Below are 53523 nucleotides of genomic sequence, written 5' to 3' on the forward strand. Positions count from 1 at the left end.
CTGATCGTGCCGGTGGCCATGGAGGAGAAGCTGCGCTTCGCCATCCGCGAGGGCGGACGCACCGTCGGCGCCGGCGTCGTCGCCGCCATCAACGACTGAGCCACGGGTCAGTCCTTTGAGGGATCGGAGAAGGGGCGGGCCCCCGCGCCCGCCCCTCTCCACTTCCCGCTGAAGGTTTTCAGGTCATGAACGGTCAGAACATCCGTATCCGCCTCAAAGCGTTCGATCATCGCATTCTCGATGCTTCGACCCGCGAGATCGTCTCCACCGCCAAGCGCACGGGTGCTCAGATCCGTGGGCCCATCCCTCTGCCGACCCATATCGAGCGCTTCACCGTGAACCGGTCCCCGCACATCGACAAGAAGTCGCGCGAGCAGTTCGAGATGCGCACCCACAAGCGCGTCCTCGATATCGTCGATCCGACGCCCCAGACCGTGGACGCGCTGATGAAGCTCGACCTCGCCGCCGGCGTCGACGTGGAGATCAAGCTCTGAGCCCCTCGCGGGCTTAGAGCTTACCGGTTCATCGCGCGAGGGAGAAACCTATGCGCTCAGGTGTCATCGCACAGAAGGTCGGCATGACCCGCGTCTTCACGGAAGCGGGCGAGCACGTCCCCGTGACCGTGCTCAAGATCGATCAATGCCAGGTGGTCGCGCATCGCACCACCGAGAAGGACGGCTACGTCGCGCTGCAGGTCGGCGTCGGCAAGGCCAAGGTCAAGAACGTGTCCAAGGCCGAGCGCGGTCGCTTCGCGGTCGCCAAGGTCGAGCCGAAGAAGAAGCTCGCCGAGTTCCGCGTGTCCGAGGACGCGCTGATCCCGGTCGGCGCCGAGATCACGGCCGACCACTTCATCCCGGGCCAGTTCGTGGACGTCACGGGCACCACCACGGGTAAGGGCTTCGCCGGCGGCATGAAGCGCTGGAACTTCGGCGGCCTGCGCGCCTCGCACGGCGTGTCGGTCTCGCACCGCTCGATCGGTTCGACCGGTGGCCGCCAGGACCCGGGCAAGACCTTCAAGAACAAGAAGATGCCGGGTCATCTCGGCGTCGAGCGGGTCACCACCCAGAACCTGCGCGTCGTGCGCACGGACCCCGAGCGCGGCCTGATCCTGGTCGAGGGCGCGGTCCCGGGCGTCGCCGGCGGCTGGATCCAGATCCGCGATTCGGTGAAGCGCAAGGCGCCCGCCGACCTCCCGCTGCCGGGCAAGTTCCGTGAGAACGGCGCCGCTCCGGCTCCCGAAGCCGCCTCCACCGAGGAGACCGCGTGATGAAGCTCGATATCACCACGCTCGACGGTGCCGGCGCCGGCTCGATCGACCTCAACGAGGAGATCTTCGGCCTGGAGCCCCGCGCCGACCTGCTGCAGCGCATGGTCCGCTACCAGCTCGCCAAGCGCCGCGCCGGCACCCACGCCGTGCAGAACCGCTCGGACGTGAACCGGACCCGCAAGAAGGCCTACAAGCAGAAGGGCACCGGCAACGCCCGTCACGGCGCTGCCTCCGCGCCGCAGTTCCGCGGCGGCGGCCGGGCCTTCGGCCCGGTGGTGCGCGACCATGCCCACGACCTGCCCAAGAAGGTCCGGGCCCTGGCGCTGCGCCACGCCCTCTCCTCGAAGGCCAAGGCCGCGACCCTGATCGTCGTCGACGACATCAAGATCGACGACCACAAGACCAAGGGCCTCATCGAGCGCTTCGGCAAGCTCGGCCTCTCGAACGCGCTGATCATCGGCGGGTCCGAGGTGGACGTGAACTTCGGTCGCGCCGCCCGCGCGATCCCGAAGATCGACGTGCTGCCCGTGCAGGGCATCAACGTCTACGACATCCTGCGCCGCGACACCCTCGTGCTCACGAAGGCTGCGGTCGACGCGCTGGAGGAGCGCTTCAAATGAGTCTCGATCCGCGCCACTACGATGTCATCGTCTCCCCCGTGATCACGGAGAAGGCGACGAACCTCACCGAGCAGAACAAGGTCGTCTTCCGGGTCGCCCCGAAGGCCACCAAGCCGCAGATCAAGGAAGCGGTCGAGAAGCTGTTCGACGTCAAGGTCACTGCGGTGAACACGCTGGTGACCAAGGGCAAGAAGAAGATCTTCCGCGGGCTTCGCGGGCAGCGTTCGGACGTGAAGAAGGCGATCGTCACCCTCGCCGAGGGCGACACGATCGACGTCACGACCGGGCTCTGAGGACGGGTTAGGGATCCAAGCCGATGGCCTTGAAGACATTCAAACCGGTCACGCCGAGCCTGCGCCAGCTCGTGCTGGTCGACCGCCGTGAGCTCTACAAGGGCAAGCCGGTGAAGGCGCTGACCGAGGGCAAGAGCTCCACGGGCGGCCGCAACAATCTCGGCCGCGTGACCGTCCGCTTCCGCGGCGGCGGCCACAAGCGCTCCTTGCGCAACGTCGATTTCAAGCGGCGCGACCAGCTCAACGTGACGGCGACCGTCGAGCGGATCGAGTACGATCCGAACCGCACGGCCTTCATCGCGCTGATCACCTATCCGGACGGCAAGCAGAGCTACATCCTGGCTCCGCAGCGCCTCCAGGCGGGCGACAAGGTCGTGGCCGGCGAGAGCGTCGACATCAAGCCGGGCAATGCCGGCCCGATCGGCAACATGCCGGTGGGCACGATCGTGCACAACGTCGAGCTGAAGATCGGCAAGGGCGGCGCCATCGCGCGGTCGGCCGGCAACTACGCTCAGATCGTCGGGCGCGACCAGGGCTACGTGACGCTCCGCCTGAACTCGGGCGAGCAGCGCCTGGTCCACGGCCAGTGCTTCGCGAGCGTCGGCGCGGTCTCGAACCCGGACCACATGAACATCTCGCTCGGCAAGGCCGGGCGCAACCGGTGGCTCGGCAAGCGCCCGCACAACCGCGGCGTGGCGATGAACCCTGTCGACCACCCGCACGGCGGCGGCGAGGGACGTACCTCGGGCGGCCGTAACCCGGTGACGCCCTGGGGCGTGCCGACCAAGGGGAAGAAGACCCGCTCCAACAAGCGGACCGACGTCTTCATCCTGTCCAGCCGCCATAACCGCAAGAAGTAACCGCCATGGCACGTTCACTCTGGAAGGGGCCGTTCGTCGACGGCTACCTCTTCAAGAAGGCCGAGGCGGCTCGGGGCTCGAGCCGCAACGAGGTCATCAAGATCTGGAGCCGCCGCTCCACGATCCTTCCGCAGTTCGTCGGGCTCACCTTCGGTGTGCACAACGGGCAGAAGCACATCCCGGTCTACGTCACCGAGGAGATGGTCGGCCACAAGTTCGGTGAGTTCTCGCCGACCCGCACCTTCCCCGGCCACGCGGCCGACAAGAAGGCGAAGAGGCGCTGAGATGGGCAAGCAGGCCACCCCCCGCGCGCTCCCCGAGAACGAGGCGAAGGCCGTCGCGCGGATGCTCCGCGTGTCGCCCCAGAAGCTCAACCTCGTGGCGCAGCTGATCCGCGGCAAGAAGGTCGAGACGGCGCTCGCCGATCTCCAGTTCTCCCGCAAGCGCATCGCCGTCGACGTCAAGAAGTGCCTCGAGAGCGCGATCGCCAACGCCGAGAACAACCACGACCTGGACGTGGACGACCTCGTCGTCTCCCAGGCCTTCGTGGGCAAGGCGCTGGTGCTGAAGCGCTTCCACGCCCGTGCCCGCGGCCGCGGCGCGCGCATCCTGAAGCCCTTCTCGAACCTCACCATCGTGGTTCGGGAAGTCCGGGCCGAAGCGGCCTGAGGAGGATCTGATGGGTCAGAAAGTCAACCCGATCGGTCTCCGGCTCGGCATCAACCGGACCTGGGACTCCCGCTGGTTCGCCCAGAAGGGCGAGTACGCCAAGCTCATGCACGAGGACGTCGCGATCCGCGCCGCCCTGACCAAGCAGCTCAAGCAGGCGGCGGTCTCCAAGATCGTCATCGAGCGCCCGCACCGGAAGTGCCGCGTCACCATCCACTCGGGCCGCCCGGGCGTGGTGATCGGCAAGAAGGGCGCGGACATCGAGAAGCTGCGCAAGCTCGTCGGCACGATGACCAAGGCCGACGTGACGATCAACATCGTCGAGGTGCGCAAGCCCGAGATCGACGCCACCCTGGTGGCCGACTCGATCGCCCAGCAGCTCGAGCGCCGCGTCGCCTTCCGTCGCGCCATGAAGCGCGCCGTGCAGTCGGCGATGCGCCTGGGTGCCGAGGGCATCCGCATCACCTGCTCGGGCCGCCTCGGCGGCGCCGAGATCGCGCGCACCGAGTGGTACCGCGAGGGCCGCGTCCCGCTGCACACCCTGCGGGCGGACGTGGACTACGGCACCGCCACGGCGTTCACCACCTACGGGACCTGCGGCATCAAGGTCTGGGTGTTCAAGGGCGAGATCCTCGAACACGACCCGATGGCTCAGGACAAGAAGGCTCAGGAAGAGGGTGGCCGTTCCGGCGGCCGTCGCGAGCGTGACGGCGAAGGCCGCGGCGATCGGGGTGATCGCGGCGACCGCGGCCGCCGCGAGCCGGCCCACGCCTGAGCCGCCTGAGCAGATAGAGAGGCTGCCATGCTGCAACCCAAGAAGACGAAGTTCCGCAAGCAGTTCAAGGGCCGCATCCACGGTGCGGCCAAGGGCGGCTTCGACCTGAACTTCGGCCAGTTCGGCCTGAAGGCCATGGAGCCGGAGCGGGTCACCGCCCGGCAGATCGAGGCGGCCCGCCGCGCGATCACCCGCGAGATGAAGCGTCAGGGCCGCGTCTGGATCCGGGTGTTCCCGGACCTGCCGGTCACCTCGAAGCCGACCGAGGTCCGCATGGGCTCGGGCAAGGGCGCGCCGGAATACTGGGCCGCCCGCGTCCATCCCGGCCGCATCATGTTCGAGGTCGACGGCGTCGCCGAGGACATCGCCCGCGAGGCGCTCCGCCTCGGGGCCGCCAAGCTGTCGGTGCGCACCCGCATCGTCACCCGCATCGCCGACTAAGGGAGGGATCCATGAAGTCGTCCAACCGACTGTCTGATCTGCAAGCCCTGTCGGCGGATCAGCTCAACGACGAGCTCCTGAACCTCAAGAAGGAGCAGTTCAACCTGCGCTTCCAGGGGGCCACGGGCCAGCTCGAGAACGTCGCCCGCATCCGCGAGGTGCGCCGCGACATCGCCCGCGTGCGCACGCTGCAGCGTCAGAAGACGCTCACCGCGGCGAAGGGCTGAGGAGAGACCTATGCCGAAGCGCGTATTGCAGGGCGTCGTCGTCAGCGACAAGGGCGAGAAGACCATCGTCGTGAAGGTCGAGCGCCGCTTCACCCACCCGGTGATGAAGAAGACCGTTCGCCGCTCGAAGAACTACCATGCCCACGACGAGGCGAATGCCGCCAAGGTCGGGCAGACGGTGTTCATCGAGGAGTGCCGCCCCTACTCGAAGACCAAGACCTGGAAGCTGGTCGAGGACAACGCGGGCGAGACGGCGGACGCCGCGGCCTGAGCCGGCCGCACGGTGCGTTCAACGATCAGGGGCGGATGCTGCCGGCATCCGCCCCTTTTTCGTGCCCGGGATCCATCGTTGCGGGGATCTATTGCTTTTCGACGTGCGCGATAATCCGATTTCAAGCATTCGCTCGCCAGACTGCGCGTAGGTCTCCCCTGCGAGGCAGGCGAGACCCGTGCCCCGCGCGCAAGGGCCGGGGCACCATTCTGGGGAGATTCGGCCATGGCCAAGGATGAGTCGCGCATCGCGTCGTCCCTCGACGCTCTGTTCTCGGCGCGGGCCGTAGACCGCAGGCACTTCCTGGCGGCCGGGGCGGCCCTGGCCGGGGCCGGCATCGCGGCGCCCGGCCCGGCCGCGGCCGAGGCGGCGAGCGCGACCGAGGCGGATCGGCGCGCCATGGCCCAGGCGATCGAGCTCATGCGCAAGGCCGGCGTCGTCGAGAAGACCGGCGGCCCCTTCGGGGCGGTGATCGTCCGCGACGGCGAGGTTCTCGCGGCCTCGGGCAACAGCGTGCTGCGCGACAGCGATCCCTCCGCCCATGCCGAGGTGAATGCGATCCGGATCGCCTGCAGGAAGGTCGGCGCCCCGAACCTGTCGGGGGCGACGCTGTTCACGAGCTGCGAGCCGTGCCCGATGTGCTACGCGACGGCCTACTGGGCCCGCATCGGCAGGATCTACTATGCCGCGGCCTGGACGGACTATGCCGATCTGTTCGACGACCAGAACATCAGCCAGGACATGAAGCGGCCCTACGCCGAGCGGGCCGTGCCGGTCAGCCAGATGATGCAGGCCGAGGCCCGGACGGTCTGGCTCGAATACCGGCAGATGCCGGAGAAGCGGAAGTACTGAGCGCTTCGCCCGGGCCGGGCCTTCCGACGGGTTCCGGCCCGGCTGCCGGGACGGGAGGTCGCCGGGCTTCGGACGATTCAGGCCTTGCGCGCCGGGTGCTTCCGGTGTATCGGACCGGCCTTCGCGACAGTCCAAGGGGCGTTCGCGCCCTTCGTACGCGGTGACCGCGCCGGCGTCCTCACGCCGATTGCGCGGTCTCTCATATGAGCCGGGGACATCAGATCCCCATCAGGCGTCGTCCGCCGGGCAATTCCGCCCGCGTGCGGAAACCCGTCTGAAACAAGGAAAGGTCACTCCCGTGATCCAGATGCAGACGAATCTGGACGTCGCCGACAATTCGGGTGCACGCCGCGTGATGTGCATCAAGGTGCTCGGCGGGTCGAAGCGCAAGTATGCGGGCGTCGGCGACGTGATCGTCGTCTCCGTCAAGGAGGCGATCCCGCGCGGCCGCGTGAAGAAGGGCGACGTCATGAAGGCGGTCGTCGTGCGCACCGCCAAGGACGTGAAGCGCGCCGACGGCTCGGTGATCCGCTTCGACAAGAACGCCGCCGTGCTGATCAACAATCAGAAGGAGCCGATCGGCACCCGCATCTTCGGGCCCGTGCCGCGCGAGCTGCGCGCGCGCAATCACATGAAGATCATCTCGCTGGCTCCGGAGGTGCTGTGATGGCCGCCAAGATCAAGAAGGGCGACACGGTCGTCGTCCTCACCGGCCGCGACAAGGGTCGCTCCGGCGAGGTCATCCAGATGCTGCCGAAGGAGAACCGCGCGCTCGTCCGCGGCATCAACCTGGTGAAGAAGCATCAGAAGCAGACGCAGTCGCAGGAAGGCGGGATCATCTCCAAGGAGGCCGCCATCCAGCTCTCCAACATCGCGGTCGCCGATGCCAACGGCAAGCCGACCCGCGTGGGTTTCCGCATTCTCGAGGACGGCCGCAAGGTCCGGTTCGCCAAGAGCACGGGGGATCAGATCGATGGCTGAGGCCGACAAGAACGCTTACACCCCCCGTCTGCGCAAGCACTACGACGAGGTGGTCCGCCAGAAGCTCATCGAGCAGTTCGGCTACAAGAACCCCATGCAGGTGCCGGTCATCGAGAAGATCGTCATCAACATGGGCGTCGGCGAGTCCACCGCCGATTCCAAGAAGGCGACCGTCGCCGCCGGCGACCTCGCCCTGATCGCCGGCCAGAAGCCGGTCATCACCCGCGCCCGCAAGGCGATCGCGACCTTCAAGGTCCGCGAGGGCATGCCGATCGGCTGCAAGGTGACGCTGCGCAAGCAGCGCATGTACGAGTTCATGGACCGGCTGATCACGATCGCGCTGCCGCGCGTCCGCGATTTCCGCGGCCTGAACCCGCGCTCCTTCGACGGGCGCGGCAACTACGCCCTGGGTCTCAAGGAGCACCTCGTGTTCCCGGAGATCTCCTACGACAAGGCGGAGCAGATGTGGGGCATGGACATCGTCGTGGCGACCTCCGCCAAGACCGATGAGGAAGCCAAGGCCCTCCTCGCCGCCTTCAAGTTCCCGTTCCGGCAGTGAGGCCCTAGGGCCTCAGACGCGGACACTGGAGAGAACAGACATGGCTAAGAAGAGCTCAGTCGAGAAGAACAACCGCCGCAAGGCTTTGGTCGCGCGCTTCGCCGAGAAGCGCAAGGCCCTCCTTGCCGTCGCCAACAACGAGGGCCTCGAGATGGAGGAGCGCTTCGAGGCGCGCCTCAAGCTCGCGGAACTGCCGCGCAACTCGTCGGCCACCCGGATCCGCAACCGTTGCGAGATCACCGGCCGTCCCCGCGCCGTCTATCGCAAGATGGGCATCTCGCGCGTGGCGCTGCGCGAGCTCGGCAACCGGGGCCTGATCCCCGGCCTCGTGAAGTCGAGCTGGTAAGGAGGCATCCCCATGGTCAACGATCCCGTGGGCGATATGCTCACCCGCATCCGCAACGGCCAGCAGCGCCGTCGCAACGTCGTCCAGACCCCCGGCTCGCGCCTGCGCGCCTCGGTTCTCGACGTCCTGAAGTCCGAGGGCTACATCCGCGACTACGCGGTGCAGGACCTCGGCAACGGCCGCACCGAGTTCGCGATCGAGCTGAAGTACTACGACGGCAAGCCCGTCATCCGCTCGATCCAGCGCGTGTCGAAGCCCGGCCGCCGGGTCTATTCCTCGGTCGGCGAGCTGCCGCGCGTGGCCGACGGCCTCGGCGTCACCATCGTGTCCACCCCGCAGGGCGTCATGGCCGACCACGTTGCGCGCGAGCGCAACGTCGGCGGTGAAGTGCTCTGCCAGGTGTTCTGATCGGACGAGAGGAGCAAGGCAGATGTCTCGCGTAGGCAAGAAGCCCGTCACCATCCCGTCCGGCGTGACGGCGACGGTCGATGGTCAGACCGTGAAGATGAAGGGTTCGAAGGGCGAGCTGCAGTTCGTCGTGCCGGCCCTGGTGGACGTGGAGTTCAAGGACGGCGCGGTCTCCGTGCAGCCCAAGAACCAGTCCAAGGCAGCCCGCTCCCTGTGGGGCACCTCGCGCGCCCAGGTGGCGAACATCGTCGAGGGCGTCTCGAAGGGCTTCGAGAAGAAGCTGGAGATCACCGGCGTCGGCTATCGCGCCGCGATGGCCGGCAAGGCTCTCAAGCTGTCGCTCGGCTACAGCCACGACATCGAGTACGAGATCCCGGCCGGCATCACCATCGTGACGCCCAAGCCGACGGAGATCGTGGTGTCGGGCATCGACCGGCAGCGCGTCGGCCAGGTGGCCGCCGAGATCCGCGACTATCGCGGCCCCGAGCCCTACAAGGGCAAGGGCGTGAGGTACGCCGGTGAGTTCATCTTCCGCAAGGAAGGCAAGAAGAAGTAAGGAGGGCTGACATGTCGAACAAGCTTGAAGCCCTCCGGAGGCGCAAGATCCGCGTCCGCCGGGCGCTGCGGACCGCCGCCAACGGGCGTCCGCGCCTGTCGGTGTTCCGTTCGTCGAAGCAGATCTACGTCCAGGTCATCGACGACGCGCAGGGCAAGACCCTCGCCGCCGCCTCGTCGCTCGACAAGTCGCTCAAGAGCGACCTGAAGACCGGCGCCGACGTGGCCGCCGCCTCCGCCGTGGGCAAGCTCGTCGCCGAGCGCGCCAAGGCGGCGGGCGTCACCAAGGTGATCTTCGACCGCTCGGGCTACATCTACCACGGCCGCGTCAAGGCCCTGGCGGATGCCGCCCGCGAGGGCGGCCTGGAGTTCTGAGGCAGCTGCGCTTCCCAGGTCTCCGGACACAGGTCCGGGGACCTGCAAGCGCGACTGCGCGCCGCCGCAGGCAAGGCCACGCAGCCCGCGTCACCTTGGCTTCGTGCGGCGGACGTTCCATCCTCGATGGAACACCCGATGAAGAGATTCGGCGGAGGGGAGCGGCCCGCTCGCTCCTCGAAGAACCATCCGAGCGAGCGGGCCCGCCGCCCGCGCCAGTGCGATGAACAGGTAGAAGAATGGCACGTGAACGTGAAGGCGGGGGCCGCGGCCGCCGCGATGAGCGCGAGGAGCGCGACAGCGAGTTCGTGGACAAGCTCGTCCACATCAACCGCGTCGCCAAGGTGGTGAAGGGCGGCCGTCGCTTCGGCTTCGCGGCCCTCGTCGTCGTCGGCGACCAGAAGGGCCGGGTCGGTTTCGGTCACGGCAAGGCGCGTGAGGTGCCTGAAGCCATCCGCAAGGCGACGGAAGCCGCCAAGCGTGGCCTGATCCGCGTCTCGCTCCGCGAGGGCCGGACCCTGCACCACGACGTCAACGGCCGTCACGGCGCCGGCAAGGTGATCCTGCGCGCGGCCCCGGCCGGTACCGGCATCATCGCGGGCGGCCCGATGCGCGCCGTCTTCGAGACGCTCGGCATGCAGGACGTGGTGGCGAAGTCGCTCGGCTCGTCCAACCCCTACAACCTCGTGCGCGCCACCTTCGAGGCGCTCAAGAACGAGGACAGCCCGCGCTCCGTCGCGGCGCGCCGTGGCCTCAAGGTGTCCGCGCTCCAGGCGCGCCGCCGCGATGCCGATCCGAACGATCAGTCCGAAGCGGCTGTGGCGTAAGGGGAGGATGGCATGACGACCAAGACCATCCGCGTCGAGCAGATCGGCTCGCCGATCCGCCGCGAGGCCTCCCAGCGCGCGACGCTGGTCGGCCTCAAGCTGAACAAGCTGCACCGGGTCGCCGAGCTGGAGGACACCCCCTCCGTGCGCGGCATGATCCGCAAGGTGCAGCACCTCGTGCGCGTCATCGACGCGGCTTGAGGAGGGCACCATGAAGCTCAACGAAATCCGCGACAACGACGGCGCGACCAAGAACCGGATGCGCGTCGGCCGGGGCATCGGCTCCGGCAAGGGCAAGACCGCGGGACGCGGCGTGAAGGGCCAGAAGGCCCGCACCGGCGTGTCCATCAAGGGCTTCGAGGGCGGCCAGATGCCGCTGCATCGTCGCCTGCCGAAGCGCGGCTTCAACAACATCCACGCCGCCGACCTGAACGAGGTGAATCTCGGCCGGGTGCAGCAGGCGGTGGATGCGGGCAAGCTCGACGCCTCGGCGCCGGTCACCGTCGAGGCGTTGGTCGCCGCCGGCATCCTCTCCCGTCCCCGCGACGGCGTGAAGCTGCTCGGCGTCGGCGAGCTGACCGCGAAGCTCACCTTCGAGGTCACCCGCGCGTCCAAGTCGGCCGTCGAGGCGGTCGAGAAGGCCGGCGGCACGGTCAACGTCGTCTATGCGGCGGGCGTCGCCCACCGCGGCACGGCGTCCGCCACCGCCTGAGCCTTCCGGCCCGGCGCGCGATCCGTTGCGCGCCGGTCGCGAAGCCCTTAAGTCGGAGCAACCGAGCGGCGGCCCGTGCGACCTCGCACCGGCCGCCGTTTCCGTTTCACCCGGACGCGACCCGTCCGGCGACAGGTCCCAGGATAGACCGTCATGGCCTCAGCCGCCGAGCAGCTTGCCGCCAACCTCAATTTCGGCGCCATCGCCAAGGCCGATGAGCTGAAGAAGCGCATCTGGTTCACGCTCGGCGCCCTCGTGGTGTTCCGGCTGGGCACCTACGTGCCGATTCCGGGCATCGACCCGGAGCAGTTCGCGCGGAATTTCCAGCAGCAGGCGGGCGGCGTGCTCGGCCTGTTCAACATGTTCTCGGGCGGCGCGGTCGAGCGCATGGCGATCTTCGCGCTCAACATCATGCCCTACATCTCGGCCTCGATCATCATCCAGCTCCTCACCTCGGTGATCCCGAGCCTGGAGGCGCTGAAGAAGGAGGGCGAATCGGGCCGCAAGGTCATCAACCAGTACACCCGCTACCTCACGGTGGTGCTGGCCCTGGTCCAGTCCTGGGGCATCGCGATCGGCCTGCAGAGCTCGTCGGCGGCGATCGACCCGGGCCCGTTCTTCCTGGCCTCGACGGTGATCACCCTCACCGGCGGCACGCTCTTCCTGATGTGGATCGGCGAGCAGATCACCTCGCGCGGCATCGGCAACGGCTCCTCGCTCATCATCTTCGCGGGCATCGTCGCCCACCTGCCGGTGGCGATCGCGGGCGCGCTGGAGCTCAGCCGCACCGGCGCGATGTCGCCCGCGACCCTCCTCGGCACCGCCGTCGGCGCCGTGGCGCTGATCTACTTCATCGTGTTCATGGAGCGGGCCCAGCGCGGGGTGCTGATCAACTCCCCGAAGCGCCAGGTCGGCAACCGCATGTACGAGGGCCAGACCTCGTTCCTGCCACTGAAGCTCAACCCCTCGGGCGTGATCCCGCCGATCTTCGCCTCCTCGCTCCTGCTGCTGCCGGCGACGGTGGCGAGCTTCTCGGCGAGCCAGGGCTCCAGCGGCTTCCTCGGCACGCTGACCACGCTGCTCGGCCACGGCCAGCCGGTCTACATGGCCCTCTACGCCGCGCTGATCATCTTCTTCACGTTCTTCTACACGGCGGTGGTCTTCAACCCGCAGGAGACGGCCGACAACCTGAAGAAGCATGGCGGCTTCATCCCCGGCATCCGCCCGGGCGAGCGCACCGCGGCCTTCATCGACAAGGTGCTGACCCGGATCACGGTGATCGGCGCGCTCTACCTGACCTTCGTCTGCCTCGCGCCCGAGGTCCTGGCGATGGCGCTCTCCTCGCAGAGCCTCGCCTTCGGCGGCACCTCGCTCCTCATCATCGTCTCGGTGACCATGGACACGGTGGCGCAGATCCACGGCCACCTCATGGCCCACCAGTACGAGGGCCTGGTGAAGCGGGCGAAGCTGCGCGGCGCCTCCGCCACCCCGCGGCGGCGCTGAGGGCGAGGCGACAAAACAGGGGGAAGCGTGACGCCTCCCCCCTTGGTCCGGCTCCCCAGCGCGACCGAACCGGATAAAAGAGCACACCATCCAGGCGATGCCGGGGAGGCGTCGCGATCGCCCCGGAAGCCGCACGCGAGCGGACAAGGACGAGGACAACGCCCATGCGCATCATTCTGCTCGGACCGCCCGGCGCGGGGAAGGGCACGCAGTCCGAGCGGATCGTGGCACGCTTCGGCATCCCGCAGCTCTCGACCGGCGACATGCTGCGCGCGGCGGTGGCCGCCGGCACCCCGGTCGGCCTGGAGGCCAAGGCGGTGATGGAAGCGGGCGGCCTCGTCTCCGACGCCATCGTCGTCGGCATCGTCGCCGACCGCATCGAGGAGCCGGACGCCAAGCGCGGCTTCATCCTCGACGGCTTCCCGCGCACCGTGGAGCAGGCCAAGGCGCTCGACGCCATGCTCGCCGAGAAGGGCATCGCCCTCTCCACCGTGGTCGAGCTGAAGGTGGACGAGGACGCGCTCGTCGGCCGCATCGCCAACCGCGCCGCCGAGACCGCCGCCAAGGGCCTGCCGGTGCGCAAGGACGACACCCCCGAGGTGTTCCGCTCGCGCCTCGAGGCCTACCGCGCCCAGACCGCGCCGCTCTCCGAATACTACGCCAAGGCCGGCAAGCTCGAGACGGTCGACGGCATGCAGCAGATCGACACGGTCACCGGGAGCCTGATGGGCATCCTGGAGCGCCACGCCGAGACGGCCGGCGCCTGAGCCCGAAAACGGCTCGACTTGCGGTTGACATCCCGGCCGGCCCGCGCTAGCAGGCCGGTCTTCGTCCATCCGGAACGTGGTCCGAGGTGCCCTCCCGAGGGCGGCCGCGGGCCGCGTCGTCGTTGACGAGCGCGCAAGGGCCGGCCTCCACCGGACGCGCGTCACCCCCGACCGGGCTTCGCCCGGCACCATATGGAGCGTTATCTTGGCCCGTATCGCAGGCGTCAACATCCCCACCGGCAAGCGCGTCGTCATCGCGCTGCAGTACATCCACGGCATCGGGCCCAAGAAGGCCGAGGAGATCACGGAGAAGGTCGGCATCCCGGCCGAGCGCCGCGTGAACCAGCTCACCGACGCCGAGGTGCTCCAGATCCGCGAGGCGATCGACCGCGACTACATCGTCGAGGGCGACCTGCGCCGCGAAGTCTCGATGAACATCAAGCGCCTGATGGACCTCGCCTGCTACCGTGGCCTGCGCCACCGCAAGCAGCTCCCGGTCCGCGGCCAGCGCACCCACACCAACGCCCGCACCCGCAAGGGCAAGGCGAAGCCGATCGCCGGCAAGAAGAAGTAATTTCCTGTGATTGGGAGGCCGCGCTTCGCTCGGCCTCCTTTCCGTCGCGCCGGGTGTCCCGCTATCGGGACCCAGCGTGGCGGCACGGCCCTCCGAGACCGCGCCGCCGAATCCCAGAAGAATCCCGAGCGCCTGGAATTACGGGCGTGCCTGAAGGACTGACGAGCAGAACATGGCCAAGGAACCGACCCGCGTCCGCCGCCGCGAACGCAAGAACATCGTCTCCGGCGTCGCGCATGTGAACGCGTCGTTCAACAACACGATGGTGACCATCACCGACGCGCAGGGCAACACGATCTCCTGGTCGTCGTCCGGCGCCATGGGCTTCAAGGGCTCGCGGAAGTCGACCCCCTACGCCGCGCAGGTCGCCGCCGAGGACGCCGCCCGCAAGGCCGCCGAGCACGGCATGCGCACCCTCGAGGTCGAGGTTTCCGGCCCCGGCTCGGGCCGCGAATCGGCGCTGCGCGCGCTCCAGGCCGCGGGCTTCACCGTGACCTCGATCCGCGACGTCACCGCGATCCCGCACAACGGCTGCCGGCCGCGCAAGCGCCGCCGCGTCTGATCCTGCGGGTCGGACAGACCTCTCGAAGACGGAGAAGCCCGTGGCGAATGGATCGGCCCCCCTTCCCGGCGTCCTGCGTTGGAATGTCGGCGACCTCACGGTCACCGCGCTCAACGACGGCTGGTTCCAGGGCTCGCTCGATCTCGTCACGGGCCTCGACAAGGCGGAGGCCGGGCGGCTCCAGGTGGCGGGCTTCCGTCCCGAGCAGCCGGTCATCACGCTGAACGCCTTCCTGATCACCGGCGCCGGCCGCAAGCCGGTGCTGATCGATACGGGCTACGGGCATTTCGGGCCGGAGACGCTGGGCCGGGTCCCGGCGGCGCTCGCGCTCACCGGCGTGAAGCCGGAGGAGGTCGAGACCGTCCTGGTCAGCCACCTGCATCCGGACCATGTCGGCGGCCTCGTCACCGGGGAGGGCCGGGCGGCCTACCCGAATGCCGAGATCGTGGTGCACGCCGCGGAGGCGCGGCACTGGCTCCCGGACGAGGCGCTCGCACGGGCGCCGGAGGGGGCGAAGCCGTATTTCGAGGGCGCCCGCAAGGCGCTGGCCCCCTATGCGGGCCGCGTGCGCGAGCACGAGGGGGGCGAACTCGTCCCCGGCATCAGCGCGCTGCACATGCCCGGCCATACGCCGGGCCATTGCGGTTTCCGGATCGTGTCCGGCTCCGCGTCGCTCCTGAGCTTCACGGACGCGGTGCATCTGCCGGCGATCCAGTTCAAGCGGCCCGAGGCCGGCGTCGCCTTCGACGTGGACGGCGATCAGGCCCGGGAGACGCGCAAGCGCGTCCTCGACGAGGCGGCCTCCGAGGGCTGCCTCATCGCGGGCAACCACCTGGAATTCCCGGCGCTCGGCACCGTGGCGCGGGACGGACAGGGCTACAGCTTCGTCCCGGTGCTCTGGGTCGCGGGGCAAGGAACGGGGCAAGGGATCTGAGGATCCCGGATTCATTCAGGGACCGGTCGGCGCTCCGGGGCAGGGCGCCGCGCCGGCCGAAGCGCGGGACGGGGTTCGCGTCCCCGCGCGACAGGCGAGAGGTAGGACCGTGGTCATTCAGAAGAACTGGCAAGAGCTGATCAAGCCGAACAAGCTGCAGGTCACCACCGGCGACGACCCGAAGCGCGTCGCGACCGTGGTCGCCGAGCCGCTGGAGCGCGGCTTCGGCACGACGCTGGGCAACGCGCTGCGCCGCGTGCTGCTCTCCTCGCTTCAGGGCGCGGCCGTGACCTCGGTGCAGATCGACGGCGTGCTGCACGAGTTCTCCTCGATCCCGGGCGTGCGCGAGGACGTCACGGACATCGTCCTGAACATCAAGACGATCGCCATCCGCTCGCAGTCGGACACCCCGAAGCGCATGACCCTGCGCAAGACGGGCCCGGGCCTCGTCACCGCCGGCGACATCGCCGTGGTCGGCGACGTGCAGATCCTGAACCCCGACCTCGTGATCTGCACGCTGGACGACGGCGCCGAGATCCGTATGGAGTTCACGGTCGCCACCGGCAAGGGCTATGTCCCGGCCGAGCGCAACCGGCCCGAGGACGCGCCGATCGGCCTGATCCCGGTCGACGCGCTCTACTCGCCCGTGACCAAGGTCAGCTACCGCGTCGAGACCACCCGCGAGGGCCAGGATCTCGACAAGGACAAGCTGACCATGACCATCGAGACCAACGGCGCGGTCTCGCCGGAGGATGCCCTGGCCTATGCCGCGCGCATCATCCAGGACCAGCTGCAGGTCTTCGTGAACTTCGAGGATCCGCGCAAGGAGGAGGCCGCCCCGCTCGCGCCGCAGCTGCCCTTCAACCCGGCTCTGCTCAAGAAGGTGGACGAGCTGGAGCTGTCGGTCCGTTCGGCGAACTGCCTGAAGAACGACAACATCGTCTATATCGGCGACCTCATCCAGAAGTCCGAGGGCGAGATGCTGCGGACCCCGAACTTCGGCCGCAAGTCGCTCAACGAGATCAAGGAAGTGCTCGCCGGCATGGGCCTGCACCTCGGCATGGACGTTCCCGGCTGGCCGCCGGAGAACATCGAGGATCTCGCCAAGCGCTTCGAGGAGCATTACTGAGGCGCCCCGTCCCCGGCCGAGCCGGGGACCTCAGCACGACGCGGCGCCCCAGCGAAGCCGGGGCGCCCCTCTCAAGGATCCCGCCGCGGGGTCAAGCGGATTTGAACGAAGACGCCTCGCACGAGGCACCGGCCGACCCGTGGCACGGCGGCCGACAGCACAGGAAGGGCCAGAGAAATGCGTCACGGTTACCGCGGTCGCCGCTTCAACCGCACCGCCGAGCACCGCAAGGCGATGTTCGCCAACATGTCCGCCGCGCTGATCAAGCACGAGCAGATCATCACCACCCTGCCGAAGGCGAAGGACCTGCGTCCGGTCGTCGAGAAGCTGATCACCCTCGGCCGCGAGGACAGCGTGCATGCCCGCCGCCTGGCGATGGCGCAGCTGCGCGACGCCGACATGGTCAAGAAGCTCTTCGCCGTGCTCGGCCCGCGCTACAAGGGCCGTCCGGGCGGCTATTGCCGCATCATGAAGGCGGGCTTCCGCTACGGCGACAACGCCCCGATGGCGGTGATCGAGTTCGTCGACCGCGACGTCGAGGCCCGCGGCAAGGATTCCGGTCCGAGCCAGGTCGCCGAGGCGGCCTGAGGCTTCGGACCTCCGGTATTCTCGGAAGGCGGCCCTGAGGGCCGCCTTTTTCGTTTCGGGCCGGCCTCGCAGGAGGGCAATCGGTCCCCTGCCCTCTTGCCGGCGGCCCTCCCCGCCTTGGACGATGCACGTGTCATACGACCTCCGGGTGATCCCTTCGGGATGGCGGATGTCGCCTTCGCTCAGGCGCCGCGCGGGCTTGGCCGAGACCGCGTCCGGTCCGATCAACCGGACGCGGTATCAGTGTTATTTTTCGCTCAGAAATTGTAATTCATCGTCGGATCCAAGATACGAGCTTGTAATTATTCGAAATCTATCGTGTTGAATTCCTGATACGCTGCCCTGTAAACGCTGGAAATCAGCGTTGTATTCCATCGAATGCCGTTGCCCTGCGCGCATTTCACCCCCAACCGGTCCACGACGGAGCCGGCGGGATCCGGGGAAAACGCGGAGCACGAGGACGATGGCGGGACGAGACGGGGTTGCGACGCGGCGCGGGCGGTCCTGCCGGGCCCGGGCGGCCCTCCTGGGCGGCCTCGCGCCGCTCTGCGCCGCCGGCGCGGCCGCGCAGACCGCCGGCCCCGCGGCGGAGGCCGTGCTCTCGGAGCTTTCCGTGTCGGGCAGCGGCGAGCGCGCCACCGGCCCGGAGGTCGGCTACCGCGCCTCGCGCTCGGCCACCGCCACCCGCACCGACACGGCCCTGCGCGACACGCCGCAAACCGTGCAGGTGGTGCCGCGCGAGGTGCTGGAGGACCGGCAGGACATCCGGCTCGCCGACGCGATCACCAATGTGAGCAACGTCCAGCCCGGCGGCACCATCCAGGGCCGCTCGGATACGTTCGTGATCCGGGGGTTCCGGACGCAGACCTACGCCATCGACGGCGTGCTCCTGAACCAGGCCAACAATTTCAACGTCACCCAGCGCGACCTCGCCGACGTGGAGCGCCTCGAGGTGCTGAAGGGCCCGGCCTCGGTGCTCTACGGGCGCGGCGATCCCGGCGGCCTCGTCAACATCGTGACGCGCCGGCCGACGCTCCAGCCCTCGGGCGAGCTCACGGCCCAGGGCGGCAGCTACGGCTTCGCGCGGCTCCAGGGCACGGTCTCGGGGACGCTGCCGGGCGTCGAGGGCCTGGCCGGCCGGGTCAGCTTCGCCTCCCAGGACGATCCGACCTTCCGCAATTACGGCGACCGCTCGAACACCCGCAACTTCGTGGCGCCGGCCTTCAGCTGGACCCCCTCCCCCGATACCCGCGTCGAGCTCCTGGCCGAGCTGACCCGGCAGGATTCGCAGTACGACGAGGGCCTGATCGCCCGGAACGGCCGGGTGCCGCTCGACGACATCCGGCGCTTCTACGGCACCACCAATTCCCGCTACTCGGCCGAATCGAATTTCGTGACCCTGCGGGCCGAGCACGATCTCAGCCCGGAAGTGACGCTGCGCCAGATCGTCAACGTGCAATCCGGCGGGTTCGACGTGTTCGCGGTGCGCTCGACCGGCCTCAACGCGGCGGGGACGCTGGTGACGCGCCGGGGCTCGGCGGTCGACAACACCTTCTCCGCCGTCGACACCCAGAGCGAGGTGGTCGCCAAGTTCGACCTCCTGGGCTTCCGGAACACGTTCCTGGCCGGGTTCGAGTACACCCACGGCTTCCGGCGCGCCTATTCCGAGCAGTCGACCTTCTCGTCCACCAGCTTCCTCAACCCGGTCGCCAGCGGGACCTTCGGCGCCTTCCAGTTCCTGAACGACATCCGGCAGAGGACCGACCTCTACGGCGTCTACCTGCAGGACCAGATCGATCTCGGTGCCGGGCTCCAGCTCCTGCTCGGCACCCGCATGGATTTCGGCAGCCAGTTCTACTTCAGCCGCAGCGCCACCTCGCGCACCATCCCGCCGGACCAGGAGCTGTTCGGCTTCTCGCCGCGGGTCGGCCTCGTCTATCGGCCGGTCGAGCCGCTGACGCTCTATGCGAGCTATACGAACTCGTTCAAGCCGCAGACGGACAACGTGCTCGGCGCGACGAACCCGCCGCCGGAAACCGGCGTGCAGTACGAGGTCGGCGCCCGCTACGATCTCGTCCCCCAGGCGCTGACCGTGAGCGCCGCCGCCTTCCGCATCGTCCGCCAGAACGTCTCGGTGAGCGATCCCATCAATACGGGCTTCTCGCTGATCACCGGCGAGCAGCGCTCGGACGGCGTCGAGGTCGACATCGCGGGCGAGATCCTGCCCGGCTGGAAGATCATCGGCGGCCTCGGCTATCTCGACGCCAAGGTCACGAAGGACACCACCTTCGCGGTGGGCAACCGCCTCGCCGGCGTGCCGGAATTCAGCGGCAGCCTCTGGTCGACCTACCAGGTCCAGACCGGCGCGCTGCGCGGCCTCGGCCTCGGCTTCGGCGCGACCTATGTCGGCAGCCGCTTCGGCGACCTCAACAACAGCTTCAAGGTCGGCGCCTATACTCGTCTCGACGCTGCGATCTTCTACGATTTCGACCGCTTCCGCTTCGCCGTCAACGCGCGCAACCTCACGGACGCGCGCTACATCGAGCAGCCCTTCAACCCGTTCAACAACCTGCCGGGCGCCCCGTTCACGGTTCTCGCGACCATCACCGCGCGGATGTGAGGGGGAGGGCGTCGAGGTCCGCGGGACCCGCGACGATCTCCTCTCCCCGCATGCGGGGGGAGGGATGCATGCGCGATCCGCTCTCCTGAAAGGGCCCCTACCCCGCCATGGTCTTCTTCACCGTCTCCACGAGCTGCTTCAGGCTGAAGGGCTTGGGCAGGAAGTTGAAGGCCTCGCCCTCGGGCAGGTTCTTGCGGAAGGCGTCCTCGGCATAGCCGGAGACGAAGATCACCTTCAGCTCGGGCAGATGCTTGCGCACCTCGCGCAGCAGGGTCGGGCCGTCCATCTCCGGCATCACCACGTCGGAGACGATGAGATCGATGGTGTGCTCGCCCGACCGCACGATCTGCAGGGCCTCGATGCCGGAGGCGGCCTCCAGCACCGTGTAGCCGCGAGCCGAGAGCGCGCGGCTGTTGACGGCGCGGACCGGGTCCTCGTCCTCCACGAGCAGGATGGTGCCCTGCCCCGTATGGTCCGCCGAGGGCTTTCGCGCGGCGGGCTTCGGGGCCTCCGGCGCGCCGGCCGCCTTCGGCACGGCCGTGGACTGCCCCTTGGCCGGCCCTGCGGGCTCGGCGGGGAGGCTCGCGGGCAGGCCGGCCGCCGCGACGCGCGGCAGGGCCGGCTCGGCCTCGGCCTCGACCTCCGGCTCGGGGATGTGGCGCGGCAGGTAGATGCGGAAGGCGGTGCCCTCGCCGACCTTCGACTGCACGTCGATGGTGCCGCCCGACTGCTTGACGATGCCGAACACCGTCGAGAGGCCGAGGCCGGTGCCCTTGCCGATATCCTTCGTGGTGAAGAACGGCTCGAAGATCTTCTCCATGATCTCGGGCGGGATGCCCTCGCCCGTGTCGGAGACCTCGATCAGCACGTGGTCGCCGGCCGGCGCGCCGCCGCGCCCATCCTCCGCCGCGGCCTCGCCGGGATCGGGCATGTTGGCGGTGCGGATCAGGAGCTTGCCGCCGCCCGGCATGGCGTCGCGGGCATTGACCGCGAGATTCACGATGACCTGCTCGAACTGGTTCACGTCGGCCTTGACCGGCCAGACGTCGCGCCCGTGCTTCAGCTCGAGCCCGACCCGCTCGCCCAGCAGCCGCTTCAGCAGCAGCGTCAGCTCGGAGAGCGACTCGCCGACATTCATCACCTCCGGCCGCAGGGTCTGGCGGCGCGAGAAGGCCAGCAGCTGCCGCACGAGCCCGGCGGCCCGGTTGGCGTTCTGCTTGATCTGCATGATGTCCTGGAAGGCCGGATCGGTCGGCTTGTGGCTCGCCAGCAGCAAGTCCGAATAGCCGATGATCGCCTGGAGGACGTTGTTGAAGTCGTGCGCGATGCCGCCGGCGAGCTGGCCGACCGCGTTCATCTTCTGCGCCTGGGCGACCTGCTGCTCCAGCTGGCGCTGGGCGGTGGTGTCGAGGGCGTAGAGGATGACCGATTCGCGCTCCTCGTCGAGGGCCTCGCCGGCGCTGCCCGCCGGGATCAGCCAGACCCGGGCCGAGCGGCTGCCGGCCCCGGAGAGCGAGATCTCGATCGGCGCCACCTCGGTGAGCCCGCTCGCCGCCTTGGCGAGGGCGGCGTCGAGCCCGTCGCGGTCGGCGACCGAATCCACGATGTTCGGCTCCTCCGCGGCGTCGGTCCCGTCCTCCACCGCGTGCCGGGGCATGGTGCCGAACAGGCGCGCGAAGGAGGCATTGGCCCGGGCGATGCGCCCGCGCCGGTCGAGCGTCGCGATGGCGATGGGCGAGGTGTTGAGGAAGCGGGCGAGGCGCACCTCGGCGGCGCGCTGCGGCTCGTCGAACTCGGCCCCCGCCGAGCGGTTGATCACGAAGGTGCGCGAGGCGCCGGGCTTGCCGTCCTTGCCGAAGGCGATGCGGTGGTAGAGCCGGGCCGGCAGCGGGTGGCCGTTGCGGCGGCGCAGGTCCAGGTCGATGCGGTCGGTGCGGACCTCGCCGGGCAGGCCGTGGCTGCGGGTCAGCACCTCGGCGCCCGGCGCGATGGCGTCGAGATGCGGGCCGCCCGAGCCGACGGTGGCGAGGTCGTAGCCGAGCCAGGCCGCCAGCGTCGCGTTCATGTAGACGATCGCCCCCTGCGGATCGATCGAGAGGAAGCCCGCGGGCGCGTGGTCGAGATAGTCGATCGCGTGCTGGAGCTCCTGGAACACGTTCTCCTGGCGCTCGCGCTCGGCGGTGATGTCGGAGACCGTCCAGAGGCTGGCCGAGCGGCCGGGGCGCGGCAGCGGGCGCACGTGGATGCGGTACCACGCGAAATCGCGCCCGGGGGCCGTGCCGCCGGAGCCGCCACCCTGGGCGCTCCCTTGCGCATTCCCCTGGACGCCGCCTTGGACGCCGCCTTGAATGCCACCTTGCGGCGGCGGCGACATCCGGATCTCCTCGGCATGGCTGCGCCCGTCGCGGGAGGCCTGCGAGAGCCGGTAGATCGCCTCCGAGACCTCGGGCGAGCCGACGAAGACCCGCTCCACCGAGCGCAGGTTCGAGAAGCTGTCGCCGCCGGCCACCTGCAGATAGGCCTCGTTGGCGTAGATCAGGCGCCCGCCCTCCTCCACCACCAGGGCGGCGTCGGGCGAGCCGTCGACGACGGCCTTGGTGATGTCGTCGCGCGCGCCCTGCCCCGCGAGCTGGATCGCCCCGATCGCCAGGGCGAACAGGAAGAACACGCCGGCCATGGCCAGCAGCGCCAGGAGCCAGACGATGAGCGATTGCGCCTGCTCGTTCGCCACGAAGGACAGGCCGATCGCGGCGCCGACGAGGAGGCCGGCCAGGACGAGCAGCAGCCCGACCCGGCCCGGTCGCTCGGACCGGTCGATCGAGCCCGGCACGGGCGTCGTGGGTCCTGACAACTCGGCCATCACGGTTCAATCCAGCGCCAAAGCATCATGCGCGGAAGCCCGCCGCCCATGATGCGCCCTCGAAGGACCGGTTCTGGCAGCCCAAGCCCTTCAGATCGGTTAGGCTTGCGTCCGAAAGACGGCAAGGGCCAAACGGTTGCGGCCGCCTGCTGATGTCGCGCCCCAGGCGTTCCGGCACGGCGCGGGCCTCCTCAGGCCGCCCGGCGGCGCGTGCGCAGGACGAAGCCGATCACCTCGGCCACCGCCCGGTAATGCTCGGCGGGGATCTCCTGGTCGATCTCCACGGTGGCGTGCAGCGCGCGGGCGAGCGGCGGGTTCTCCAGCACCGGCACCTCGTGCTCGGCCGCGACCTTGCGGATGCGCAGGGCGAGCGCGTCGACGCCCTTGGCGACGCAGACCGGCGCGGCCATGCCGGCCTCGTAGCGCAGGGCCACCGCGTAGTGGGTCGGATTGGTGACCACGACGGTGGCCTTCGGCACGGCGGCCATCATGCGCTTCTTCACCCGGGCCATGCGGAGCTGCTTCATGCGGCCCTTCACCTCCGGGTTGCCGTCCGATTCCTTCATCTCCTGCTTCATCTCCTCCTTCGACATGCGCAGGCGCGCACGCCAGCGGAAGCGCTGGTAGAGGGCGTCGGCGATCGTGATCGCGAGATGCACGGCGAGCACGGCGGCGAGCAGCTTGAGGCTGAGCCCCAGGATCGCGGGGAGGCAGGCGGCGGGATCGAGCCGGGCGAAGACCTCCAGGCGGTCGCGGTCGTTCCAGAGCAGGGTGCCCACCACGACGCCGACCACGGCCATCTTGGCGAGCCCCTTGCCGAACTGCACCAGCGCCTCGACCCCGAAGATGCGCTTGATGCCGGTCATCGGCGAGACGCGCTCGAACTTGAAGCCGAGGGATTCGGTGCTGAACACGACCGGATGCTGCAGGAAGCCGGCGGCGAGCCCGGCCGCGACGGCGAGCCCGGCGGGGATGGCGAGCGCCTGGAACAGCAGCCACACGGCGCGGGCCGCGACCCGCGCCATCGAGCCGGCATCGTCCGGCACGGCGTGGGCGTTCATCAGGAAGCCGCGCATCTCGGCGGTCAGCATGGTCGCGATGCCGGGCCCCGCCAGCATCAGCCCGAGGGTGAAGGCGCCGAGCGCCGCGAAGGTGTTGATCTCGACGCTGTTGGCGACGTCGCCGCTCTCGATCGCCCGGTCGAGGCGCCGCTGGGTCGGCTCTTCGGTCTTGTCCTCCTGCTCCGCGCCCTCAGCCATGGAGGCCTCCGGGGGCGCGGAGGGTCAGCGTCCGGCCATCGCGGCGAGGTAGCGGGCCATGTCGTCGAGGAAGACGGTCATGATCACGCCGAGCACGCCGGCGAAGATCAGCATGCCGATCAGCACCGAGGCCGGCACGGCGAGGAAGAAGACCTGGATCTGCGGCATCATCCGCGAGAGGACGCCGAGGCCGAGGTTGAACAGGATGCCGAAGGCGATGAAGGGCGCGGCGATCTGCACCGCCAGCGTGAAGCCCCGGGCGATCGCCCTGAGGGCGAGCTTGGCCGCCTCGCCGAAGCCCGGCACACCGTCCGGCGGCAGCAGGCGGTAGCTCTGCCCGATCCCGTCCAGGGCGATGTGATGCAGGTCGGTGGCGAGGATCAGGGTGATGCCGAGCAAGGCCAGGAAGGTGCCGAGCGCCGCCTGCTGGCCGCCCATCGCCGGGTCGACGGTCATGGCGTAGGACAGGCCGAGCTGCTGCGAGGCGATCAGACCCGCCGTCTGCAGGGCGGCGAGCACCATGCGCACGCTGAGCCCCAAGATCAGCCCGATCAGGGTCTCGCCGAACAGGAGCCCGATCAGCCGCGGGCCCGCCAGCGCCTCGCCCGCGCCGAGCAGCGGGCGCACGGTCGGGAACAGGACGAGGGCGACGAGCAGCGCGAAGGCGAGGCGCAGGCGCGGCGAGACCGTCTGCTCGCCGATCCCCGGCATCAGCATGATCAGCGTGCCGACGCGGGCGAAGGTGAGCAGGAAGGCCGCCGCGATGCCCGGCGCGAATCCTGGCAGCAGCAGGGTCATGCGACCGCTTATGGCACGGCGCGCGGGGCGCCGTCCTGGCCGCCGGCATCACCCGCCCGCCGCGATGCGGGCGGCGATGCGCACCATGTAGCCGGCCATCGCGTCGCCCATGAAGGGCAGCATCAGCAGCAGGGCGGCGAAGACCGCGACGATCTTCGGCACGTAGATCAGCGTCTGCTCCTGGATCTGGGTCAGCGCCTGGACCAGCGAGACCACGAGGCCGACGGCGAGCGCCACCAGCATCAGGGGCCCGGCGACCTTCAGGAACACGAAGATCCCGTCGCGGGCGACGTCGAGGATGGCGAGGCCGGTCATGATGCCTGCGAAATTCTGGAAGGGCTGAGCCTCGATCGCCGCGCGGGAGCCCCCTCCCGCGCGGCGAACAGCGCGACTGCGCGTCGGCGCCCATGCGCCGGATCGCGGAGGTTTCGGCCACGAAACCTCCGCACGGGGTGGATCAGATCTGCATGCGCATGATCTCCTCGTAGGCGGAGATCATGCGGTCGCGCACCGCCACCATGGTCTGCAGGGCGGTCTCGCTCTCGGCCACCGCGGTGACCACGTCGACCACGTTCGCCTTGCCCGTGGCCACGGCGGCGGCCTGCATGTCGGCCCGGCGGCCGGCCTCGCCGACGGTCTCGACCGCCTGGCCGAGGAGGCGGGTGAAGTCGCCGCCCGCCGATTGCGTCGGCTGGACCTTGGGGGCGCCCTTCAGCGCCCCGATGTTCTGGACCGCCGCGTAGGCGCCCGCCGCGAAGTTGCTGCTCGCCATGACCGCCTACTTCAGGATCTCGAGGGTGCGGCTGATCATCCGGCGGGTGGCCGTGACCATGTTGAGGTTCGCCTCGTAGGAGCGCTGGGCCTCGCGCATGTCCATGTTCTCGATGAGGGCGTTGACGTTGGGCATGCGCACCTCGCCCTTGTCGTTGGCGGCGGGGTTGCCGGGGTCGTACTTCGTGCGGAAGGGTCCGGCGTCGCGCCGGACGCGGCCGGCCTCGACGAGGCTCGCCCCGGTGTCGCGGTCGAGATGGCTCGTGAAGGTCGGGATCTTGCGGCGGTAGGGCTCGGCCGTGGCGCTCTGGGGCGCGGAATCGGCGTTGGCGATGTTCTCGGCGATGATGCGCATGCGGCCGGACTGGGCCTTGAGCCCCGAGGCGGCGATGGTCAGGGTCTTGTCGAAATCCACGGCTCAAGGCTCCTTCGTCGCGGGCCCTCAGCGCTTGCCGATGGCGATCTTCAGGGTGTCGAGGCTCTTCTGGTAGAGCGAGGCGGCGAGCTGGTAGTCCGACTGGTTGTCGCCGGCCTTCATCATCTCCTCTTCGAGGTTCACCCCGTTGCCGCTCGGGCGGACCTCGAACCCCTTGAAGCGCTTCGCATCGGCGCCGGGCCCGTCCGCGCCCGCCGGCACGATGTGGCCCGAGGCGGTCGCGGCGAGGCCGACGCCCGCCTTCGCCGCCGTGCCGTCCGCGCCGAAGCTGAGCGCCGCGAGGTCGCGCGGGCGGAAGCCCGGCATGTCGGCATTGGCGACGTTCTCGGCGATGAGCTGCTGGCGCGCCTGCGACCACTGCATCCGCGTGCGCAGCATCGAGAGGAGCGGCAGGTCGGTGATGGCCACGGGCGGCGCCCTCCGGGCGGATCCCGGGACGGGGCGTCCCGGGCGGCGGCCCGATGGGCAAAATCTGCCGGGTACAGGGTTAACGCGCGGTTAAGCATCCGCGCCGGCCGATCCGCGGTAAGCTGTTAACGAAGCTTTAAGTTCGATTGCCGGGCTCCCCCCGGCGCGTGCTAACCTTGAGGCCGTGTGTTGCGTAGGGTCGGGCCCCGGCCCCGAGACGAGAGTGGCAAGCCTTGCAATGGTTGCAGTCCGTGTTCGGCTCTGACGGCTCTCCGATCATCCAGTACGTCAGCATCTTCGCGGTCATCTTCGCGATCCTGACGGTGGTCGTCCTCCTGGTCCGGCGCCTCTCGGGCGGCGGGCTCGCCATCCCGGGACGGAACGGCACGCGCGGGCGCCAGCCGCGGCTCGGCATCGTCGACGTCTACGAGCTCGACCGCCAGCGCCAGCTCATCCTGCTGCGGCGGGACAATGTGGAGCACCTGCTCCTCGTGGGCGGCCCCAACGACGTGGTGATCGAGCGCAACATCCAGCGCGGGCGGGCGCTCGCCGAGCCGGCGCTCCGGCCGGAGCCGGTCCCGGAATCGCTCCCCGAGCCGGAGGAGCCCGCCCTCGAGGCGCAGCCGACCCTGCCCGGGATCCCGCAGGCGCGGCCCGCGGCGGCCTTCGAGCCGAGCTTCGAGATGCCGGTGGTGGTGCCGGCCGCCGTGCCGCGCTCCAGCGCGCCCCCGCCCGTGACCCAGCCGCTCGACGTGACCGCCATCGGGCCCGACGAGCCGGCGCCCGAGGCGCTCGGCATCGTGCCCGGCCCGCGGCCCGAGGACCGTCCCGTTCCGGCCGCCCCCGTGCGTGAGGGCCCGGCCAAGCGCCTCCTGCGCCGCACCGCCCCGGCGCTGGTCGACCCGAAGCCGGCCGCGGCCCCGCCCCCCGCGCCGCCTGCGCCCGTGATCCCGCCTGCGCCCGCCGCGCCGGCCGAGGCCGAGCCCCCGCCCGCCATGCCGGCCGGGCCGCCGCGCCGCTCGGTCGATCCGGCGATCCTGTCCGACATGGCGCGCCAGCTCCAGGCCGCGCTCGGCCGCTCGTCCACGGCGGTGACCCCGCCGCCGGCATCCTCGCCCGCACCCGCGCCCGAGCCGCTTCCGGTGGCGCCGCCGCCCCCGCCCCCGCCCCCGGCCGTGCCGGCGCCCGCGGTCGATCCGATGGCCGCCGCCATGGCGGCTGCGCCGGAACCCTCGCCGCCGCCTGCGCCGGAGCCCGCGCCCCCACCTCCTCCGGAGCCGGTCGAAGCGCTTCCCGAGCCCCGTCCGGAGCCTCCGCCGCCGCCCGCCCCCGCCGCGCCGCCCCCGGCGCCCGCTGCGCCGCCGGCACCTGCCGACGAGGCGCCGCGCCCGGCCAAGGCGGGAAGCGCCGCCAACCCGTTCTCGGTGGAGGAGATCGAGGCCGAGTTCGCCCGCCTGCTCGGCCGCCCGCTCGACAAGCGCAACTGAGACCGCGTCCGGTGATCAGACCGGACGCGGTCTCGGCCAAGCCCCGCGCGGCGCCTGAGCGAAGGCGACATCCGCCATCCCGAAGGGATCACCCGGATGTCGTATGACTTATACCGAAGTGCGTTGATCCCGACCCTTGGTCGCGATCAACGCGCCTAGCGGATGTCCGGGAGCCGTCGGCTCCCCGCTCCGCCCCTCCCGGTCACACCCCCTGCCGCATCGTCTCGGGCATCAGCAGCACGGCGAGGAAACTGATCGCCGCGGCGATGCCGAGATAGGCGCCGACCCAGGCGATGCCGCCGAGGGAGACCAGGCTCTGCGCGAGGTAGGGCGCGGCCGAGGCGCCGAGGATCCCGGCGAGGTTGTAGGTGACGGAGGCGCCCGTGTAGCGCACCCGGGTCGGGAACAGCTCGGGCAGGAGCGCGCCCATCGGCCCGAAGATCCAGCCCATGGCGAAGAGGCCGAGGCAGAGGAAGCCGAGCACCAGCGGCCAGGAGCCGGAGCCGAGCATCGGCCCGAGCAGGAAGCCGAGGCAGAGGGTGAAGAGCGTGCCCGACATCACCACCGGGCGCCGCCCGAACCGGTCCGCCGCCCAGCCCGAGAGCGGGATGCCGAGCGCCATGAAGCAGACGGCCACGCATTCGAACAGCAGGAAGGCGGGGCGCGAATAGCCGAGGGTGGCCGTGCCGTAGCCGAGCGCGAACACCGTCGAGAGGTAGAACACCGCGTAGCAGGCCACCATCGCGAAGGTGCCGAGCAGGGTCGCGCGGGTGTGCTGCGTGACCACGGTGGCGAGCGGCACCTTCTCGGGCTCGGCCTTGGCGAGCGCCGCCTTGAACAGCGGCGTCTCGGTGAGCTTCAGCCGCACGTAGAGGCCGACGCCGACGAGGACCGCCGAGGCGAGGAAGGGCAGGCGCCAGCCCCAGCTCTGGAAGCTCTCGGGCGAGAGGCCGAAGCTCAGCGCCAGGAAGCAGGTATTGGCCAGGATGAAGCCCACCGGCGCGCCGAGCTGCGGGAAGATGCCGTACCACGCGCGCTTGCCCGGCGGCGCGTTCTCGACCGCGAGCAGGGCCGCCCCGCCCCACTCGCCGCCGAAGCCGAGCCCCTGCCCGAAGCGCAGGATGCAGAGGGCGGCCGGCGCCAGCCAGCCGGCGGTGGCGTAGGTCGGCAGGCAGCCGATCAGCACCGTCGAGACGCCCATGATCATCAGCGACGCGACGAGGGTGGCCTTGCGCCCGATGCGGTCGCCGAAATGCCCGAACAGGGCCGCGCCGATCGGCCGGGCCACGAAGGCGATGGCGAAGGTGGCGAATGCCGAGAGGAGCTGCACGCCGGGCTCCCCCGGCGGGAAGAAGACCGGGCCGATCACCAGCGCGGCGGCGGTGGCGTAGATGTAGAAGTCGTAGAATTCGATCGCCGTGCCGACGAAGCTCGCCGTCAGGATGCGTCGGGCGGAGACGGGCGGGGTCGGGGTGGTCTGAAGCATGGCGCGCAACCGGAGGTTCGGACCGCGCCTCGTAGAGCATGGCGCGGAAAAGGGGAATCCGATTTCCTGCGCGCCGGCCCCGGCGGGCCGATCAGGCAAAATGCTTCGAGAGCTTCAGCCCCTGGGCCTGGTAGTTCGAGCCGGCGCCCGCGCCGTAGAGGGTGGCGGGCCGTTCCGTCATGCGCTCGTAGACGAGGCGGCCGACGATCTGCCCGTCCTCCAGCAGGAACGGCACGTCGCGCGAGCGCACCTCCAGCACCGCCCGCGCGCCGGTTCCGCCCGCGCCCGCATGGCCGAAGCCGGGATCGAAGAAGCCCGCGTAGTGGACGCGGAACTCGCCGACCAGCGGATCGAACGGCACCATCTCGGCGGCGTGGTCGGGGGGCACCTGCACGGCCTCCTTCGAGGCCAGGATGTAGAACTGGCCGGGATCGAGGATCAGCGTGCCGGATCCGTCGGCGGGCAGGGGCTCCCAGAAATCGGCGACCCGGTGGCGGCCCGGCGCGTCCACGTCCACGAGGCCGGTATGGCGCTTGGCGCGGTAGCCAATCAGGCCGTCGAACCCTGCGAGGTCGACCGAGACCGCGACGCCCCCCTGGAAGGACGGGTTGGCCGCGCTGACCAGCGGCATCTGGGCGTGGAGCGCGGCGAGCTCCGCCTCGCGCAGGCGCGGGTCGCCGCGGCGGAAGCGGATCTGCGACAGGCGCGAGCCCGTCCGCACCAGGACGGGGAAGGTGCGCGGCGAGATCTCGGCGTAGAGCGGGCCCTGGTAGCCCGCCTCCACCTGGTCGAAGGCGTTGCCACGGTCGGTGATCACCCGGGTGAACACGTCGATGCGCCCGGTCGAGCTCTTCGGGTTGGCGCTCGCGGAGAGGTCCGCGGGCAGCGCCAGGCCCTCCTGAAGCTCGGCGATGTAGACGCAGCCCGTCTCCAGCACGGCGCCCGGCTGCAGGTCGATGGCGTGGAAGGACAGGGCCTCGACACAGGCCGAGACCGGGCGTCCGCCCGGCAGGAAGCTCGTGCGCACCCGCCAAGCGCGTTGCCCGAGGCGCAGGTCGAGGCTCGCGGGCTGGATCTGGTCCGACGCGTAGGGGGTGGCCGGGCGGATGGCGCCGGCCTCGGTGAGGGCGGCGATCGCCTGGGCCGGCAGGATGCCGGCCTGCGCATCGGGACCCTGCCTCGTGCTCTCGTCCATCCCGTGCCGCAATCCCGTCAGACCGATCGGTCCTTGTGCGCCGGGCGCGCCTAAGGTCCGGTTACCGCCCCGCCGCGCGGCCCTGCTCACGGCGCGGGATAGCGCGTGAAGCGCGGCAGCGCGTGCGCGTCCTCCATCCAGGCGACCTCTTCCGCCGTCTGGATATGGGCGGTCGGCGGCAGGGCGCCGGGATCGTCGAGCGTGCCGGTCTGGATGTCGAGCATCCCGGGCAGCATGTGCTCGTTGCGGTAGAACAGGCCGGTGCCGCAATCCCGGCAGAACAGGCGCCGCCCGTGCTCCGACGAGACGTAGGTGGCGGGCTCGCCGCGGATCGAGACCGCCTCCGCCGGCACCATCGCCCAGGCGACCATCGGCGCGCCCGCATGGCGGCGGCAATCGCTGCAATGGCAGAGGCAGTTGTGCACCACGTCGGCGGGCATCGTGTAGCCGATCGCCCCGCAATGGCAGCGTCCGGTGAGGGTTCGATTCACGGTGTCCATGGACGGTCTCCTCTCCTGCGGTACGGTGCCCGGCGCGACGTAATCCGCCGCAATTGACGCCGATTTCGCCGCCCACTACCACGTGGCTCCGCGATCCGAGAAGCCGTTGCGAATCGGCTCCTAATCCGGTGATGGGGCTTGACCCTCGCGAGAGGCGAAACAGGGCGATGTACAAGGCCGAGACGCGCGGAATCAGCGTGACCGTCGAGCCCCGCTTCGTCGAGGAGGAATCCTCTCCGGGCGAGAACCGCTACTTCTTCGCCTACACCGTGGAGATCGTGAACAACGGCGCCGAGCAGGTGCAGCTGCGCTCGCGCCATTGGCGGATCATCGACGGCCACGGCGCCTGCCAGGAGGTCCGCGGCACCGGCGTCGTCGGCAAGCAGCCGGTGCTGGAGCCGGGGGAGTCGTTCTGCTACACGAGCGGCTGCCCCCTCACCACGCCGGACGGCCTGATGGCCGGCAGCTACACCATGGCGACGATCGCGGGCGAGAGTTTCGAGGCCGAGATCCCCGCCTTCTCCCTCGACAGCCCGCACGTGCGGCGCAGCCTGCACTGAGACCGGTTTCCGCTTCGGCGGAGGGCGCCCCGGCGCGGGCCCGGACGCGCCCGAAGGATGGATCCCATGCCGGCCGGTGAGCGGCTCGAGCCCCTCGACCTCCTCGCGCGCCTCGTCGCCTTCGACACCGAGAGCACGCGCTCCAACCTCGCCCTGATCGACTGGGTCGCCGCCTATCTCGACGGCTGGGGCGTGCCCCATGCCCGCGTGCCGAATGCGGCGGGCGACAAGGCCGCTCTGTTCGCCACCCTCGGCCCCCGCATCGACGGCGGCGTCGTGCTCTCCGGCCATACCGACGTGGTGCCGGTGACGGGGCAGGCCTGGACCTCCGACCCCTTCGCCCTGCGCGTCGCGGACGGCCGCGCCTATGGCCGCGGCGCCGTCGACATGAAGGGCTTCTGCGCGCTGGCGCTCGCCCTGGTGCCGGAGATGCTGGCCGCGGGCCTGACGCGCCCGATCCACATCCTGCTCTCCTACGACGAGGAGACCACCTGCCTCGGCGTCGCCGACACCATCGCCCGCTTCGGCGCCGACCTGCCCCGGCCGGGCGCGGTGATCGTCGGCGAGCCCACCGACCTCGAGGTCGCCGACGCGCACAAGAGCGTGGTGACCTGCCTCACCACCGTGCACGGCCACGAGGCGCATTCCTCCAAGCCCATGCTCGGGGCGAACGCCGTGATGGCGGCGGGCGACCTCGTCGCCGGGCTCAACCGCATCGCCGATGCGATGATCGCCCGCGGCGATGCCTCGGGCCGGTTCGATCCGCCCTATTCGACGGTGCATGTGGGCACGATCCAGGGCGGCACGGCGCGCAACATCCTGCCCAAGCTCTGCAGCTTCCATTGGGAGTATCGCGGCCTGCCCGATCTCGACGGGGGCGAGATCCCGGCCCTGTTCGCCGCCGAGGTCGCCCGCGTCACCGCCGAGCGGCTGAACCGCCACGGGCCCTACGGCCGGGTCGAGACCCTGGAGGAGGTGGCGGTGCCGGGGCTCGCGCCCGAGCCCGGCTCGGAGGCCGAGCGGCTAGCCCTGCGCCTGGCCAGCCGCAACCGCACGATCTCGGTGCCCTACGCCACCGAGGCCGGGCGCTTCCAGGCGGCGGGCATCCCGACCGTGGTCTGCGGCCCGGGCTCGATCGACCAGGCCCACCAGCCGGACGAGTTCATCACCCTCGATGCCTTGAAGGACGGCGAGGCCTTCCTGCGTCGCCTGATCCGGGATTGCGCCCCATGAGCGGGAAGCCGCACGAACCGAGACCCCTCGACCGGGTGAAGCTGCGGCCGCTGGAGCGCGAGGATCTGCTCTTCGTGCACCAGCTCAACAACAACGACAGCATCATGCGCTACTGGTTCGAGGAGGCCTACGAGTCCTTCGCCGAGCTGGCGCAGCTCTACGAGCGCAACATCCACAACCAGACCGAGCGGCGCTTCATCATCGCCAACGACCGTGACGAGCGGGCCGGCATGGTCGAGCTCGTGGAGATCAACCACCTGCACCGGCGCTGCGAGTTCCAGATCGCGATCCACCCGGCCTTCCAGGGCCGGGGCTATGCCTGGAAGGCGACGCGGGTCGCCATCGACTACGCCTTCAGCGTGCTCAACATCCACAAGCTCTACCTGCACGTGGACAAGGACAACCGCCGCGCCGTGCAGATCTACGAGCGCTGCGGCTTCCGGCCCGAGGGCGTGCTCAAGGACGAGTTCTTCGTGAACGGCCGCTACCGCGACGCGGTGCGGATGTGCCTGTTCCAGCCCGACTACCTCGCCAGCCGCGGCGGCGGCGACATCGCCGAGCCGGTGCTGAAGAGCTGAGCGGTCACGCCGGATCACTCGAAGGCGGCGGGCCGGAGCCGCATGAAGAAGGGGGAGGCACCGGCGGCGCCTCCCCCTCTCGCTTCAAGACCGGCCGGTCGGGTCAGTTGCGGCTGCCGCCGTTGCCGCCCATGCCGCCGCCCTCGCGGCCAGAACCGCCCTGCATGCCGCCGCCCTGGCGGCCACCCTGCTGCATGCCGCCGCGCTCCGTACCGCCGCGGCCCTCGCTCATGCCGCCCTGACGGCCGCCCTGGTCGGAGACGTTGCGCATGTTGCCCTCACGCCCGCCGTCACGGCCGCCCTGGCCGCGCATGCCGGCATTGTGCGTGCCCTGGTCGCGGTTCTGCATGCCGCCCTGGTTGCGGCCCTCGCCGCGCTCGGCATCCTGGCGGAAGCCGCGCTGCTCGCGGCCGGCGCGCTCGTCCCGGCGCTCGTGGCGCATATCCGTCCGGCTGCGCTCGCTGAAGTTCGCGTTGACGGTGCCGCCGCGGCTCGACGAGACCGTCAGGCGGCGATACTCGGGCGAGCCGTAGAGCACGCGCTGGCCGCGGACGGTGACGTAGCGGCGCTCCTCGCCGACGCTGACGAGGCGACGGTATTGCGGCGAGCCGTAGAGGACGCGCTGACCGCGGATCGTCACGTAGCGGGTGCTCGGGCCGCTCTCGTGGACGCTGACGAGACGCTTGTACTGGGGCGAGCCGTAGGGGACGCGCTGGCCGCGGATGGTCACGTAGCGCTGGCGGGAACCGCGCTTCTCGGTGACGACGAGGCGGCGATACTCGGGCGAGCCGTAGACCACGCGCTGGCCGCCGATGAAGACGAAGCGGCCTTCGCGGCGGAAGCCGCCCGCGGACACGTCGGTGCGGCTGCGGACATCCGTGCGGCTGTGGCGCTCGGTGCGGTCGCGCAGGTCGGTGCGCTCGCTGCGGCGGTTGTCGCGCATGTCGCGCTCGCCCCTGCCCTCGCCGCGCATGGCGCGATCGTTGGTGCGGTCGGTGTCACGACCGCCGCGGGTCTCGGCGCGCTCGCCGGAACCGCCGCCGCGGCCGCGCTCGGCCATCGAGCCCTTGCCCGAGTCGGAGCCCTTGCCCGAGTCCTGGCCCATCCCGCCGCGATCGGCGCTGCGATCCGTGCCGCCCCTGCCCGCTTCCGCGCCGCCGCGCTCCATACCGCCGCCGCGGCCCTCGGAAGCCCCCGCCTTCATGCTGGATTCGGCGCCGCCGCGGCCCATGCCGCCCTTGGCCGACTCGGATCCGCCGCCGGCCGCGCCCTGCGCGTAGACCGAGGTGCTGAACAGGAGGGCCGCGAGGCCCACCGCGATCTTGTTCATCGTATTTCCTCCGGATGACTTGGCTTGCCCCGAAACGTCGCAAGTCCGGAAAGGGTTCACGATAAAAAGATCGCGTCGATTGAGCCGCTCTTCAGGGATGATTCAGGTCGAGCTTGGCCGTGAGCCCGGCCTTGGAGGGGCCCTCTACTGGGCGGGCCCCGCCTCGATCTCGCGCTCGACCTCGGCCGGATCGAGGTCGTAGCGGCGCGAGCAGAACTCGCAGGTGATGACGATGCGCCCGTCATCGGCCACCATGTCCCGGCGCTCCTGCGGCGTGAACGAGCGGATCATGCCCATCACGCGCTCGCGCGAGCAGCGGCAGGTCTCGCGCACCTCCTGGCGGTCGAAGACCCGCACGCCGCGCTCGTGGAACAGGCGGTAGAGCAGGCGCTCGCTCGACACGTTCGGATCGACGAGTTCGTGGTCCTCGATCGTGCCGACGAGCGAGCGCGCCTCGACCCAGGCATCGTCCTCCGGCGCCTCGGCGCCCAGATGCACGTGGCCCTCCGGCAGGTCGCCCGGCGGCAGGTCGGCGAGGCGCGCCCGGTCGGTGGATTGCGGCAGGAACTGCACGAGGAGGCCGCCGGCCCGCCAGCGCGCGCCGTCGCCCTCGACGGCTTCCGCCACGGCGAGGCGGACCTCGGTCGGGATCTGCTCGGATTGGCGGAAATACTGGCGCGCGGCATCCTCGAAGCTCTGGCCCTCCAGCGCCACCACGCCCTGGTAGCGGCTCGCCGCCGAGCCCTGGTCGATGGTCATGGCGAGATGCCCGTTGCCGACGAGGTCGCCGGTCCGGAGCGGGCCGGCGCCCAGGGCCGCCACCTTCTCCGCGTCGAAGCGCGCGGTGGCGCGCAGGCGGTCGGGCGCCTCGAAATCGACCACGATCATCGCGACCGGGCCGTCGGTCCGGGTCTGGAGCTGGAAGCGGCCGTCGAACTTCAGCGAGGAGCCGAGCAGCACGGTCAGGGCCGCCGCCTCGCCGAGCAGCCGCGCCACCGGCTCCGGGTAGCCGTGCCGGCGCAGGAGGGTGTCGACGGCGGGGCCGAGGCGCACCGCGCGCCCGCGCACGTCGAGGGCCTCGACCGCGAAGGGCAGGACGGCATCGTCATGGCCGTTCGCGTCGACGGGCTGGGTGCGGTCGTGTTCGGAGGTCATGTCTGCTCCGCTTGCATCGGCCCAGCACGCCACCCCCCGCTCATGCGGGTCCTGATGCGCGTCGGTCGGGCCGGGAGGGTCTGGGAAGGGGCGATGGCCTGCCCCGCCGCTCCCATATGGTGCGCCGCCCGCGGTTTCGCGAGAGCGGGCCGCGCCCGCCGGGGCCGGCGGCGCGGGCGCCGCTCAGAGGCCGTTCGCCTTCAGGCACCAGGCCAGCACGCCCTTCTGGGCATGGAGGCGGTTCTCGGCCTCGTCGAACACCACCGATTGCGGGCCGTCCATCACCTCTTCCGTCACCTCCTCGCCGCGATGGGCCGGCAGGCAGTGCATGAAGATCGCGTCCTTATTCGCCGCCGCCATCAGCTTGGCGTTGACCTGGTAGGGCGAGAGCAGGTTGTGGCGGTGCTCGCCGTCGTCGTCGCCCATCGAGACCCAGCAATCGGTCACGACCGCGTCCGCCCCCTCGACCGCCGCGAAGGCGTCGGTGGTGAGGTTGACGCGCGCGCCCTCGGCCTTGGCCCAGGCCATCAGCGCGGCCGGCGGCGCCAGCTCCGGCGGGGCGGCGACGTTGAGGGTGAAGTCGAGGCGGGCGGCCGCGTGCACCCAGCTCGCCAGCACGTTGTTGCCGTCGCCCGACCACGCCACCGTGCGGCCCTTGATCGGCCCGCGATGCTCCTCGAAGGTCAGCACGTCGGCCATGATCTGGCAGGGATGCGAGACCTTGGTGAGCGCGTTGATCACCGGCACGGTCGCGTACTCGGCGAGTTCCAGCATCAGCCCGTGGTCGAGGATGCGGATCATGATCGCGTCCACGAAGCGCGAGAGCACCTGCGCCGTGTCGCCGATGGTCTCGCCGCGGCCGAGCTGCATCTCGCTGCCCGTCAGCATCAGGGTCTCGCCGCCGAGGTCGCGCATGGCGACGTCGAAGGAGACGCGGGTGCGGGTCGAGGGCCGATCGAACACCATGCCGAGATACTTGCCGGCGAGGGGGCGCTCGGCCGGCGGCTCGCCCTTGCGGCGGCGCGCCTTCATCGCGGCGCTGGCGTCCAGCATGGCGCGCAGCTCCGCCCCGGAGAGGTCCTTGAGGTCGAGGAAATGGCGCGGGCCGGCGCCCGTCGCGGCAGTCACCGCTTGGCCGTTCGTCTGGGAAATCATCTCACACGTCGTTTCTCGTCATCTCGGTGCGCAAGGGCCGGGGCCTCCGGCCCTGCGCCACCCGGCGCATGGGCGCCGACGCGCAGTCGCGCTCGCACCGGGCGGACGGGTGTCCGCCCGGCGATCGTCTCCTTATTCCGCGGCGCCGCGCAGCGTGCCGTCGAGCTGCGCGGCCGCCGCCTCCAGGCGCTCCACGGCCTGCGCCACCTCGTCCTCGGAGACGATCAGCGGCGGCAGCAGCCGGACCACGTTGTCGCCGGCCGGAATGGTGAGCAGGTGCTCGGCCCGGGCGGCCGCGGCGAACTCGGTGTTCGGCACGCCAAGCTTGAGGCCGAGCATCAGGCCCTCGCCGCGGATCTCCTGGACCACCTGCGGGTGGCGGTCCCGCAGGCTCGCGAGCTTCTGCTTGAGGACGAGCGCGACGCGGTTCACGTGGTCGAGGAAGCCCGGCGCGAGCACCACGTCGAGCACCGCGTTGCCCACCGCCATGGCGAGCGGGTTGCCGCCGAAGGTGGTGCCGTGCGAGCCCGGCACCATGCCGCGGGCCGCCTCCTCTGTGGCGAGGCAGACGCCGAGCGGGAAGCCGCCGCCGATGCCCTTGGCCGCGCTCATGATGTCGGGCGTGACGCCCGACCATTCATGCGCGAAGAGGCGCCCCGTGCGCCCGACCCCGGTCTGGACCTCGTCCATGATCAGGAGCAGGCCGTGCCGGTCGCAGAGCGCGCGCAGGTGGCGCAGCTCGGCCGCGGGCACCACGCGCACGCCGCCCTCGCCCTGGATCGGCTCGATCATCAGGGCCGCGGTCTCCGGCGTGATCGCGGCCTCGAGCGCCGCCATGTCCCCGGCCGGCACCTGATCGAAGCCGTCGACCTTCGGGCCGAAGCCCTCGATGTACTTCTGCTGGCCGCCGGCCGCGATGGTGGCGAGTGTCCGCCCGTGGAAGGCGCCCTCGAAGGTGATGATGCGGAAGCGCTCCGGATGGCCGCCGGCCGCATGGTACTTGCGCGCCATCTTGATCGCGGCCTCGTTCGCCTCGGCGCCCGAGTTGCAGAAGAAGGCGATGTCCGCGAAGGTCGCGTCGACCAGCCGCTGGCCCAGCCGCTCGCCCTCCGGAATCTCGTAGAGGTTCGAGACGTGCCAGACCTTGTTCGCCTGCTCGGTGAGCGCGGCGACGAGGTGCGGATGGGCGTGGCCGAGGGCGTTCACCGCGACGCCGGCCCCGAAATCGAGATATCGCTCGCCGCCGCGCGCCACGAGCCACGTGCCCTCGCCGCGCTCGAACGCGATCGGGGCCCGCACATAGTTCGGTAGAAGGACGGATGTCACAGGTCCCATCTCCGTTGTCCGGCGCGCGACGCGGGCGCAGGGGCGCCCGCAGAAATGAAAGTGCCGCCTCGTCACCGGGGCGGCACGCGCGCGATTACTATGAAACCCTGCTCCTCTGTCAATGATTTGACAGAGGCGGCGGCCATGCTCGCGGACGGCCGGGCGTGCCGGGCGCCGCACCCTTGCGCGGGCGGCCGCGCCTGTGCTCAGACCCGCCGCGGTCACGAACCACTTGGGGAATCGACATGAGCACGATCAAGGAGCGGCTGCAGACGCTCGGCCTCACCCTGCCGAAGGCGGCGGCACCGGTTGCGAACTACGTGCCCTTCGTGCGCACGGGCAACCTCGTGGTGATCTCCGGCCAGATCTGCTTCGGCGCGGACGGCAAGCTGAGCGCCGAGCACACGGGCAAGCTCGGCGACACGGTTTCGAACGAGGCGGGCGTGGCGGCGGCGCGACTCTGCGCGCTCAACGTGCTCGCCCAGCTCGAGGCGGCGGTGGGCGACCTCGACCACGCGGTCGAGCAATGCGTGCGCCTCGGCGGCTTCATCAACGCGGTGCCGACCTTCGCCGGCCTCGCCCCGATCATGAACGGCGCCTCCGACCTGATGGTCGAGCTGCTCGGCGACCGCGGCCGCCATGCCCGCTCGACGGTGGGCGTGGCCGAGCTCCCCCTCGACGCCGCCGTCGAGGTCGAGGCGATGTTCGAGGTCCGCTGATGCGGGCCCCCGCCGGGATACAGGGCCCCGCCGGGATAAATGCCCCCGCCTGGCTCGTCGCGCGCCCGATCGCCCATCGCGGCCTGCACGACCGGGCGGCGGGCATCCCGGAGAACACGATCGCGGCGGCCCGCGCCGCGATCGCGCACGGCTTCGCCATCGAGTGCGACGTGCAGTTGAGCGCCGACGGCGAGGCGATGGTGTTCCACGACGCCGCCCTCGGCCGCCTCACCGGGGAGGCCGAGGCGGTCTCCGCCGTGAGCGCCGCGGCGCTGGGGCGCCTCGCGGTGGCGGGCAGCGCCGAGCGGATCCCGACCCTGCCGGCCTTCCTCGCCGAGATCGGCGGCCGGGTGCCGCTCGTGGTCGAGGTGAAGTCGCGCTTCGACGGCGACCTGGCGCTGGCCGAGCGGGTCGCGGCCGTGGTCGCGGATTACGAAGGCCCGCTCGCGGTGAAGTCCTTCGACCCGCGCGTGGTGGCGGGCCTGCACGGGCGCCTGCCCGAGCGCGTCCCCCGCGGCATCGTCGCCGAATCGACGCAGGACGACCCGGCCTACGCGGCGCTCGCCCCCTCGGAGCGGCGCTCGCTCTCGGACCTCCTGCATGTCGCCGAGAGCCGGCCCGACTTCCTGTCCTGGCGGGTGGACGACCTGCCGAATGCCGCGACCCATCTCGCCCGCCTCCTCGGCGGCCTGCCGGTGATGGCCTGGACAGTGCGCAACGACGACCAGCGCGCGCGCGCCGCCGCGCATGCGGACCAGATGGTGTTCGAGGGTTTCGTGCCCTGAAGGATCAGGCGGCTTCGCGCGGCAGCGGGGTGATCCGCTCGACGGCGTCGGCCGCCTTCGCCAGGGCCGTTTCCAGATCGTACCGGGTCTGAAGGCCGAGCCAGAGTTCGGCGGAGGTTCCAAGAAAGCGGGCAAGCCGCAGCGCCGTATCGGCGGTGATGCCGACCTCCTCGCGCGTGATCCGCTCGATGCGGGTGCGCGGCACGCCGCAGGCCTTCGCGACCGCGTAGGGTGTGAGGCCGAGCGGGATCAGGAACTCCTCGCGCAGCACCTCGCCTGGATGGAGCGGTGGCAGCGTCTCGACGATGTCGAGCGGCGTTTCGGCTTGGATCGGCGCCATGATCCTCTCCATCAGTGATAATCGACGATCTCGACCTCGGCCGGCCCGGCCTCCGTCCAGCGGAAGCAGATCCGATACTGGTCGTTGATCCAGATGGCGTGCTGCCCGGTCCGATCATGCAGAAGCGGGTGCAGCCTGTTCCCGGGCGGCGCGCGCAGATCGCCGAGATCCTTTGCCTGATCGAGATAGGCGAGCTTCCGGCGCGCTGCCGCGAAGATCGTTGCCGGCAGATCCTTGGGCCGCTTGCCTCGATACACGGCTTCGGTCGTCAGGTCGGCGAAGCTCTGGATCAGGGGTTGCCCCGTAGTATCGATCGTTGATACTATGGGGTCGTGCCGCAGCGATGTCCAGCCTCGGCCGCGACCACGCGTAGCCGAACCGCCGCTTGGCCCCTCCCCGCCGCACGCCTATCATGCCGGCCATGGAGACACCCGGCGCGACGCCCGAGGCCACCACCGCGCTGCAGGTGCGCGCCCTGCCCGGCCTCAAGGAGATCGGGGCGGGCGTCTGGGATGCCTGCGCCACCTCGCCCGAGACGCTGGGCGCCGGGGACGAGACCCACAACCCCTTCCTTTCCCACGCCTTCCTCTCGGCGCTGGAGGATTCGGGCTGCGCCGCGCGCAAATCCGGCTGGCTGCCCCTGCACGTGGTGCTGGAGCGGGAGGGACGGGTGCTGGGGGTCGTGCCCTGCTACCTGAAGAACCACAGCCAGGGCGAGTACGTGTTCGACCACGGCTGGGCCGACGCCTACGAGCGGGCGGGCGGCAGCTACTATCCGAAGCTGCAGGTCAGCGTGCCCTTCACGCCCGTCACCGGCCCGCGCTTCCTGATCGCCCCGGGCGAGGACCCGGACATTGTCACCGCCGGGCTGATCGCGGGCCTGCGTGCGCTCCGGGCGCAGACGGAGGCCTCCTCGATCCACGTCACCTTCATGCCGGAGGCCGAGTGGGAGCGGGCCGGGGCGGCGGGCTTCCTCAAGCGCACCGACCAGCAGTTCCACTGGGTGAACGAGGGCTACGCCACGTTCGACGACTTCCTGGAGGCCCTCGCCGCGCGCAAGCGCAAGGCCATCCGCCGCGAGCGGCGCGACGCCCTGAGCCCCGGCATCACGATCGAGCCCCTCACCGGCGCCGACATCACCGAGGCGCATTGGGACGCCTTCTACGGCTTTTACATGGATACCGGCGCCCGCAAATGGGGCAGCCCCTATCTCAACAGGCGCTTCTTCTCGCTGCTCTCCGAGCGCATGGCCGAGCGCGTCCTCCTGATCATGGCCCGGCGCGAGGGCCGCTACATCGCCGGGGCGATCAATCTGATCGGCGACGCCGCGCTCTACGGGCGCAACTGGGGCTGCATCGAGGACCATCCCTTCCTGCATTTCGAGGTCTGCTACTACCAAGCCATCGACTTCGCGATCGCGCGGGGGCTCCGGCGCGTCGAGGCCGGCGCGCAGGGCGAGCACAAGCTTGCCCGCGGCTACCGGCCCGTGCTCATGCATTCCGCCCACGACATTGCCGACCCAGGGTTGCGCAGGGCCGTGGCCGACTACTTGCGACGGGAGCGCGCCCATGTGGACGCCCTCGTGGGCGAGTTCGAGACACTGACCCCGTTCAAGCGCACCTGTTGAGCCGAGACCCGATGAGCCCGATCGACCGCATCCAGACCTACGCCGACGAGCTGACCGCCCTGCGGCGCGACCTGCACGCCCATCCCGAGCTCGGCTTCGAGGAGGTGCGAACCTCCGGCATCGTGGCGGACCTGCTCGCGAGCTACGGCATCGAGGTGCACCGGGGCGTCGGCGGCACCGGCGTCGTCGGCGTGCTCAAGGGCCGCAGCGACAGCGGCCGCCGCATCGGCCTGCGCGCCGACATGGACGCCCTGCCGATCGAGGAGGAGACCAACCTCCCCTATCGCTCGACGATTCCCGGCAAGATGCATGCCTGCGGGCATGACGGGCACACCACGATGCTGGTGGGCGCCGCGCGCTACCTCGCCGAGACCCGCGACTTCGACGGCACCGCGATCTTCGTGTTCCAGCCCGCCGAGGAGGGGCTCGGGGGCGCCCGCGCCATGCTCGCCGACGGCCTGTTCGAGAAATTCCCCTGCGACGAGATCTACGGCCTGCACAACCAGCCGCACGGGCCGCACGGGGCGATCAAGCTGCGCCCCGGCCCGATCATGGCGGCGGCCGACTTCTTCGACATCAAGGTCCGCGGCCGCGGCATCCATGCGGCGCAGCCCCATCACGGCGTCGACCCGATCCTGATCTCCACCGCGCTCGCCCAGGCGATGCAGTCGATCGTCTCGCGCAACGCCGACCCGCTGAAGTCGATCGTGATCTCGATCACCCGCATCCAGGCGGGCTCGGCCTACAACATCGTGCCCGAGAGCGCGGAGCTCGCCGGCACCATCCGCACCTTCGACCGCGACCTCCGGGCGCTGGCCGGCCGCCGCATCCGCGAATTGGCCGCGGGCTACGCCGTGGCCTACGGCGCCGAGATCGACGTCGAGATCAAGGACGTGTTCTCGGTGCTGGAGAACGCCCCCGAGCAGGCCGCGGCGGCGGCCGAGATCGCCGCGGAGGTGGTGGGCACCGACAAGGTCGACGTCAACGCGATGCCGCGCATGGGCAGCGAGGATTTCGCTGACATGACCCTGGCGGTTCCCGGCGCCTATGCCTGGCTCGGCTCGAATCCGGGCCCCGGGCTCCACAACGCGAGCTACAATTTCGACGACACGATCATCCCGATCGGCAGCGCCTACCTCGCCCGTCTGGTGGAGCGGCGCACCGCGGCCTAGAGCCGATCCCGATCGCGTCGCAATCGTGAACGGCTCTAGGCTATTGTTGCGTTGCGCTCTCTTGCGCCGACCCGGTGTCCACTTCGGCGGACAGCGCTCTAGCTAGAGGCGCGGCGCCCCGCCTCGGGGCGCCGCAGCAGGCCTTGAGACCCGCATGACGACGATCCACGACTTCTCGCCCCGCCAGGCCGACGGCGCACCGCATCCGCTGGCGCAGTATCGCGGCCGGCCGGTTCTCATCGTCAACACCGCCTCGAAATGCGGCTTCACCGGCCAGTATGCCGGGCTCGAGAACCTGTGGCGCCGCCACCGCGACCGCGGGCTCGCCGTGCTCGCCTTCCCCTGCAACCAGTTCGGCGCGCAGGAGCCGGGTGACGCCGCCGAGATCGCCCGCTTCTGCTCCCTCAGCTACGACGTCACCTTTCCGGTCCTGGCCAAGGTGGACGTGAACGGGCCGCAGGCCGACCCGCTCTTCGTCCATCTCAAGCGCGAGAAGCCCGGCCTGTTCGGGCTCCAGGGGATCAAGTGGAACTTCACCAAGTTCCTGGCCGGCGGCGACGGGCGCGTGATCGCCCGCTACGCGCCCAAGACCAAGCCGGAGGCGCTGGACGGCGCGATCGAGAAGGCTCTCGCCGCGACCGCCGCGGCCTGAAATCGACGAGCGCCGGGATTAAACCCGGCCCAGTGGCTACGGGTCGCGGCTCGCGGCGCTTGATCGGGATCGGTCCCGCGCGATCTCGGCCGCATGAACGTCCCTGCCTCCCCGCCCGATCTCCTGGTCTGCCTCCATTTCCTCGGGGGGAGCGCTCGCAGCTGGGACGCGGTCGCGGCCCAGCTCGGCACGCCCTGCCTCGCCCTCGACCTGCCGGGCTTCGGTGCGGAAGCGGGCGCCTCCGGCTTCAGTATCGCCGAGATGGCCGATCACGTTGCGGCGCGGATCGAGGCGGCGGCGCCCCGGCGCTTCGCCCTGGCCGGCCACAGCATGGGCGCGAAGGTGGCCCTCGCGCTGGCCCGCCGGGCCGAGGACGGCGATCCCGTGCTCGAGGGGCTCGCCCGCCTCGTCCTCGTCGCCGGCTCGCCGCCGAGCCCGGAGCCGATCCCAGAGGACAGGCGCGCGAAGATGCGCGCCTGGATCGACGCGGATGCCGCGACCCGCGCCCGCGAGGCCCGCGCCTTCATCCGCCAGAATGTCGGCGCGCCGCTCTCCCCGGAGGTCGAGGATGCGGCCGTCGCCGACGTCCTGCGCGCCGCGCCCGCCGCCTGGCGCGCCTGGCTCGAATCGGGTGCGAACGAGGATTGGTGCGCGCGGGTCGGCGTGCTGCGCATTCCCGCCCTGATCCTGGCGGGCTCCGAGGATGCCGATCTCGGGCCCTCCGCTCAGGCGGCGCTCACCGCCCCGCATCTGGCCCATCACCGCATCGCCGTCCTCGAAGGCGCCGGCCATCTCCTGCCCCTGGAGCGGCCGGAGGCCGTGGCCGGGCTGATCGCGGACCACCTCGCCGCGGCCGATCCGCCGCCGCCGCCCGCACCGGAGATCCCGGCGGACTACGCCGCGCTGATCGCCTCGGAGCGCGTCAATCCGCGCCTGCGGGCGGCGCTTATCGAGCGGGCGCAGCCCGACGACCCGGCCTATGCGCCGGCCCTCCTCGATCCGGTCGAGCTGGCGCTGCTCCGGGCTGTGGTCGCCCGCGTGGTGCCGCGGGCCGGGTTCGACATCGCCGCGCGGCTCGATGCCCGCCTTGCCTCCGGCGCCTCGGACGGCTGGCGCTTCGCCGATCTGCCGCCGGACGGAGAGGCCTACCGGGCCGGCCTGCGCAGCCTCGACGCGGCGTCCCGGGCCGAGGCTGCGCCCTTCCTCGCCCGCGACGGGGCCGGGCAGGACGCTCTGCTGAAGGCCGCGCAGGCGGGGCGGCTCGCCGTGCCCGCCATGGACCGGCCGGGCCTCGACGCGGAGCGGATGGTTCTGTGGTTCGAGGATCTGCGCGCCGACGCGGTGCGCAGCTATCTCGCCCACCCCATCGCGCTGGCCCGGATCGGCTTCTCCGGGATCGGCGCCGGGGGCGTCGGCGAGACCGATGCGGACGGGCTCGCCAAGGGCCTGCCGGGCTTTGCCCGCGCCTCCGGTCCCCCGGAGCCCTGGGAGCCGAAAGCCCTGGAGCCCGTCCGATGAGACTCGACCGGCAGCGGACCTACGCCGAGGACGCGGTCGTGGACGCGGTGGTGATCGGCACGGGCGCGGGCGGCGCGCCCGTCCTCGCCCGGCTCGCCGCGGCGGGCCTCACGGTCGTGGCGCTGGAGGCCGGGCCGAATTTCGCGCCCGCCGCCTTCGCCTTCGACGAGACGCTCGCCGACGAGATCTACTGGACGCAGGAGCGCCTCAGCGGCGGCTCGACCCCCGAAGCGTTCGGCGCCAACAACAGCGGCACGGGGGTCGGCGGCTCGACCCTGCACTGGGGCGCCTTCGTGCCGCGCCCCGGCCGGCGCGACTTCGCGCTCCGCACCGAGACCGGCGAGGGTTGCGACTGGCCGCTGACCCTCGACGACCTGCTGCCCTTCTACGAGCGCGTGGAGCGCTTCATCGGCGTCTCGGGCCCGCCGGACTATCCGTGGGATCCCGGCCGCCGCTACCCCCTGCCCCCGGTGCCGCGCAACGGCCCGGCCGAGATCATGGCGGCCGCCTGCGCCCGGCTCGGGATCCGCACCGCCGACGCGCCCGCGGCGGTGGTCTCGCGGGATTTCCAGCAGGAGGACGGTCCGGCCCGCGCGGCCTGCATCCGATGCGGCTATTGCCACCAGGGCTGCCGCACCGGCGCCAAGACCAGCATGGACGTGACCTACCTGCCCTACGCCGTGCGCCACGGCGCCGAGATCCGGCCGGAGAGCGTGGTGCACGGGCTGGAGCGGGATCGCGCGGGCCGCATCACGGCCGTGATCTACCGCAGCGGCGGCTTCGACCGGCGGCAGCGCTGCGGCGCGGTCTATCTCTGCGCGGGCGCCGTCGAGACGCCGCGGCTCCTGCTCAATCTCGGCCTCGCCAACGGGTCGGGCCAGGTCGGGCGCAATTATATGGGCCATGTGGCGACGCAGGTCTGGGGCAGCTTCCCGGACGAGATCCGCATGAACCGGGGCTACCCATCCGCGCTCATCACCGAGGACATGGTGCGACCCGAGGGCGCCGACTTCGCGGGCGGCTATCTGGTCCAGAGCCTCGGCGTCGAGCCGCTGACCCTCGCCAACGCGGTGGCGCGCTCCCGCGGCCTGTGGGGCGAGGCGCTGCACGATTGCCTGTCCGGCTACAACCACCTCGCCGGGATCGGCATCAACGGCGAGACCCTGCCCTGCGACGAGAACCGGCTCACGCTGTCGGACGAGACCGACGCGCTGGGCCTCGCCAAGGCGCGGATCAGCTTCGGCTACGGCGAGAACGAGCGGCGCCTCAACGCGCATGCCACGGCGCTCATGACCGACCTCTGGCAGGCGGCCGGCGCCTCCGACATCTGGGTACTGGAGCGCGTCGCCCACACCATCGGCACCTGCCGCATGGGCCGCGATGGCGACAGCGCCGTGGTCGATCCGTACGGGCGCAGCTTCGCGATCGACAATCTCTGGATCAGCGACGGCTCGACCTTCCCGAGCTCGCTCGCGGCGAATCCGGCGCTCACCATCATGGCGCTGGCGCTGCGCAGCGCGGAGGCGTTCCTGAAGGGCCGGTGATCGCGTTCCCCGCTCCGGAACGGGAGACTGGGGAGAGACGCGACGGCCCAAGAGCGAGCGCGGGTCCCCTCTCCCGCTTGGGAGAGGGCGCGCGTCGCGGGTCCGGTGAACTTCCGGAAGCGGGGTGCCTCATACGCCATCCGGGTGATGCCTTCGGGATGGCGGATGTCGTCTTCGCGCAAGCGCCGCGCGGGCTGGCTGAGACCGCGTCCGGTCCGATCAACCGGACGCGCTATCAGACCCCGCCCGCGGTCTCCCGGGCGAGCGAATCGACCACGGCGTTCAGGGCGTCGCGGCGCCTTGCGCCCTCCTGCAGCGCCGCCTCGTAGGTCCGGAGCTGCCGGTCGGCGCTCGACCCTTGCGCGGCGATGGTCCGCGCCCGGGCGCAGGTCTCCGCGCAGCCGAGGGTCTCGGCATCCTCGGCGACGAGCGCCAGCGCGGCCTCGACCGCCTCGGGCAGGGGAATGGCGCGCTCCTGCGCCTCGTCGATCAGGGCGACCTTGGTGCCGTCGCGCTGGGCCCGCCACAGGTTCTCCATCACGAAGCCCCGCGAGGCGCCGGTGAGGCTGGCATTCAGGGCCGGATCCCGCTCGACCCGGCGCACGAGGCAGCGGAACAGCGCCGCGACCGCGAGCGCGTCGGCGAGATTCGGGCAGGCATCGGCGATGCGCAGTTCCAGCGTCGGGTATTTCGCGGAGATGCGCAGGTTCCACCAGAGGAAGGTGGCGTCTTCGATCGCCCCGGCCTTCGTCATCACCCGCAGGTAGCGCGCGTAGTCGTCGGCGCCGTCGAACAGCTCCGGCAGGCCGGTGCGCGGCAATTCGGCATAGGCGCGCAGCCGGTAGCCGGCGAGCCCGGTCGGGCGCCCCTGCCAGAACGGCGAGGAGGCCGAGAGCGCGAGCAGCAGCGGCAGGAAGGGCAGGAGGCGGCGCCCGAGATCGGCCCGGCTCTCGGGCGCCGCGACCTCCACGTGGACGTGCATGCCGCAGACCAGGGTGCGTCGCCCGATCATGCGCAGGTCGTGCACGATGCCGCGGTAGCGCTCGGCCGGGGTCTCGCGCTGGCTGCGCCACAGGGCGGTCGGGTGCGTGCCCGCCGCGAAGACGAGGATGCCGTGCTCCGCGCCGATCTCGGCGAGCCCGGCGCGCAGGGCGGCGAGCCGCGCCCCGGCCTCGGCGAAGCTGTCCGAGGGCGGCGAGCAGGTCTCGATCTGGATGCGCTGAAGCTCTCGCTCGGCATGGTCCAGCCGCGCCTCGACCGCGGCGTGGAAACCCTCGGCGCGCGGGCCGGGGCTTCCCCGCGTCCCGGCATCGGCCAGGAAGAACTCCTCCTCGATGCCGAAGCGGTAGGGCTCAGCCATGGGTCGTCTCCGTGGATGCGCCGGCCCGCTTGCGGGGACCGGGCCGGCGCCTCCGGGAAAGGAGATCAGCGCCAGAAGGGTTTCACGTCCACGAGGTCGTCATGCGCCTCCGCCGCCTTGGCGAGGAGCTCCTCGGCATGGGCCTCGTTGTCGGCGGCGGTCAGCCCCGCGGCGAAGGCGGCCTGGCCGTCGGCGGCCGTGCCGTCCGGCTCGGCGAGGCTCGCCATCACGTGGTGGGCGGTGGCGAGGTCGTTCAGCGCGCCGAGATGGTCCTGCAGGTCCGACAGCGCGGAGACGAAGGTCTTGTGGCGCTTGGCCGCCTTCTTGCCGGGATAGAGCGCGGCGAAGAACTCGGCGCCGTAGCGCAGCTTCTTCGCGGCGATGCGGACGCGGTGGCGCTCCTCGGGGTCGAGATGGTCGAGATGGCGCCCGCGCTTCTTCACCCGGCGGCGGAAGCGGTCGAGGGTCTCGCCCGCGAAATCCTGCGCCGGCTCGCGGGCGGCGGGGAGGGCGCGCCAGGCGCCGGTCTCGATCCAGGCGAGGAGGTCGAGGAGCAGCACCCGCCATTCCGGAGCCTCCAGCACGGCGAAGACCCGGGCGTAGACGCGGGCATGCTCGGCCTCCAGGCGCTCGCGCAGGGCGGCGAGGCCCGGCTCGTCGGGCCGCCGCTCCATCTCGGCGGGCAGCGTCGTGGCGAGGAAGACGTCGAGGTTGCGCGCCGGCCCGAAGGGCTCGGTGACCCGCCTGATCTCCTCCGAGAGCGCCGCCGCCCGCGGATCATCCGCCAGCACGGGCTTGAACAGCGAGAAGGCCGAGCGCAGGCGGCGGATCGAGACGCGGATCTGGTGCAGCGCCTCGGGCGGCCGCTGCGCCAGGAAGACCTCCTCGTTGAGCCGGAGCTGGCGCAGGCAGGCCAGCGCGATCAGCCGGAAGGCGTCGCCCGCGCTCGCATCCTCCGGCATCGGCACCGGCTCGGCCTTGCTGCCCTTCAGGCCCTTGCCGTCGGGGGGGGCGAAGCCACGCGCGCTCTTGGCGCGCACGCCGATGCGCAGGGGCACCGTCTCGGCGAGCGCCTGGGCCAGGGCGAAGAGGTCGCCGGGCGCGCCCTCCGCCAGCTCCAGTTCCAGCTCGCACAGGGTGGTGTCGCCGGCCGGGCTCTCGACCCGGCCCTCGTCGAGGGTGGCGAGGATGCGCGAGGCGCCGTAGGCGACGGCGCGCTCGGAGCGCATCACCACCGTGGTGAAGCGCGGCACGAGATCGGACGTCCCGGCCTCGTCCAGCACCGCGGGGACGGGTGTGTCCGCGAGCAGCGCGGGTTCGGGCCGCTCGCCCTCCACCGGCATCTCCCACTCGGCCCGGTCGAACAGGCCGGCCCCGCCCTCGCCCTTCTTCACCGTCTGCACGAAGCGATCGTCCCGGCGGCGCACCCGGAGCGTCAGGCCCGCCTCCCGCAGCGCCTCGTCGGGGGTGTCGAAATAGGTGGTGGTGATGAGGTCGCGCGCCCCCTCGGCGTCCTGCAGCAGAGGGTGGGCGGCGAGCGCGGCGAGATCCGGCCCGCCGCATTCCAGCTTCAACTCGACCTCGCGCGGCGCGCTCATGCAGATGTCATCCCCCTTGGCCGACCGGCGTCCCGCTGCCCGCACCGGGCGCGAACGTGTCGCGGTCTCACATACTCGCAGGCTCATGCCCCGCTCAGCAACGCGCGAGATGGCGGCGGGATCGGCGCCGGCGGCCATTCTCCGCAGGGAAAGCGCGGCGGGCCGGCTCCGATGCCCGCGGAGATTGTGCGTCGCACAGAAATTCACCTTGCCCGATGCTTACCTTGCGCGTTAATGGATTTGGCACAATTCAAATCCTGCGCCGCTGGCTGTGCCCGTGTCGCCGCAGGCCGCGGCGATGACGGACCCACCCCCACCCGCTAGGAATTTGCGGCCAGCTGGACACGGCACGCGACTGATCGGAATCGATGGCACTGGCGATGAAGACTCTCCTTGTCGGCGTGATCGGGCATGTCGACCACGGCAAGACCGCCCTCGTGCGGGCGCTCACGGGCATGGAGACCGACCGCCTCAAGGAGGAGAAGGCGCGCGGCGTCTCGATCGTGCCCGGCTTCGCGCTGCTGAGGCCCGGCACCGGCGAGATCGACCTCGTCGACCTGCCGGGGCACGAGCGCTTCGTGCGTGCGATGATCTCGGGCGCTACCGGCATGCGCGCCGTGCTGCTCGCCGTCGACGCGCACGAGGGCATCAAGCCGCAGACGGTGGAGCACCTGGAGATCGCCCGGCTGATCGGCGTGCGGCGCGGCGTCGTGGCGCTCACCAAGGCGGACCTCGCCACCCCCGAGATGCTGGCGGCCCGCGGCGCCGAGATCGCGGCGGCGGCGGCCCGCGCCGGGCTCGACCATCCGGAGGTGGTGGCGACCTCGGCGCTCACGGGGCAGGGGATCCCGGAGCTGACGGCGGCGCTCGCCGCGCTCCTCGAGGCAGCCCCGCCGCGGGCCGATGACGGCTTCCCCTACCTGCCCGTCGACCGGGTGTTCTCGCGGCCCGGCTTCGGCACCGTGGTCACCGGCACCCTGCGGCGCGGCCGCCTGAGCGTCGGCGACACCCTCGCCATCGTGCCGGGCGGCAAGATCGCGACCGTGCGCGGGCTGCAGGTCCACGGCCGCTCGGTGGAGGGCGTCGAGCCCGGCCGGCGCTCCGCGGTGGCGCTCTACGGCATCGACCTCGACGAGATCGCCCGCGGCCAGGCTCTCTGCCCGCCGGGCCTGCTCGCGGAGAGCCGCTGGATCGACGTGTCGCTCACCGCCGCGGCGAGCGCGGAGGGGCCGCTCGCCTCCGGCACCGCCCTCCGCCTCCTGTTCGGCACCACCGAGGTCCCGGCGCGGCTGCGCCTGCTCGACCGGGACGCGCTGGAGCCCGGCGCCTCGGCGCAGGCCCAGATCCACACGGAGGCCGAGATCGCGGTGCCGGCGCGCGAGCCCTTCATCCTGCGCCTCGACGCGCCCTCGGTCACCGTCGCGGGCGGGCGGGTGCTCGATCCGGCCGCGCGCCGGCGCAAGCGGCACGACCCGCGGGTGCTGTCCGACCTCGCGGCGCTGGCCCGCGGCGGGCCGGCCGACATCCTCGGCACCCGGCTCGGGCAGGCCGGGGCGGCGGGCACGCCGCTGCCCGAGCTCGCCCGCCTCGCCGGCGCCGCGCCGGAGCGGGTGCGCCGGGTGCTCGAGACCATGGGCGCGCGCGAGATCGGCGACCGCTTCCTCGGCGCGCAGGCCTTCGGGGCGCTCCGCGAGAGCCTGCTCGCCACCCTCGGGCGCCACCACCGCGACCATCCGATGGAGCACGGACTCGCGGCCGAGCGCATCCTGCGGATGCTCGGACTCGGCGAGACCGTGGCCTCGGCGGCGCTCCGCGACCTGATCGCCAGCGGCGCCGTGGCCCAGGCCGGCGCCCTCTACCGGCGGGCGGAGTTCGATCCGGCCCGCAACGAGACCGAGGTGGTGCGCCGCCTGGACGCCGTGTTCCGCCGCGCCGGCCTCTCGCCCCCCGACGAGGCCGAGGCGGTGGGGCGCGACCCGCGCCGCCGCGAGGCCCTGACCTACCTGATCGGGGCGGGGGCGGTGATCCGCGCCGTCGACCGGGTGCAGCGCCGCGCGGTCCTGTTCCACAAGGACGCGATCCTCGACGCGCGCGCGCGCCTCGCCACGGCCTTCCCGAACGCGACCGCGCCGGAGACGGGCTTCCTCGCCCGCGAGGCCGGGGCGGCGCTCGGCATCTCGCGGAAGTTCTCGATCCCGCTCCTGGAGCATCTCGACGCCGCCGGCTTCACCCGCCGCGCGGGCGACCGCCGCACGATCATCGGACAGCCCTGACGCGGCGCCGCGTCGCGCGTCGGAACCGGGGTCCCGCGGCCGGACCTGTCCTCGGGATGACGGCCGCCCGGCCGAGAGGACCCCAGAAGGATCCCATGCGACAGCTCCTCGCCGCCTGCACTCTCGGACTGGCCCTCGCCGGCCCGGCGCATGCCGAATCGAAGCCCCTGCCGAAACCCGCGACCGACGTGATGCCGCCTGTGGAGCTGACGATCAGCGAGGCGGACGGGAAGCCGGTCTGCGCGCCCGCCGAGCTGCGCCTGCCGGCCGACACCAACGTGGCGCTCCATGTGGTGAGCCGGGTGAACGCGCCTGTCACGATCACCGCGCCGGGCCAGTTCGAGAACGCGCATGTGCTCCACGCCGACGGCGACCTCGTGCACGTGGCGAGCGAGAAGGGCTATCTCGTCAAGCAGAACGGCCAGGGCACGCTCCGATTCCGCACCCTGGGCGCCGGCGATCACAGCTACGCCTGCACCAGCGCGCGCAACCAGTCGCAGCCCTTCACGGGCAAGCTCACCCTGACGCCGCCGGCCGGGTGATCCCGTCTGCCGGCCGGATTTCAGGCCGACGGCGCCGCCGGCGCGCCGCGCAAGGCCGCGGCCATCCGTGCGACGGCCGGCGCCATCGCGGGCTCCGGCACGGCGGCGTAGCCGAGGAGAAGGCCGGGGCTCGCGGCGGCGTTCGCGGCGGGGCCCGCGTGATAGGCCGAGAGCGCCACCGCAGCGATCCCGGCCGCCGCGCAGGCCGCCGCCGCCCGCGCGTCGCCGAGGCCGGCCGGCCAGAGCGGGCCGGGCCGGGCGACGAGATGCATGCCCCCCGCGAGGGGGGCCACGTCCAGGATGTCGGCCTGACGCGCCGCCGCCGCGAGCAGCGCCTCCTGGCGCAGCGCGTAGAGGCGGCGCGTGCGGCGCAGATGGGCCGCGAGATGGCCCTCCTCGATGAAGCGGGCCAGCGCCCCCTGGCCGAGGCCCGCCGGGGCGGGGCCGGCCTCGGCGAGCGCCCGCTGCACCGGCGCGGCGAGACCGGGCGGCAGGACGAGGTAGCTGAGCTGCAGGGCCGGCAGGAGCACCTTGGAGAAGCTGCCGACATAGATCACGCGGCCCTCGCGATCGAGGCTGCGCAGCGGCGCGAGCGGGCGCCCGGCATAGCGGTAGGCGCCGTCGTAATCGTCCTCGACGATCCAGCCGCCATTCGCCCGTGCCCAGGCCAGGAGGTCGAGCCTGTTCTCCAGGCTCATGGCGTGGCCGAGCGGATAATGGTGGGCCGGCGTGACCACGGCGAGCCGCCCCGCCGGCTCGATCGCGCGGGCCGCCGCCACCGCGAGGCCGCCGGGCCCGACGGGCACCGGCACCGGCCGCAGGCCCGCCTCGGCGAGCGCCCGGGCGATGCCGGGAAAGCCCGGATCCTCGACATAGGCCGCCTCGCCGGGATCGAGCAGCAGGCGCGCCAGCAGGCGCAGGCTCTGGCGGATGCCGGCGGTGACGATCACGTCCTCGGGCTCGCAGGCGACGCCGCGGCCGGCGGCGAGATAGGCCGCCACCGCGCGGCGCAGGGCCGGCAGGCCGAGCGGGTGGGGCGCGGGCGGCGGCCCCTCGCGCCATTCCGCCTGGATCAGCTTGGCGAAGACCGCGAAGGGGAAGGCGTCGAGGGCCGGCCGCCCGAGGGCGAAGGCGTCGGGCG

The 53523-nt window shown here is 71.2% G+C and carries 63 protein-coding genes (1 of these 63 only partly in view); 44 read left to right on the top strand and 19 right to left on the bottom strand.

All coding sequences use genetic code 11. From position 1 onward, the window contains the following. From MTDSW087_RS18525 to MTDSW087_RS18675, 31 genes are all read left to right on the top strand, one after another. Positions 1–99: EF-Tu C-terminal domain-related protein (locus MTDSW087_RS18525; RefSeq protein ID WP_452305326.1), on the top strand; the 99-nt coding region annotated here is incomplete at its 5' end. 86 nt (positions 100–185) lie between these two features. Then, on the top strand, positions 186–494 hold the full coding sequence (rpsJ, locus tag MTDSW087_RS18530; RefSeq protein WP_066927377.1) for a 30S ribosomal protein S10: 309 nt from the start codon (positions 186–188) through the stop codon (positions 492–494). Between the two features lie 50 nt (positions 495–544). Continuing rightward, positions 545–1267: a 50S ribosomal protein L3 gene (gene rplC, locus MTDSW087_RS18535; RefSeq protein WP_144766382.1), complete on the top strand. Its 723-nt coding sequence runs from the start codon at positions 545–547 to the stop codon at positions 1265–1267. After that, the gene (gene rplD, locus MTDSW087_RS18540; protein WP_144766383.1) at positions 1267–1887 is read left to right on the top strand and encodes a 50S ribosomal protein L4; all 621 of its coding nucleotides are present in this window, start codon (positions 1267–1269) and stop codon (positions 1885–1887) included. The genes rplC and rplD overlap by 1 nt, the downstream gene beginning before the upstream one ends. Further along, a complete protein-coding gene (locus MTDSW087_RS18545) occupies positions 1884–2180 on the top strand; it encodes a 50S ribosomal protein L23 (RefSeq protein ID WP_144766384.1) in 297 nt (98 codons plus the stop codon). The genes rplD and MTDSW087_RS18545 overlap by 4 nt, the downstream gene beginning before the upstream one ends. A 23-nt stretch (positions 2181–2203) precedes the next feature. Next, positions 2204–3040: a 50S ribosomal protein L2 gene (gene rplB, locus MTDSW087_RS18550; RefSeq protein ID WP_144766385.1), complete on the top strand. Its 837-nt coding sequence runs from the start codon at positions 2204–2206 to the stop codon at positions 3038–3040. A gap of 5 nt (positions 3041–3045) precedes the next feature. Beyond that, positions 3046–3324, top strand: a complete 279-nt coding sequence (gene rpsS, locus MTDSW087_RS18555; protein ID WP_142584845.1) for a 30S ribosomal protein S19 — start codon at positions 3046–3048, stop codon at positions 3322–3324. A 1-nt stretch (position 3325) separates the two neighbouring features. Beyond that, the gene (gene rplV, locus MTDSW087_RS18560; protein ID WP_142584844.1) at positions 3326–3709 is read left to right on the top strand and encodes a 50S ribosomal protein L22; all 384 of its coding nucleotides are present in this window, start codon (positions 3326–3328) and stop codon (positions 3707–3709) included. A 10-nt stretch (positions 3710–3719) separates the two neighbouring features. Then, positions 3720–4484, top strand: coding sequence for a 30S ribosomal protein S3 (gene rpsC / locus MTDSW087_RS18565; protein WP_142584843.1), 765 nt, complete (start codon positions 3720–3722; stop codon positions 4482–4484). A 27-nt stretch (positions 4485–4511) separates the two neighbouring features. After that, positions 4512–4925: a 50S ribosomal protein L16 gene (gene rplP / locus MTDSW087_RS18570; protein ID WP_142584842.1), complete on the top strand. Its 414-nt coding sequence runs from the start codon at positions 4512–4514 to the stop codon at positions 4923–4925. 11 nt (positions 4926–4936) lie between these two features. After that, positions 4937–5152: a 50S ribosomal protein L29 gene (gene rpmC / locus MTDSW087_RS18575; protein ID WP_142584841.1), complete on the top strand. Its 216-nt coding sequence runs from the start codon at positions 4937–4939 to the stop codon at positions 5150–5152. 10 nt (positions 5153–5162) lie between these two features. Continuing rightward, complete coding sequence (gene rpsQ, locus MTDSW087_RS18580; protein ID WP_144766386.1) at positions 5163–5423, top strand: 30S ribosomal protein S17; 261 nt, start codon at positions 5163–5165, stop codon at positions 5421–5423. Between the two features lie 225 nt (positions 5424–5648). After that, positions 5649–6275, top strand: coding sequence for a nucleoside deaminase (locus MTDSW087_RS18585; protein WP_144766388.1), 627 nt, complete (start codon positions 5649–5651; stop codon positions 6273–6275). 298 nt (positions 6276–6573) lie between these two features. Then, positions 6574–6942, top strand: coding sequence for a 50S ribosomal protein L14 (rplN, locus tag MTDSW087_RS18590; RefSeq protein WP_010686182.1), 369 nt, complete (start codon positions 6574–6576; stop codon positions 6940–6942). After that, on the top strand, positions 6942–7256 hold the full coding sequence (gene rplX / locus MTDSW087_RS18595) for a 50S ribosomal protein L24 (RefSeq protein WP_144766389.1): 315 nt from the start codon (positions 6942–6944) through the stop codon (positions 7254–7256). The genes rplN and rplX overlap by 1 nt, the downstream gene beginning before the upstream one ends. Further along, positions 7249–7815 carry a 50S ribosomal protein L5 gene (rplE, locus tag MTDSW087_RS18600; RefSeq protein ID WP_066927402.1) on the top strand — a complete coding sequence of 189 codons (567 nt, stop codon included), beginning with the start codon at positions 7249–7251 and terminating at the stop codon, positions 7813–7815. The genes rplX and rplE overlap by 8 nt, the downstream gene beginning before the upstream one ends. Before the next feature lie 40 nt (positions 7816–7855). Continuing rightward, positions 7856–8161, top strand: coding sequence for a 30S ribosomal protein S14 (gene rpsN, locus MTDSW087_RS18605; RefSeq protein WP_142584837.1), 306 nt, complete (start codon positions 7856–7858; stop codon positions 8159–8161). A 12-nt stretch (positions 8162–8173) separates the two neighbouring features. Then, positions 8174–8569, top strand: coding sequence for a 30S ribosomal protein S8 (gene rpsH / locus MTDSW087_RS18610; RefSeq protein WP_142584836.1), 396 nt, complete (start codon positions 8174–8176; stop codon positions 8567–8569). 22 nt (positions 8570–8591) lie between these two features. After that, the gene (gene rplF, locus MTDSW087_RS18615) at positions 8592–9125 is read left to right on the top strand and encodes a 50S ribosomal protein L6 (protein ID WP_144766391.1); all 534 of its coding nucleotides are present in this window, start codon (positions 8592–8594) and stop codon (positions 9123–9125) included. Between the two features lie 11 nt (positions 9126–9136). Then, positions 9137–9499: a 50S ribosomal protein L18 gene (gene rplR, locus MTDSW087_RS18620; protein WP_144766392.1), complete on the top strand. Its 363-nt coding sequence runs from the start codon at positions 9137–9139 to the stop codon at positions 9497–9499. A 239-nt stretch (positions 9500–9738) separates the two neighbouring features. After that, positions 9739–10326, top strand: coding sequence for a 30S ribosomal protein S5 (rpsE, locus tag MTDSW087_RS18625; RefSeq protein WP_144766394.1), 588 nt, complete (start codon positions 9739–9741; stop codon positions 10324–10326). A gap of 12 nt (positions 10327–10338) precedes the next feature. Then, positions 10339–10527 (top strand): 50S ribosomal protein L30, encoded by a 189-nt coding sequence (gene rpmD, locus MTDSW087_RS18630; protein ID WP_144766396.1) that lies wholly within the window; start codon positions 10339–10341, stop codon positions 10525–10527. A 10-nt stretch (positions 10528–10537) separates the two neighbouring features. Then, positions 10538–11038: a 50S ribosomal protein L15 gene (gene rplO, locus MTDSW087_RS18635; protein ID WP_144766398.1), complete on the top strand. Its 501-nt coding sequence runs from the start codon at positions 10538–10540 to the stop codon at positions 11036–11038. A 153-nt stretch (positions 11039–11191) separates the two neighbouring features. Next, positions 11192–12541, top strand: a complete 1350-nt coding sequence (secY, locus tag MTDSW087_RS18640) for a preprotein translocase subunit SecY (protein WP_144766399.1) — start codon at positions 11192–11194, stop codon at positions 12539–12541. Positions 12542–12705: 164 nt separating this feature from the next. Further along, positions 12706–13308, top strand: a complete 603-nt coding sequence (locus tag MTDSW087_RS18645) for an adenylate kinase (protein ID WP_144766401.1) — start codon at positions 12706–12708, stop codon at positions 13306–13308. A gap of 205 nt (positions 13309–13513) precedes the next feature. Further along, the gene (rpsM, locus tag MTDSW087_RS18650; protein WP_144766402.1) at positions 13514–13882 is read left to right on the top strand and encodes a 30S ribosomal protein S13; all 369 of its coding nucleotides are present in this window, start codon (positions 13514–13516) and stop codon (positions 13880–13882) included. Positions 13883–14054: 172 nt separating this feature from the next. Continuing rightward, entirely contained in the window at positions 14055–14444 is a 390-nt protein-coding gene (gene rpsK, locus MTDSW087_RS18655; protein WP_142584827.1) for a 30S ribosomal protein S11, read from the top strand. 40 nt (positions 14445–14484) lie between these two features. Beyond that, positions 14485–15378, top strand: coding sequence for an MBL fold metallo-hydrolase (locus MTDSW087_RS18660; RefSeq protein WP_144766404.1), 894 nt, complete (start codon positions 14485–14487; stop codon positions 15376–15378). A 109-nt stretch (positions 15379–15487) separates the two neighbouring features. After that, positions 15488–16507: a DNA-directed RNA polymerase subunit alpha gene (locus tag MTDSW087_RS18665; RefSeq protein WP_142584825.1), complete on the top strand. Its 1020-nt coding sequence runs from the start codon at positions 15488–15490 to the stop codon at positions 16505–16507. A 177-nt stretch (positions 16508–16684) separates the two neighbouring features. Then, on the top strand, positions 16685–17095 hold the full coding sequence (gene rplQ / locus MTDSW087_RS18670; protein WP_144766406.1) for a 50S ribosomal protein L17: 411 nt from the start codon (positions 16685–16687) through the stop codon (positions 17093–17095). Positions 17096–17558: 463 nt separating this feature from the next. Further along, positions 17559–19715, top strand: a complete 2157-nt coding sequence (locus MTDSW087_RS18675; RefSeq protein WP_144766407.1) for a TonB-dependent siderophore receptor — start codon at positions 17559–17561, stop codon at positions 19713–19715. A 97-nt stretch (positions 19716–19812) separates the two neighbouring features. On the opposite strand, the gene cckA is transcribed toward MTDSW087_RS18675, so the two are convergent. From cckA to flgB, 7 genes are all read right to left on the bottom strand, one after another. Then, complete coding sequence (cckA, locus tag MTDSW087_RS18680; RefSeq protein ID WP_144766409.1) at positions 19813–22575, bottom strand: cell cycle histidine kinase CckA; 2763 nt, start codon at positions 22573–22575, stop codon at positions 19813–19815. 191 nt (positions 22576–22766) lie between these two features. Further along, entirely contained in the window at positions 22767–23834 is a 1068-nt protein-coding gene (gene flhB / locus MTDSW087_RS18685; protein WP_144766411.1) for a flagellar biosynthesis protein FlhB, read from the bottom strand. A 24-nt stretch (positions 23835–23858) separates the two neighbouring features. Further along, positions 23859–24632 carry a flagellar biosynthetic protein FliR gene (fliR, locus tag MTDSW087_RS18690; protein WP_144766412.1) on the bottom strand — a complete coding sequence of 258 codons (774 nt, stop codon included), beginning with the start codon at positions 24630–24632 and terminating at the stop codon, positions 23859–23861. Positions 24633–24680: 48 nt separating this feature from the next. Beyond that, positions 24681–24947 (bottom strand): flagellar biosynthesis protein FliQ, encoded by a 267-nt coding sequence (fliQ, locus tag MTDSW087_RS18695; RefSeq protein WP_144766414.1) that lies wholly within the window; start codon positions 24945–24947, stop codon positions 24681–24683. Positions 24948–25089: 142 nt separating this feature from the next. Further along, positions 25090–25404, bottom strand: coding sequence for a flagellar hook-basal body complex protein FliE (gene fliE / locus MTDSW087_RS18700; RefSeq protein WP_144766416.1), 315 nt, complete (start codon positions 25402–25404; stop codon positions 25090–25092). 6 nt (positions 25405–25410) lie between these two features. Further along, on the bottom strand, positions 25411–25818 hold the full coding sequence (gene flgC / locus MTDSW087_RS18705; protein ID WP_144766417.1) for a flagellar basal body rod protein FlgC: 408 nt from the start codon (positions 25816–25818) through the stop codon (positions 25411–25413). Between the two features lie 27 nt (positions 25819–25845). After that, complete coding sequence (gene flgB, locus MTDSW087_RS18710; protein ID WP_144766419.1) at positions 25846–26247, bottom strand: flagellar basal body rod protein FlgB; 402 nt, start codon at positions 26245–26247, stop codon at positions 25846–25848. A gap of 233 nt (positions 26248–26480) precedes the next feature. Here flgB and MTDSW087_RS18715 point away from each other — a divergent pair, with 233 nt between their 5' ends. After that, positions 26481–27734, top strand: a complete 1254-nt coding sequence (locus tag MTDSW087_RS18715; RefSeq protein ID WP_244948393.1) for a flagellar biosynthetic protein FliO — start codon at positions 26481–26483, stop codon at positions 27732–27734. A 202-nt stretch (positions 27735–27936) separates the two neighbouring features. Here the strand turns inward: MTDSW087_RS18715 and MTDSW087_RS18720 are convergent, their stop codons facing one another. The 3 genes from MTDSW087_RS18720 to MTDSW087_RS18730 form a co-directional block, all read right to left on the bottom strand. Beyond that, positions 27937–29220 carry an MFS transporter gene (locus MTDSW087_RS18720; RefSeq protein WP_144766421.1) on the bottom strand — a complete coding sequence of 428 codons (1284 nt, stop codon included), beginning with the start codon at positions 29218–29220 and terminating at the stop codon, positions 27937–27939. A 91-nt stretch (positions 29221–29311) separates the two neighbouring features. Then, complete coding sequence (locus MTDSW087_RS18725; protein WP_144766423.1) at positions 29312–30415, bottom strand: 2'-deoxycytidine 5'-triphosphate deaminase; 1104 nt, start codon at positions 30413–30415, stop codon at positions 29312–29314. 86 nt (positions 30416–30501) lie between these two features. After that, a complete protein-coding gene (locus tag MTDSW087_RS18730) occupies positions 30502–30915 on the bottom strand; it encodes a GFA family protein (protein ID WP_144766424.1) in 414 nt (137 codons plus the stop codon). 167 nt (positions 30916–31082) lie between these two features. On the opposite strand from MTDSW087_RS18730, the gene apaG reads away from it, so the two are divergent. The 3 genes from apaG (at position 31083) to speG (ending at position 33286) form a co-directional block, all read left to right on the top strand. Further along, positions 31083–31475, top strand: a complete 393-nt coding sequence (apaG, locus tag MTDSW087_RS18735) for a Co2+/Mg2+ efflux protein ApaG (protein WP_144766426.1) — start codon at positions 31083–31085, stop codon at positions 31473–31475. Between the two features lie 66 nt (positions 31476–31541). Continuing rightward, the gene (argE, locus tag MTDSW087_RS18740; RefSeq protein WP_144766428.1) at positions 31542–32708 is read left to right on the top strand and encodes an acetylornithine deacetylase; all 1167 of its coding nucleotides are present in this window, start codon (positions 31542–31544) and stop codon (positions 32706–32708) included. Then, on the top strand, positions 32705–33286 hold the full coding sequence (speG, locus tag MTDSW087_RS18745; protein WP_144766429.1) for a spermidine N1-acetyltransferase: 582 nt from the start codon (positions 32705–32707) through the stop codon (positions 33284–33286). Before argE ends, speG begins: the two co-directional genes overlap by 4 nt. Positions 33287–33389: 103 nt before the next feature. Here the strand turns inward: speG and MTDSW087_RS18750 are convergent, their stop codons facing one another. The 4 genes from MTDSW087_RS18750 to MTDSW087_RS18765 form a co-directional block, all read right to left on the bottom strand. Next, positions 33390–34616 (bottom strand): hypothetical protein, encoded by a 1227-nt coding sequence (locus MTDSW087_RS18750; RefSeq protein WP_144766431.1) that lies wholly within the window; start codon positions 34614–34616, stop codon positions 33390–33392. A gap of 144 nt (positions 34617–34760) precedes the next feature. After that, entirely contained in the window at positions 34761–35771 is a 1011-nt protein-coding gene (locus tag MTDSW087_RS18755) for an Hsp33 family molecular chaperone (RefSeq protein ID WP_144766433.1), read from the bottom strand. A 183-nt stretch (positions 35772–35954) separates the two neighbouring features. Then, positions 35955–36926 carry an ornithine carbamoyltransferase gene (gene argF / locus MTDSW087_RS18760; RefSeq protein WP_144766435.1) on the bottom strand — a complete coding sequence of 324 codons (972 nt, stop codon included), beginning with the start codon at positions 36924–36926 and terminating at the stop codon, positions 35955–35957. Between the two features lie 132 nt (positions 36927–37058). Next, positions 37059–38252 carry an aspartate aminotransferase family protein gene (locus MTDSW087_RS18765; RefSeq protein ID WP_144766436.1) on the bottom strand — a complete coding sequence of 398 codons (1194 nt, stop codon included), beginning with the start codon at positions 38250–38252 and terminating at the stop codon, positions 37059–37061. Between the two features lie 245 nt (positions 38253–38497). Here MTDSW087_RS18765 and MTDSW087_RS18770 point away from each other — a divergent pair, with 245 nt between their 5' ends. Next, positions 38498–38971, top strand: a complete 474-nt coding sequence (locus MTDSW087_RS18770) for a RidA family protein (protein WP_144766438.1) — start codon at positions 38498–38500, stop codon at positions 38969–38971. Next, positions 38971–39756: a glycerophosphodiester phosphodiesterase family protein gene (locus tag MTDSW087_RS18775; RefSeq protein ID WP_186383902.1), complete on the top strand. Its 786-nt coding sequence runs from the start codon at positions 38971–38973 to the stop codon at positions 39754–39756. The genes MTDSW087_RS18770 and MTDSW087_RS18775 overlap by 1 nt, the downstream gene beginning before the upstream one ends. Positions 39757–39760: 4 nt before the next feature. On the opposite strand, the gene MTDSW087_RS18780 is transcribed toward MTDSW087_RS18775, so the two are convergent. Beyond that, on the bottom strand, positions 39761–40096 hold the full coding sequence (locus MTDSW087_RS18780; RefSeq protein WP_186383903.1) for a HigA family addiction module antitoxin: 336 nt from the start codon (positions 40094–40096) through the stop codon (positions 39761–39763). An 11-nt stretch (positions 40097–40107) separates the two neighbouring features. Further along, a complete protein-coding gene (locus tag MTDSW087_RS18785; RefSeq protein ID WP_373322045.1) occupies positions 40108–40353 on the bottom strand; it encodes a type II toxin-antitoxin system RelE/ParE family toxin in 246 nt (81 codons plus the stop codon). 164 nt (positions 40354–40517) lie between these two features. On the opposite strand from MTDSW087_RS18785, the gene MTDSW087_RS18790 reads away from it, so the two are divergent. The 5 genes from MTDSW087_RS18790 to MTDSW087_RS18810 all read left to right on the top strand — a co-directional run bounded on the left by MTDSW087_RS18790 (position 40518) and on the right by MTDSW087_RS18810 (position 46609). Then, positions 40518–41723: a GNAT family N-acetyltransferase gene (locus MTDSW087_RS18790; protein WP_144766440.1), complete on the top strand. Its 1206-nt coding sequence runs from the start codon at positions 40518–40520 to the stop codon at positions 41721–41723. Positions 41724–41734: 11 nt separating this feature from the next. After that, complete coding sequence (locus tag MTDSW087_RS18795) at positions 41735–42895, top strand: M20 aminoacylase family protein (protein WP_144766441.1); 1161 nt, start codon at positions 41735–41737, stop codon at positions 42893–42895. A 154-nt stretch (positions 42896–43049) separates the two neighbouring features. Next, the gene (locus MTDSW087_RS18800) at positions 43050–43547 is read left to right on the top strand and encodes a glutathione peroxidase (protein ID WP_144766442.1); all 498 of its coding nucleotides are present in this window, start codon (positions 43050–43052) and stop codon (positions 43545–43547) included. Positions 43548–43640: 93 nt separating this feature from the next. After that, positions 43641–45065, top strand: a complete 1425-nt coding sequence (locus tag MTDSW087_RS18805; protein ID WP_144766443.1) for an alpha/beta hydrolase — start codon at positions 43641–43643, stop codon at positions 45063–45065. Then, positions 45062–46609 (top strand): GMC family oxidoreductase, encoded by a 1548-nt coding sequence (locus MTDSW087_RS18810; RefSeq protein WP_144766444.1) that lies wholly within the window; start codon positions 45062–45064, stop codon positions 46607–46609. Before MTDSW087_RS18805 ends, MTDSW087_RS18810 begins: the two co-directional genes overlap by 4 nt. A gap of 235 nt (positions 46610–46844) precedes the next feature. On the opposite strand, the gene MTDSW087_RS18815 is transcribed toward MTDSW087_RS18810, so the two are convergent. Together MTDSW087_RS18815 and MTDSW087_RS18820 are read right to left on the bottom strand one after the other, a co-directional pair. Further along, a complete protein-coding gene (locus tag MTDSW087_RS18815) occupies positions 46845–47969 on the bottom strand; it encodes a carboxylate-amine ligase (protein WP_144766445.1) in 1125 nt (374 codons plus the stop codon). A 65-nt stretch (positions 47970–48034) separates the two neighbouring features. Further along, the gene (locus tag MTDSW087_RS18820) at positions 48035–49567 is read right to left on the bottom strand and encodes a CYTH and CHAD domain-containing protein (RefSeq protein ID WP_144766446.1); all 1533 of its coding nucleotides are present in this window, start codon (positions 49565–49567) and stop codon (positions 48035–48037) included. A gap of 380 nt (positions 49568–49947) precedes the next feature. Here MTDSW087_RS18820 and selB point away from each other — a divergent pair, with 380 nt between their 5' ends. Both selB and MTDSW087_RS18830 read left to right on the top strand, forming a co-directional pair. After that, positions 49948–51840, top strand: a complete 1893-nt coding sequence (gene selB, locus MTDSW087_RS18825; RefSeq protein WP_238179389.1) for a selenocysteine-specific translation elongation factor — start codon at positions 49948–49950, stop codon at positions 51838–51840. Between the two features lie 95 nt (positions 51841–51935). Next, entirely contained in the window at positions 51936–52382 is a 447-nt protein-coding gene (locus MTDSW087_RS18830) for an anaerobic typically selenocysteine-containing protein (RefSeq protein ID WP_142584264.1), read from the top strand. 20 nt (positions 52383–52402) lie between these two features. Here MTDSW087_RS18830 and pdxR read toward each other — a convergent pair whose 3' ends face one another. Then, positions 52403–53523: the 3' portion of a MocR-like pyridoxine biosynthesis transcription factor PdxR gene (pdxR, locus tag MTDSW087_RS18835; RefSeq protein WP_238179391.1), read on the bottom strand. Its footprint extends 400 nt past the window's final position; the window shows 1121 of its 1521 coding nt (coding positions 401–1521); its start codon lies beyond the right edge, outside the window; it ends in the stop codon at positions 52403–52405.

Origin of the sequence: Methylobacterium dankookense (genome assembly GCF_902141855.1) — a bacterium.
In the GTDB taxonomy this organism is placed as follows: Bacteria; Pseudomonadota; Alphaproteobacteria; order Rhizobiales; family Beijerinckiaceae; genus Methylobacterium; species Methylobacterium dankookense.

What these genes read in the sequence shown, in the direction of transcription:
- rpsJ (WP_066927377.1), top strand. Translation starts at nt 186, where the DNA reads ATGAACGGTCAGAACATCCGTATCCGCCTCAAAGCGTTCGATCATCGC.
- rplC (WP_144766382.1), top strand. Translation starts at nt 545, where the DNA reads ATGCGCTCAGGTGTCATCGCACAGAAGGTCGGCATGACCCGCGTCTTC.
- rplD (WP_144766383.1), top strand. Translation starts at nt 1,267, where the DNA reads ATGAAGCTCGATATCACCACGCTCGACGGTGCCGGCGCCGGCTCGATC.
- MTDSW087_RS18545 (WP_144766384.1), top strand. Translation starts at nt 1,884, where the DNA reads ATGAGTCTCGATCCGCGCCACTACGATGTCATCGTCTCCCCCGTGATC.
- rplB (WP_144766385.1), top strand. Translation starts at nt 2,204, where the DNA reads ATGGCCTTGAAGACATTCAAACCGGTCACGCCGAGCCTGCGCCAGCTC.
- rpsS (WP_142584845.1), top strand. Translation starts at nt 3,046, where the DNA reads ATGGCACGTTCACTCTGGAAGGGGCCGTTCGTCGACGGCTACCTCTTC.
- rplV (WP_142584844.1), top strand. Translation starts at nt 3,326, where the DNA reads ATGGGCAAGCAGGCCACCCCCCGCGCGCTCCCCGAGAACGAGGCGAAG.
- rpsC (WP_142584843.1), top strand. Translation starts at nt 3,720, where the DNA reads ATGGGTCAGAAAGTCAACCCGATCGGTCTCCGGCTCGGCATCAACCGG.
- rplP (WP_142584842.1), top strand. Translation starts at nt 4,512, where the DNA reads ATGCTGCAACCCAAGAAGACGAAGTTCCGCAAGCAGTTCAAGGGCCGC.
- rpmC (WP_142584841.1), top strand. Translation starts at nt 4,937, where the DNA reads ATGAAGTCGTCCAACCGACTGTCTGATCTGCAAGCCCTGTCGGCGGAT.
- rpsQ (WP_144766386.1), top strand. Translation starts at nt 5,163, where the DNA reads ATGCCGAAGCGCGTATTGCAGGGCGTCGTCGTCAGCGACAAGGGCGAG.
- MTDSW087_RS18585 (WP_144766388.1), top strand. Translation starts at nt 5,649, where the DNA reads ATGGCCAAGGATGAGTCGCGCATCGCGTCGTCCCTCGACGCTCTGTTC.
- rplX (WP_144766389.1), top strand. Translation starts at nt 6,942, where the DNA reads ATGGCCGCCAAGATCAAGAAGGGCGACACGGTCGTCGTCCTCACCGGC.
- rplE (WP_066927402.1), top strand. Translation starts at nt 7,249, where the DNA reads ATGGCTGAGGCCGACAAGAACGCTTACACCCCCCGTCTGCGCAAGCAC.
- rpsN (WP_142584837.1), top strand. Translation starts at nt 7,856, where the DNA reads ATGGCTAAGAAGAGCTCAGTCGAGAAGAACAACCGCCGCAAGGCTTTG.
- rpsH (WP_142584836.1), top strand. Translation starts at nt 8,174, where the DNA reads ATGGTCAACGATCCCGTGGGCGATATGCTCACCCGCATCCGCAACGGC.
- rplF (WP_144766391.1), top strand. Translation starts at nt 8,592, where the DNA reads ATGTCTCGCGTAGGCAAGAAGCCCGTCACCATCCCGTCCGGCGTGACG.
- rplR (WP_144766392.1), top strand. Translation starts at nt 9,137, where the DNA reads ATGTCGAACAAGCTTGAAGCCCTCCGGAGGCGCAAGATCCGCGTCCGC.
- rpsE (WP_144766394.1), top strand. Translation starts at nt 9,739, where the DNA reads ATGGCACGTGAACGTGAAGGCGGGGGCCGCGGCCGCCGCGATGAGCGC.
- rpmD (WP_144766396.1), top strand. Translation starts at nt 10,339, where the DNA reads ATGACGACCAAGACCATCCGCGTCGAGCAGATCGGCTCGCCGATCCGC.
- rplO (WP_144766398.1), top strand. Translation starts at nt 10,538, where the DNA reads ATGAAGCTCAACGAAATCCGCGACAACGACGGCGCGACCAAGAACCGG.
- secY (WP_144766399.1), top strand. Translation starts at nt 11,192, where the DNA reads ATGGCCTCAGCCGCCGAGCAGCTTGCCGCCAACCTCAATTTCGGCGCC.
- MTDSW087_RS18645 (WP_144766401.1), top strand. Translation starts at nt 12,706, where the DNA reads ATGCGCATCATTCTGCTCGGACCGCCCGGCGCGGGGAAGGGCACGCAG.
- rpsK (WP_142584827.1), top strand. Translation starts at nt 14,055, where the DNA reads ATGGCCAAGGAACCGACCCGCGTCCGCCGCCGCGAACGCAAGAACATC.
- rplQ (WP_144766406.1), top strand. Translation starts at nt 16,685, where the DNA reads ATGCGTCACGGTTACCGCGGTCGCCGCTTCAACCGCACCGCCGAGCAC.
- MTDSW087_RS18675 (WP_144766407.1), top strand. Translation starts at nt 17,559, where the DNA reads ATGGCGGGACGAGACGGGGTTGCGACGCGGCGCGGGCGGTCCTGCCGG.
- cckA (WP_144766409.1), bottom strand. Translation starts at nt 22,575, where the DNA reads ATGGCCGAGTTGTCAGGACCCACGACGCCCGTGCCGGGCTCGATCGAC.
- flhB (WP_144766411.1), bottom strand. Translation starts at nt 23,834, where the DNA reads ATGGCTGAGGGCGCGGAGCAGGAGGACAAGACCGAAGAGCCGACCCAG.
- fliR (WP_144766412.1), bottom strand. Translation starts at nt 24,632, where the DNA reads ATGACCCTGCTGCTGCCAGGATTCGCGCCGGGCATCGCGGCGGCCTTC.
- fliQ (WP_144766414.1), bottom strand. Translation starts at nt 24,947, where the DNA reads ATGACCGGCCTCGCCATCCTCGACGTCGCCCGCGACGGGATCTTCGTG.
- fliE (WP_144766416.1), bottom strand. Translation starts at nt 25,404, where the DNA reads ATGGCGAGCAGCAACTTCGCGGCGGGCGCCTACGCGGCGGTCCAGAAC.
- MTDSW087_RS18720 (WP_144766421.1), bottom strand. Translation starts at nt 29,220, where the DNA reads ATGCTTCAGACCACCCCGACCCCGCCCGTCTCCGCCCGACGCATCCTG.
- MTDSW087_RS18725 (WP_144766423.1), bottom strand. Translation starts at nt 30,415, where the DNA reads ATGGACGAGAGCACGAGGCAGGGTCCCGATGCGCAGGCCGGCATCCTG.
- MTDSW087_RS18730 (WP_144766424.1), bottom strand. Translation starts at nt 30,915, where the DNA reads ATGGACACCGTGAATCGAACCCTCACCGGACGCTGCCATTGCGGGGCG.
- apaG (WP_144766426.1), top strand. Translation starts at nt 31,083, where the DNA reads ATGTACAAGGCCGAGACGCGCGGAATCAGCGTGACCGTCGAGCCCCGC.
- argE (WP_144766428.1), top strand. Translation starts at nt 31,542, where the DNA reads ATGCCGGCCGGTGAGCGGCTCGAGCCCCTCGACCTCCTCGCGCGCCTC.
- speG (WP_144766429.1), top strand. Translation starts at nt 32,705, where the DNA reads ATGAGCGGGAAGCCGCACGAACCGAGACCCCTCGACCGGGTGAAGCTG.
- MTDSW087_RS18750 (WP_144766431.1), bottom strand. Translation starts at nt 34,616, where the DNA reads ATGAACAAGATCGCGGTGGGCCTCGCGGCCCTCCTGTTCAGCACCTCG.
- MTDSW087_RS18755 (WP_144766433.1), bottom strand. Translation starts at nt 35,771, where the DNA reads ATGACCTCCGAACACGACCGCACCCAGCCCGTCGACGCGAACGGCCAT.
- argF (WP_144766435.1), bottom strand. Translation starts at nt 36,926, where the DNA reads ATGATTTCCCAGACGAACGGCCAAGCGGTGACTGCCGCGACGGGCGCC.
- MTDSW087_RS18770 (WP_144766438.1), top strand. Translation starts at nt 38,498, where the DNA reads ATGAGCACGATCAAGGAGCGGCTGCAGACGCTCGGCCTCACCCTGCCG.
- MTDSW087_RS18775 (WP_186383902.1), top strand. Translation starts at nt 38,971, where the DNA reads ATGCGGGCCCCCGCCGGGATACAGGGCCCCGCCGGGATAAATGCCCCC.
- MTDSW087_RS18780 (WP_186383903.1), bottom strand. Translation starts at nt 40,096, where the DNA reads ATGGCGCCGATCCAAGCCGAAACGCCGCTCGACATCGTCGAGACGCTG.
- MTDSW087_RS18790 (WP_144766440.1), top strand. Translation starts at nt 40,518, where the DNA reads ATGGAGACACCCGGCGCGACGCCCGAGGCCACCACCGCGCTGCAGGTG.
- MTDSW087_RS18795 (WP_144766441.1), top strand. Translation starts at nt 41,735, where the DNA reads ATGAGCCCGATCGACCGCATCCAGACCTACGCCGACGAGCTGACCGCC.
- MTDSW087_RS18800 (WP_144766442.1), top strand. Translation starts at nt 43,050, where the DNA reads ATGACGACGATCCACGACTTCTCGCCCCGCCAGGCCGACGGCGCACCG.
- MTDSW087_RS18805 (WP_144766443.1), top strand. Translation starts at nt 43,641, where the DNA reads ATGAACGTCCCTGCCTCCCCGCCCGATCTCCTGGTCTGCCTCCATTTC.
- MTDSW087_RS18810 (WP_144766444.1), top strand. Translation starts at nt 45,062, where the DNA reads ATGAGACTCGACCGGCAGCGGACCTACGCCGAGGACGCGGTCGTGGAC.
- MTDSW087_RS18815 (WP_144766445.1), bottom strand. Translation starts at nt 47,969, where the DNA reads ATGGCTGAGCCCTACCGCTTCGGCATCGAGGAGGAGTTCTTCCTGGCC.
- MTDSW087_RS18820 (WP_144766446.1), bottom strand. Translation starts at nt 49,567, where the DNA reads ATGAGCGCGCCGCGCGAGGTCGAGTTGAAGCTGGAATGCGGCGGGCCG.
- selB (WP_238179389.1), top strand. Translation starts at nt 49,948, where the DNA reads ATGAAGACTCTCCTTGTCGGCGTGATCGGGCATGTCGACCACGGCAAG.
- MTDSW087_RS18830 (WP_142584264.1), top strand. Translation starts at nt 51,936, where the DNA reads ATGCGACAGCTCCTCGCCGCCTGCACTCTCGGACTGGCCCTCGCCGGC.